This window comes from Mycobacterium sp. MMS18-G62, from assembly GCF_053877835.1.
Map to the genome: position 1 here is coordinate 3,342,402 of NZ_CM132662.1, position 57,671 is coordinate 3,400,072.

The window sequence follows — 57,671 nt, forward strand, 5'->3', positions numbered from 1 at the left end:
CGAACCTGCGCGGCCGGATCAACATGGCGAGCATGGCCGCTGCGGAGATGAGTCACTACGAGGTCCTCCGAGATGCGTTGGAGCGCAGGGGAGTTGACGTCGTGCCCGCGATGACGAAATACGCCTCGGTGCTGGAGAACTACCACCGGCTGACCACACCGAGCACCTGGTTGGAAGCGCTGGTGAAGACATACATCGGCGACGCGCTGGCGGCCGACTTCTACCTCGAGATCGCCGACGCGATGCCCGACCAGGTGGCCGACGTGGTCCGCGCGGTGCTGTCGGAGACCGCACATTCACAGTTCGTCGTCGCCGAGGTGCAGGCGGCCGTGACGGCCAGCGACAAGCAGCGCCACCGGTTGGCGCTGTGGTCGCGGCGGCTCCTGGGCGAGGCCATCACCCAGGCCCAATACGTGCTGGCCGATCACGACGAACTCGTCGACCTTGTGGTGTTCAGCGGTGAGGGCCTCACCCAGATGACCGAGTTCTTCGATCGGCTGCAGCGCACCCACAGCAGCCGCATGCACGAACTCGGCTTGGCCTGATCCGACGGTCGGTTCTGGCCGCTCGCTCCGCTCCTCGGCGCCTGGCGGCGCCTGCGATGCTCACTCGGTCTGGCCTGACCTACCTCGTGCAGGTCGCGATCATCGAGTTGTTGCTCTGTGCGGCGAGCGTCGCACCCGAACCGTCGGTGATGCTGCAGTTGAGCTGACCCCCGACGCTGGTCGCGGTGACCGAGCTGAGCGTGACGCCAGGGTCAAGGACGACGGTCCTGCTCCACGGCAGCGCGACGTTCACGTCGGTCTGAAGCGCCCCCTGCGCATCGGTGTAGATGACCGTGATGAAGTCGACCAGCTGCCGGTTACCGGTCACCTGGTAGGTCACCGTGGTCGGCGCGGGAGCAGCCTGTGTCGGTGCGGCGCTGGGCGGGGCGCTTGCCGAGGGCGTCAGCGTGGTCACGGTTTCGGGCGGCAGCGGCGCGGCGGGTGGGGGCGCAGCCGCGGGTGTCGTCGCGGGCGCCGACGTGGTGGCCGCGGGCTGTGCGGTCGTCGTCGGCGCGACGGTGGTCGAGACGGAGCCGCTGTCGCCGCCGCCGAGGATCACCACGGCGCAGATCACCGCGACGAGCAGAATCGCGCCTGCCACGCCGGCGATCCAGATCCAGCGTCGGTCGATCGGCTCGTCGTCGTACGCGTCGTAATCCTCGTAGTCCTCGAGCGCCGGATACTCGGCGTCCAGCTCCTCGTCCCGAGGGCTCTGGATCCGTTCGGTCGGCGTCAGCGAATACGGCGAATGTGCGGTGTATGGCCTGTTCATCCAGCTATCCCACTCGTTTCATCTAGTGCCGCGCCCGATGCTATCGAGGCATGTGTGACAGATGAGGTTGACGCGCTGGCTATTGGGTCACGGTCCGGACTCAGTTGGGTCGACGTTTCTCAACCGGGTCGTTTCGCTCATCGCGTAGTGGCCGGACAAGCGTCGAGTGCAACCCGTCCACTAGCCTTCATGTCGAGAGATACACGAACGGAAAGGGTTCAGCGTGGAGGTCAAGATCGGTGTCACGGACAGCCCTCGCGAGCTGATGTTCAACAGCGCGCAGACACCGAGCGAGGTGGAGAAGTTGGTCACCGACGCGCTGAGTAAGGACGCGGGTGTGTTGAGCCTGACCGACGAGAAGGGCCGACGTTTTCTGGTGCAGACCAACAGGATTGCCTACGTCGAGATCGGCGCCGCCGACGTGCGTCGCGTCGGATTCGGCGTCGGTGCAGTCGGCTCTGAGGCCGTTAAGAGCGGGTAAGCGGGACGTGCGACAAGCCGCCCCAGATGAATTGGACCGTGCCCTCTACGGCGTCGTCTTTGGAGATCGGCCGGTCGTTGTTCAACCAGTACCGCGCTGAGTCGACGCTGATGCTGACCAGCCCGACCGCGATCATCCGCGCCCGGTGCGGTTCCAGCCCGGAGTCGTGGCTGATCAGATCGAACACGGCGTCGGTGCACGCCTCGGTGGCGACCTTGACCTGCGCGGAGACCTGGGGCTCCGTCACGTAGTCGTTTTCGAAGATGAGCCGGTAGCCCTGGCCGTCGTGCTCGATGAAATCGAAGAACGCGTGCACCGCGGCGCGCACGCGCTGCCGGTTGTCGGTCGTGGTGCGCAACGCCTGGCGCACGCCGGACACCAGATTGTCGACATGGCGGGCGAGCACGGCGAGGTACAGCTCGAGTTTCGACGTGAAGTGTTGGTAGAGAACGGGTTTGCTCACGCCGGCTCGATCGGCGATCTCGTCCATGCCTGCAGCGTGATAGCCGCGGTCGACGAAAACCTCGCTGGCAGCGGCGAGTAACTGCCCGCGGCGCTCATCGCGGGGCAACCTGTTCCCACGTCGACCCGCACCGGAGCCGACGCCGCTTACCGTGCCGCCGTTAGCCGGTTGCGCGCCCCTACGAGCGGCGGTATTGGCGAGATCGCTCATTACGTCCTTTGTCTGCTTCGTTTCGCAACGACACTACTACCGTTGCTGCGGCGCGCGCGTATCCACGCGGTCGCGACGTGGGGTGGCGCGCCGAAATCCCAAGAGCTTCGGACTGTGCCATCCTGTTGCGGTGACCTTTGACTCGGGGCGTCACGGGGGCAGTCGCGTGCCCGTGCTGCGCAACGAGTGGCGAGAGCCGTTGCGCGCTCAGCGCGACCCCCTCGCAGGCGATTCCGGTCGACCCAGGTCCAACCGAGACGAGCATCGCCGGTGGCGCAAGCAGACCTGGCTGGGCCGCTTCCTGTCCACCTACGGCTGGCGTGCCTACGCGATACCCGTCCTCGTCGCGCTGACCGCGGTTGTCGTGTACCAGACCATCACCGGCACCAGCGTTTCGGCGCCCAAGGAGGCGCAGGGGCCGGTCCAGGGGCCGCCGACAATCGGCGTCGCGAGCACACAGATCATCGGCGCACCGCCCAAGGGGCTGACTCAGTTCGACGCCAACTTGCCGACGGGGATCCTGCCCGCAGGCGGACCGTTCACCGAGGCGGCCGCGAAGACGTGGCACATCGTTCCTGGGACGACGCCGAAGATCGGCGAAGGCACCGCCAAGATGTTCACCTACACCGTCGAAATCGAGGACGGCGTCGACACCACGACGTTCGGCGGCGACGACGGCTTCGCCCGGATGGTCAGTGAAACGCTCGCGAATCCCAAGAGCTGGACCCACAATCCGCAGTTCGCGTTCACCCGTATCGACAGCGGGCAGCCCGACTTCCGGGTGTCACTCAGTTCGCCGATGACCGTGCGCGAGGGCTGCGGCTACGACATCCAGCTCGAGGCGTCCTGCTACAACCCCGCCTACATCGACAATCAGCCACGGGTTCTCATCAACGAGGCGCGCTGGGTGCGCGGCGCCGTGCCGTTTCAGGGCGACGTCGGAAGCTACCGGCAGTACTTGGTCAACCACGAGGTCGGCCACGCGATCGGCTATCAGCGCCACGAGCCGTGCGGCGTCAACGGCGAACTGGCCCCGGTGATGATGCAGCAGACCTTCTCGACCAACAACGACGACGCGGCCCGGTTCGACCCGGAGTCCGTCAAACCCGACGGCAAGACCTGCCGGTTCAATCCCTGGCCGTACCCGATCGCTTAGTCGTCGGCGCGGGAAGCAGCGGGGTCTCGTTGCTGTTGACTCCGGTACCTGCTGTGATGGATATGAACGTCAATCAAGGAGCATTCGGTGTCAACCTCGTTGCCGCCGCTGGTAGAGCCGGCGGCAGAACTCACGCGTGAAGAGGTCGCACGCTACAGCCGCCACCTGATCATCCCGGACCTCGGTGTCGACGGCCAGAAACGATTGAAGAATGCGCGCGTGCTGGTGATCGGGGCCGGCGGCCTCGGCTCGCCGACGCTGCTGTACCTGGCCGCCGCCGGGGTGGGCACCATCGGGATCGTCGAGTTCGACGTGGTCGACGAGTCCAACCTGCAGCGCCAGATCATCCACGGCCAATCCGACATCGGGCGGTCCAAGGCCGAGAGCGCGCGCGACTCGATCCGCGAGATCAACCCGCTGGTCGAGGTGCGGCTGCACGAGCTGCGGCTGGAACCCGAGAACGCCGTCGACCTGTTCGAGCAGTACGACCTGATCCTCGACGGCACCGACAACTTCGCGACCCGTTACCTGGTCAACGACGCCGCGGTGCTGGCCGGTAAGCCCTACGTCTGGGGTTCGATCTACCGCTTCGAAGGCCAGGTGTCGGTGTTCTGGGAGGACGCACCCGACGGCCTTGGCCTGAACTACCGCGACCTGTATCCCGAGCCGCCGCCACCGGGCATGGTGCCGTCCTGCGCAGAGGGCGGCGTGCTCGGCATCCTGTGCGCGTCGATCGCATCGGTGATGGGTACCGAGGCCATCAAGCTGATCACGGGCATCGGCGAGCCGCTGCTCGGCCGGTTGATGGTCTACGACGCGCTGGACATGACGTACCGGACGATCAAAATCCGCAAGGATCCGTCGACGCCGAAGATCACCGAACTCATCGACTACGAGGAGTTCTGCGGCGTGGTGTCCGAAGCCGCCGCCGAGGCGGCCGCCGACTCCACGATCACCCCGCGGGAGCTGAAGGAATTGCTGGACTCCGGCAAGCCGCTGGCGCTGATCGACGTGCGCGAGCCCGTCGAGTGGGACATCAACCGCATCGAGGGCGCCGAGCTGATCCCCAAGGGCGCGTTCGAGTCCGGCGAGGCGCTGGCCAAGTTGCAGATCGACCGCACACCGGTGTTCTACTGCAAGACGGGGGTGCGTTCGGCCGAGGTGCTCGCGATCGTCAAGAAGGCCGGCTTCTCCGACGCACTGCACGTGCAGGGCGGAATCGTCGCGTGGGGCAGGCAACTCGAGCCCGACATGGTGATGTACTAACGCCGAGTTAGCCGTAACTCGGCTTAGGCTGAGGTGGTGACTGTCGAACGGCCGCCGGATCATGTGCTGGCGGCGTTCGGTTTGTCTGGTGTGCGGCCGGTTCCGCTCGGATCGAGCTGGGAGGGCGGCTGGCGCTGCGGCGAAGTCGTGCTGTCGATGGTGGCAGACCATGCCCGCGCCGCATGGTCGGCGAAAGTGCGCGAGACGTTGTTCGTCGACGGTGTGCGGCTGGCCAGGCCGGTGCGCTCGACCGACGGACGATATGTGGTCGCGGGCTGGCGGGCCGACACGTATGTCGCGGGAACACCAGAACCGCGCCATGACGAAGTGGTGTCGGCGGCCGTGCGATTGCACGAGGCGACGGCCAAACTCGAGCGGCCGCGCTTTCTGACGCAGCCGCCGGTCGCGCCGTGGTCCGACGTGGACGTGTTCATCGCCGCCGACCGGGCCGCATGGGAGGAGCGTCCGCTGCACTCGCTGCCGCCGGGCGCGCGGGTGTCACCGGGTTCGGCGGATGGGCAGCGTTCGATCGAGCTGATCAATCAGCTCGCTGCGCTGCGACGGCCGACGAAGAGTCCCAGCCAACTGGTGCACGGCGATCTCTACGGCACAGTGCTTTTCGCGGGCACCGCGGCGCCGGGGATCACCGATATCACCCCGTATTGGCGGCCGGCGGCGTGGGCGGCCGCGGTGGTGGTGGTCGACGCGCTGTCATGGGGCGAGGCCGACGACGGTCTGATCGAACGGTGGAGCCCGTTGCCGGAGTGGCCGCAGATGTTGTTGCGCGCGTTGATGTTCAGGCTCGCAGTGCATGCGCTGCATCCGCGCTCGACGGCCGCGGCGTTCCCCGGTTTGGCGCGCACCGCGGCTTTGGTGCGGCTGGTGCTTTAGCAGCGCGAGCAGACGCAAAAGTCCCCGACACGCCGCGAAAAAGGGCCACTTTGTGTCTGTTCGCGCTCAGAACTCGTGGCGCACTTCGCGTAACGGCACTCGGCCGTCGCTCGCGAGCACCCCTTCGGCGCGCAACAGCTCCAGCTGCCGCGTCGTCAGGTGTGGCGCTGGCCGGCCCGATGCCCTGATCACTCGATGCCACGGCAGATCCGACGAGTCTGTGCGCATGATCCAGCCGACGATCCGCGGGCTGGAAAGCCCTGCGGCGTCGGCGATGTCGCCGTACGTCGACACCCGTCCCGCTGGAATCGACGCGACCAGCGCGCGCACCGTCTCCACCTGCTCATCGGTGACCGCCGGCACGCTATGACCCCGAAAGCATCTTGCGGATCACCGCCGCCGTCTCGGCCGGCCGCGCCTGCGGCACCATGTGGTCGCAGTCCCACTCGAGCAGCGTGAAGTCGCCGCGGTCGCCCAGGCCTGCGAGCACCTCATCGGTGACATACGGGGGATCCGTCTTCGTCGCCAGTACCAATGCGACCGGTATCTCTTTGGGCGGCAATGTGATTGGCCGCGCCAACTCGCTCCAGTACGACATCATCGCCGGGATGCTGATCCGCCACCCTGAACGTCCATTGGGCAGGTCGATCAGATGCTCGTCGAGTTCGCGGTCCAGCTCGTCCGGATCCACCTCACCCCAGGAGCCGTTGACCTTTTCGAGGCGGGCTTCCTCGCGATCGGTGTAGTCGGGAGAGGCGGACATGTCGTCGGCGATGTCGGCCATCCAGCCGCCGTCCAAGCCCACCGCCGGATCGAGCAGCACCAGCGCCCCGACCAGATCCGGCCGTTCAGCCGCCAGCTTGAGCGCTACCGCGCCGCCGAACGAATGCCCGACCACCACGACGGGCCCGTCGAGCAGGCCGGCCAGCGCGGCGACGTTCGAGTCCAGGGTCCACGGCGCCGCCCACGACGACCGGCCATGTCCGATGAGGTCGGGTGCGGTGATCGCGATCTCGGGCAGATGCCGCGTCGCCAACGTCTCCCACCGCCGACCGTGCCCGGTCAACCCGTGAATGGCCAGGACCTGCGGTGGGCCTGCAGGTCCATAGCGGTGCACATGCAAGAGGTCGGTCACGCCGTCGATGCTAGGGCCCGATCAGGCAGGATGGCGGCATGGACAGGCTGTTGCGCTGGCTGCCGATGCGGGTGCTCTCATTGCGCACGATCGTCGTCGTCGCCGCGCTGGGGGTGGTGGCCGTCGTCATCACCCTGGGCACCTGGGTCTGGATCGGCGTCACCAACGACCAGTACAGCCAGCTGGACCGCCAACTCGACTCGCTGAGCAGACTCGGTGACATCAACACGCTGCTGAGCAGCGCACAGAACGCCAGTCCCAATCAGCCCATGCCGGAGGGCAGCCTGGTACGCACCGCGCGCATCAGCGGTGCGACGGTTTCAGTTCCCAGCGACATCGTGTTGCCTCATTTCGACAACGGCTATGCCAACACCACCATCAACGGTGTGGAGTACCGGGTGCGCACGTTCTCGGCGGGAAGGGCGTCAATCGCGCTGGGTGCCCCGGTGGCCGAAGCGCAGCGCCGCGTCGACGCGTTGCACATGCGGGTGCTGTTGATCTGCGGCAGTGCCCTTGTGACGACGGTCCTGGTCGGCTGGGTGATGTGGTACATCATGATCAACCCGTTCCGGGTGCTGGCCCAGCAGGCCCGCGCCATCAACGCCCAGTCCAAGCCGGACGAGGTGCATGTGCGCGGGGTGCGTGAGGCCGTCGAGATCGCGGACTCCGTCGAGGGCATGCTCGACCGCATCGGCACCGAACAACAACGCACGAGGGCGGCGCTGGAATCGGCCCGCGATTTCGCCGCCGTCGCATCGCATGAACTGCGCACGCCGCTGACGGCCATGCGCACCAACCTCGAAGTGCTGTCGACCCTTGACCCACCAGCCGAACAACGCAAAGAAGTCATCGAGGACGTCATGCGCACCCAGGGGAGAATTGAGGCGACGCTGACGGCGCTGGAGCGGCTCGCGCAGGGCCAGCTGACCACGGTCGACGACTTCGTACCGGTCGACATCACCGAGCTGCTGGACCGCGCCGCCCACGACGCTATGCGCACCTATCCCAACCTGAAGGTGACGCTCATGCCGTCGCCGACCGTGCTGATGCTGGGCATGCCGGCCGGCCTGCGGCTGGTGATCGACAATGCCGTCGCCAACGCGATCAAACACGGCGGTGCCACCGAAATCATGCTCAGCGCGGTCAGTTCCAGCCACGGTGTGGAGATCGCGGTCGACGACAACGGCAGCGGTGTGCCCGAGGGGGAACGCGCCGAGGTGTTCGAGCGGTTCTCGCGTGGGTCGACGGCGGCACGTTCGGGGTCCGGGCTGGGGCTCGCGCTGGTCGCTCAGCAGGCCGAGTTGCACAGCGGCACAGCGTCTCTGGATGCCAGCCCGTTGGGTGGCGCGCGGCTGCTGCTGCGCCTGCCGCCGCCGCAACCACGCTCCGCCGACTCGTTGTTCTAGACGCCCGCTCCCACCTGGCCGAACGTGACTTGTCGGACTCTCGTGGTGTCATGCCCACATGTCCGCACCGCACACCGATTTCAGCCCGGCCACTCTTACCGACCCGGGCATGCGAGGCGTCGTGCGGGTTCTCGGCGGTGCGGGCACCGGCAAGAGCACACTGCTGATCCAGACCGCCGCCGCGCATATCTCCGCGGGCGCCGATCCGGAATCGGTTCTGCTGCTGACGGGTTCGGCGCGGCTGGGTAGTGAGGCGCGCGCCGCGATCACGTCCGCGTTGCTCGGCTGCGGCACTCGCGCTGTGGTCAGAGAACCGTTGGTTCGTACCGTGCACTCGTATGCGTTCGCGGTGCTGCGGCTCGCGGCGCAGCGCAACGGCGATCCGCCGCCGCGGCTGATCACCGGCGCCGAACAGGACGGCATCATCCGCGAACTGCTCGCCGGCGACCTGGAGGACGGCGACGCTTCCCCGGTGCGCTGGCCGCAACAGCTGCGTCCGGCGCTGAGCACCGTCGGGTTCGCGACCGAGCTGCGCGACCTGCTGGCCCGCTGCACCGAGCGCGGTGTGGATCCCCTTGCGCTGCAACGGATCGGACGGACGACGGGCCGTCAGGAGTGGGTGGCCGCCGGGCGGTTCGCGCAGGCCTATGAACAGATCATGCTGCTGCGCTCCGCGGTCGGCATGGCGGCTCCGCAGGCCACCGTCCCGGCCCTGGGCGCCGCGGAACTCGTCGGGGCCGCGCTGGAAGCGTTCGCCACCGACCCCGACCTGCTGGCCGCTGAACGCGCGCGCATCAAGCTGCTGCTTGTCGACGACGCGCAGCACCTCGACCCGCAGGCGGCCCGGCTGGTGCGGGTGCTGTCGGCCGGTGCGGAGCTCGCCGTGATCGCCGGTGATCCCAACCAGGCCGTGTTCGGCTACCGCGGAGCGGACCCGTCGCTGCTGCGCGGCGACGAGCCTGCACTCGTTCTGGGTCAGTCGCATCGCTGCGCACCGGCCATCGCCGACGCCATCACCGGCATCGCACGCAGGCTGCCCGGTGCCGACCCGGCCCGCGAGCTGGCCTGCGTCGACGACCGGGCGGGCTCGCTGGCCGTGCGGATCGCCGCGTCGTCGCACGCCGAATCGGCGCTGATCGCCGATGCGCTGCGCCGCGCACACCTCGTCGACGGGCTGCCGTGGTCGCAGATGGCGGTCATCGTGCGCTCGGTGCCGCGGCTGGGTTCCTCGTTAGCGCGCACACTGGCCGCGGCGGGCGTGCAGATCGACTCACCCCAACCCGACGCACCGCTGGCCGAGCAGCCCGCAGTGCGGGCGCTGCTGACCGTGCTCGACGCCACCGCGCACGGACTCGACAGCGATCGCGCCGTGTCGCTGCTCACCGGTCCCATCGGCCGCGTCGATCCGGTGTCACTGCGACAGCTGCGGCGCGCATTGCGCCGGGCCGACGGTGCCCAGCCGCCACGTGAGTTCGGCGCCCTGTTGGTCGAGGCGCTCCTGCGGGGCAGCGACGGGTTGCCCGTGAACCTGGCGAGCCCGCTGCGCCGCGTGAGCGCAGTGCTGTCGGCCGCGCGACGCAGCGCGGCCGACGGTCAAGACCCCCGCTACACGCTCTGGCAGGCGTGGCATCGTTCCGGCCTGCAGCGGCGCTGGCTGGCGGCCAGCGAACGCGGCGGCCCTGCGGGCGCGCAGGCCGATCGCGATCTGGACGCGGTGACCGCCCTTTTCGACGTGACGGAGCAGTACGTGTCCCGCACTGCGGGCGCGTCGCTGCCCGGCCTCATCGACCACATCGGCGGGCTCGGGCTACCGCCCGCACCGCGGGAGCAACGCCCGCAGTCCGACGCGGTCGCGGTGCTCAGCGCCCACGCGGCGCTTGGCAGGCAGTGGGAGTTCGTCGTCATCGCGGGTCTGCAGGAAGGGTTGTGGCCCAACACGATTCCGCGTGGCGGCGTGCTGGGCACCCAGCAGCTCGTCGACGTGATCGACGGCGTCGACACCACCGGCGTTTCGAGCAGGGCGCCGTTGTTGGCCGAGGAACGCCGGCTGCTCATCGCTGCGATGGGACGGGCCCGCAGCCGGCTGCTGGTCACCGCGGTCGACAGCGACAACGGCGACGATTCGATGCTGCCGTCGCCGTTCTGCTACGAACTGTCCGCGTTGGCTACCGATCGCGACGCTGAACCGCCAGCGCCGATTCAGGCGCCCCGAGTGCTCGCACCCCCGGCCGTCGTCGGCCGGCTGCGGGCGGTGGTGTGCGCCGCGCCGGACGCCGTCGATGACGCCACCCGTGCTTGTGCGGCAGCGCAATTGGCGCGCCTGGCCGAGGCTGGCGTGCCGGGCGCCGACCCGGCTCACTGGTACGGGATGACGGCGCTGTCCACCAACGAACCGCTGTGGTGCGGCGACGACCACGTCGTCACGCTGTCCCCGTCGACGCTGCAGACATTGGCCGATTGCCCGCTTCGCTGGCTGCTCGAACGTCATGGCGGGCGCGACGGACGCGACGTACGGTCCGTCATCGGCTCGCTGCTGCACGCGCTGGTTTCCGAGCCGGGCAAGACAGAGAGCCAGATGGTGAACGAACTCGAAAAGCTCTGGAGTGAGCTGCCGTTCGACTCGCGCTGGTACTCGGACAACGAGCTGGAACGGCATCGGGCGATGTTGTCGACGTTCGCGCAGTGGCGTGCGCAGACGCGCCAATACCTCACCGAGGTCGGCACCGAGATCGACGTCGACGGCGTGATCGGGGAGGACGACGCGCCGAAGGTTCGCGTGCGCGGCCGCCTCGACCGCCTCGAACGTGACGGCGCAGGGCGACTGGTGGTGGTCGATCTCAAGACCGGGAAGTCGCCGGTGACAAAGGACGACGCGCAACGGCACGCGCAGCTGGCGATGTATCAGCTCGCGATCGCCGAAGGTCTTGTGCCGCATGGTGAAACTCCGGGCGGTGGCCGACTGGTCTACCTCGGAAAGACCGCGTCGGGTGGCGCCGTCGAACGTGAGCAGGACGCGTTGACACCCGATGCCCGCACGGAGTGGCAGCAGGTCGTGCAGCAGGCCGCGGCCGCGACGCAGGGCCCGCAGTTCCTCGCGCGAGTCAACGACGGCTGCACGCATTGCCCCGTGCGGATGATGTGCCCCGCCCAGTCGGTCAGCGGTGGGCGGTCATGATCCCGCGTTACAGTCCCGCCGAATTAGCCTCGGCACTGGGCTTTTTCGCGCCCACCGACGAACAGGCCGCGGTGATCGCGGCACCCCCGGGACCTCTGGTCGTCATCGCAGGCGCGGGCGCGGGCAAGACGGAGACGATGGCGGCGCGTGTGGTCTGGCTGGTCGCCAACGACTATGCCCGGCCGGGCGAGGTGCTCGGGCTGACGTTCACCCGCAAGGCGGCCGGGCAGCTGCTGCGCCGGGTCCGCACCCGGCTGGCCCGCCTCGCCGGTGCGGGCCTGGTTCCGCAGGCCGGCGACGCAGCCGACGACCCGGCGACCGTGAGCACGTACCACGCCTTCGCCGGGAATCTGTTGCGCGAGCACGGCCTGCTGCTTCCCGTCGAGCCCAGCGCCCGGCTGCTGTCCGAAACAGAACTGTGGCAGTTGGCGTTTCGCGTCGTCTGCGAACATCCGGACCACTTGGACACCGACAAGACACCTGCGGCCGTGACCGCCATGGTGCTGCGGCTGGCCGGCCAGCTGGCCGAACATCTCGTCGACACCGGGCAGCTGCGCGACACCCACGTCGAACTGGAACGGCTGGTGCACACGCTGCCGGCAGGACCGTATCAGCGCGACCGCGGGCCGAGCCAGTGGTTGCTGCGGATGCTGGCCACGCAGACCGAACGCACGCAACTCGTCCCGCTGATCGACGCGCTGCATGCACGCATGCGGGCCGAGAAGGTGATGGATTTCGGGATGCAGATGGCCTCCGCGGCACGGCTGGCGGCATCGTTCCCCCAAGTCGGCGAGCAGCTGCGGCAGCGGTACCGGGTGGTGCTGCTCGACGAGTATCAGGACACCGGCCACGCGCAGCGCGTCGCCCTGTCGTCGCTGTTCGGAGGTGGAGTCGACGACGATCTGGCCCTGACCGCCGTGGGCGACCCGATTCAGTCGATCTACGGCTGGCGTGGCGCGTCCGCGACCAACCTGCCCAGGTTCACCACCGACTTTCCCCGCTCGGACGGGTCACCGGCGCCGACACTCGAGCTGCGCACGAGCTGGCGCAATCCGCCGCGTGCGCTGTACCTCGCCAACGCGGTCTCCGCGGAGGCCAGGCGTCGCTCCGTTGCAGTGCGCGCGCTGCGGCCACGGCCCGACGCCGAGCCGGGCACCATCCGATGCGCACTCCTGTCCGACGTCGCGGCCGAACGGGATTGGGTGGCAGACCATTTGGCGCAGCTTTACCACGGCTCGTGTGACGCAGGCGAAGCCCCGCCGACCTCCGCGGTGCTCGTGCGTCGCAACGCCGATGCCGCACCGATGGCCGATGCCCTCACTGCACGCGGCGTGCCGGTGGAAGTGGTGGGCCTCGCAGGTCTGCTCGCGGTGCCTGAGGTCGCCGATGTGGTCGCGACGCTGCGCCTGGTGGCGGACCCCACCGCGGGTGCGGCCGCGATGCGTGTGCTCACCGGCCCGCGGTGGCGGCTCGGGGGCCGCGACATCTCCGCGCTGTGGCGCCGCGCCGTCGACCTCGTCACCATGGTGACGCCGGCCGGCTCGGCGACCGAACGGATCGTCGCGTCGGCCGCGCCCGACGCGGACGCGCCGTGTCTGGCCGACGCGATCTGCGATCCGGGTCCCGCTGCGGCGTACTCTGCGACGGGCTACGAGCGGATCGTGGCGCTCGGCCGCGAGTTGACCGCGCTGCGCGGCCATCTCGGCCACCTGCTGCCGGACCTCGTCGCGGAGGTGCGCCGCGTCCTCGGTGTCGACACCGAAGTCCGTGCGGCGCAGCCGGTGTCGGCTGGCTGGACAGGCGCCGAGCATCTCGACGCGTTCAGCGACGTGGTCGCCGGCTTCGCCGCCCACCCCGGCGCGACAGTCACAGGTCTTCTGGCGTTCCTCGACGCCGCCGAACAGGTGGAGAACGGGTTGGCACCCCCAGACGTCGCGGTCGCGACCGATCGGGTGCAGATCCTCACCGTGCACGCCGCCAAAGGCCTGGAGTGGCAGGTGGTGGCGGTGCCGCACCTGAGCGGACGGATCTTCCCGTCGACGACGTCGACGCGGACATGGCTCACCGATGCAGGCGATCTGCCGCCTCTTCTGCGCGGTGACCGCGCGACCGAATCGGAGCACGGGGTGCCGGTCCTTGATACATCCGATGTCAACGACCGAAAGCGATTGTCGCACAAGATCAATGACCACAAGCGCAGTCTGGAGCAGCGTCGCATCGACGAGGAACGCCGGCTGCTGTATGTGGCGATCACCCGCGCCGAGAACACGCTGCTGCTGTCCGGTCATCACTGGGGCGCCGCCGAATCCAAGCCCCGCGGCCCGTCGGACTTCCTCTGCGAACTCAAAGACATCATCGACCAGTCCGCCGCCGCGGGCGATCCGTGCGGGGTCGTCGACCACTGGGCGCCACCTCCAGCCGACGGTGAGCCGAACCCTTTGCGCGACAAAACGATCGAAGCGGTCTGGCCCGCCGATCCCGCAGGCTCCCAGCGCGGCGATATCGAGCGCGGTGCGCAACTCGTCGGGCAGGCCGCGTCGGGCGAGCTGGCTACCGACACCGTCGACGTCGACGGGTGGGCCGCCGACGTGGACGCTCTGCTGGCCGAACGTGAACGCGGCGCAGACAAACCCGTGCCGCCGCTGCCGGCGCAGGTCTCCGTCAGCACGCTGGTAGAGCTGGGCCGTGACCCAGAGGCTGTCGCGCAGCGGCTGAGCCGTCGACTGCCCACGCGGCCGGACCCACATGCCTTGCTGGGCACGGCGTTTCACGACTGGGTGCAGCGGTTCTTCCACGCCGAGCGGCTGTTCGACCTCGACGACCTGCCTGGCGCGGTCGACCACGACACGGGCAGCGCCGAACAACTCGCCGAATTGCAGGCCGCGTTCGCGCTCTCATCGTGGGCGGCCCGCACGCCCGTCGACGTGGAGGTCCCCTTCGACATGGTGATCGGCGGCCGGGTCGTGCGCGGCCGCATCGACGCCATCTTCGCCGACGACGGCGGCGGCACCACAGTCGTGGACTGGAAAACCGGCGAACCGCCCGACACCCCGGAAGCCCAGCGCCACGCGGCTATTCAGCTGGCGGTGTACCGGCTCGCGTGGGCGGCGCTGCAGGGCTGTCCCGTCGAATCGGTACGCGCCGCATTCCACTACGTGCGCAGCGGCCGCACGGTCACCCCCGACTCGTTACCCGGCGCCGACGAACTCGCGGCATTGCTCGACGCGGCCTAGGAGTTGCGAAAAACCTTGAGCGCCTCGGCGATCATCGGGATCTGCAGGGGAAGGCGCGCCAGCGCGCCGATGCGCATCGGCAACGGCTTATCCCGCCACAGCCGGACCATGTTGACATTGGCGGGAAAGACCGAAATGAACACGGCGATCGCGGCCAGCGCACCAAATCGGCGGGTGCGCGGCGCCAGCAACAGAGCGCCCGTCGCGACCTCCGCCACGCCCGAGGCGTACGTGTAGAACCGGGCGCTGCCCGGCAGCTCGGCGGGCACGATCGCGTCGAACGGCTTCGGCATCAGGAAGTGTGTGGTGCCGACGCCAAGGAGAAGCGCCGCGAGACGGTAGGCCGGGGCTAGGTTGGCAAGCTGCTGCAGTTCAGGCGGGGGCGAGGTCATGCTTTGATTGTGGCGTGCGCCCAGTCCGATCGGTGACCGGTTCTCGTGGCCAAAGGTAGATTGCGTCGCCGCCTCGACGCGGTCGAGGAGAACCTCACCTCGCGGCCCGACGCTGCGCTCGTCGAGATCCTTCGCATCCCCGAACCGTTCATCAGCCCTGGTCAGCGCATCTTCCGGCGCGTCATCTACGCGACGCTGGCGCTGTTCGCGGCGGTCCTTATCGTGTATCTGGACCGCGGCGGCTACCGCGACGTGCAGGACAACCCACTGTCGTTCCTGGACTGCCTGTACTACGCGACGGTGTCCCTATCGACCACCGGATACGGCGACATCACCCCGTTCACCCCTGAGGCGCGGTTGATCAACGTTCTGGTGATCACGCCGCTGCGCATCGCGTTCCTGATCGTGTTGATCGGCACCACGGTGGAAACGCTGACGACGCAGTCGCGCCAGGCATTGAAGATCCAGCGATGGAGGAACAGAGTGCGCAACCACACCGTCGTCATCGGATACGGCACCAAGGGCAGGTCCGCCGTCGCCGCGATGGTCGGCGACGAGGTCGCGCCCGCCGACATCGTCGTCGTCGACGAGAACGCCACGTCGCTGGAGCGGGCGAAAAGCGCCGGACTGGTCACCGTGCACGGCGACGCCACCAAGTCGGAAGTGCTGCGGCTCGCTAGCGCCCAACACGCGAAGTCGATCATCGTCGCCACCGACGACGATGCCAGCGCGGTACTCGTCACGCTGACTGCACGAGAGCTCGCCCCCAACGCCAAGATCATCGCCGCGGCCCGCGAAGCCGAAAACCAGCACCTGCTACGCCAATCCGGTGCCGACTCGACGGTGGTGTCGTCGGAGACCGCGGGCCGGCTGCTGGGCATAGCCACCCAGACTCCGAGCGTTGTCGAGATGATGGAAGACCTTCTGACACCCGACGCCGGCTTCGCGATCGCCGAGCGGGAGGTCACCCCGAAGGAGACCGGCGGCTCGCCGCGGCACCTGACGGACCTCGTGCTCGGCGTCGTACGCGACGGTCACCTGCTGCGGGTCGACGAGCCCGCCGTCGACGCCCTCGAGGAGGGGGACCGGCTGCTGTACATCCGCAGTGCGGACGCCGAGAGATGACGCTCGGCTTTCAGCTTCGCAAGGTCCCGCTGCTGTCCCGTGTCGGTGCCGACCGCGCCGACACGGTGCGTACCGACATCGATGCGGCCGTCGCCGGTTGGCCGGATGCGCTGCTGCTGCGCGTCGACCGCCGCAATCAGGTCCTGATCTCCGGCGGCCAGGTCGTCCTCGGTGCGGCCGCCAAGCTCGCCGACAAACCGCCGGAGAACGCCGTGTTCCTCGGCCGGCTGGCCGACGGCCGTCACGTGTGGGCGATCCGCGCCGCACTCGAAGGCCCTGAAGACGCCCACGCCGAAACCGAGGTGCTCGATCTGCGACGCGCAGGGCACATCTTCGACGACGTCAGCGCGCAGCTCGTAGCGACGGCCACCGCGCTGCTGAATTGGCATGACAGCGCACGGTTTAGCGCGATCGACGGCGCGCCGACCAAGTCGGTCAAAGGCGGCTGGGCGCGCGTCAACGCGGCGAACGGCCATGAAGAGTTTCCGCGTATCGACCCTGCCGTGATCTGCCTGGTTCACGACGGCCACGACCGCGCGGTGCTGGCCCGTCAGACCGTGTGGCCCGAGCGGTTGTTCTCGCTGCTGGCCGGGTTCGTCGAGGCCGGCGAGTCCTTCGAATCGTGTGTGGTCCGCGAGATCGCCGAGGAAATCGGGCTGACGGTGACCGACGTGACATATCTCGGCAGCCAGCCGTGGCCGTTTCCGCGGTCGCTGATGGTCGGCTTCCACGCCATCGGGGACCCGGAGCAGGAATTCTCGTTCAACGACGGCGAAATCGCGGAGGCGGCCTGGTTCACCCGCGCCGAGGTTCGCGACGCCCTGGACCACGGCGACTGGAGCAGCGATTCGCCGTCGCGACTGCTGCTGCCGGGATCGATATCCATCGCCCGGGAAATCATCGAATCCTGGGCCGCGCTGGATTAACTTTTCCTGCGCGAGCAGACGTAAAAGTCCCCGACACGCCGAGGTTTTGGGGCGTTTTGCGTCTGTTCGCCAGAAGCTAGCTTGCGAGCTTCGCCTTGACTTCCTTCGCACTCGGGTTGGTCAGCGTCGACCCGTCGGCGAACTTCAGCGTCGGCACGGTCTGGTTGCCGCGGTTGACCGACGCCACGAATTGCGCCGCGGCGGGATCGGCCTCGATGTCGACCTCGGCGAACTCGATGCCTTCTGCCTTCAGCACCTTCTTCAGGCGAAAGCAGTAGCCACACCACGAGGTGGTGTACATGGTCACAGCGCTCATAAGCCGTTCAACGTATCGGATCCCTCCAACATGCCCGGCGCGCGCCCCGGTTTTGTCGGCCGTCGCTGACATGATGGAGCGCATGTCGGTCGAGGCGCCCTCCAGCGCGCGTGAACTGATCACGGCTGACCTCGACGACGAGCAGCGCGAGGCCGTGCTTGCCGCCCGCGGTCCGGTGTGTGTGCTGGCCGGCGCGGGGACGGGTAAGACCCGAACCATCACGCGCCGCATCGCCAACCTCGTCGCGGCCGGACATGTCGCACCGAGCCAGGTTCTCGCGGTGACGTTCACGCAGCGCGCGGCGGGGGAGATGCGCGTCCGGTTGCGTGCGCTCGACGACGGTGTCGGCACCGGCTCGGTGCAGGCGATGACGTTTCACGCCGCCGCGCGTCGGCAGCTCGCGTACTTCTGGCCGCGGGTCGTCGGCGACACCGGATGGCAGCTGCTCGACACCAAGTTCTCGGTTGTCGCCCAGGCCGCGAACCGCGCCGGCATGTCGACGAGCACCGACGACGTCCGTGACCTCGCCGGCGAAATCGAGTGGGCCAAGGCGTCTTTGATCAGCCCCGAGGCGTATGCCGCGGCGGTCGCGCAGGTTGGCCGTGACATCCCGTTCGACGCGGCAAAGATCGCGACGGTCTACGCCGGGTACGAGACGCTCAAGGCGCGCAACGACGGCATGGCGCTGCTCGACTTCGACGATCTGCTGCTGCACACCGCCGCGGCGATCGAGAACGACGAGGCGGTGGCTCAGGAGTTCCGCGATCGGTATCGCTGCTTTGTCGTCGACGAGTACCAGGACGTCACGCCGCTGCAGCAGCGGGTGCTCGACGCGTGGCTGGGCGGCCGTGACGACCTCACGGTCGTCGGCGACGCCAACCAGACCATCTACTCGTTCACCGGCGCGACGCCGCGCTACCTGCTCGACTTCTCGCGGCGCTTCCCCGACGCGGCGGTCGTACGCCTGGAACGCGACTACCGGTCCACGCCGCAAGTGGTGTCTCTGGCCAACCGCGTCATCGCCGCCGCCCGCGGCCGGATGGCCGGAAGCAAGCTGCACCTGATCGGCCAGCGCGACGCCGGCCCGGCGCCGTCGTTCACCGAACACCCCGACGAGGTTGTCGAGGCCACCGCGGTCGCCAAGAGCATCAAGAACCTCATCGAATCGGGCACGGCGCCTGCGGAGATCGCGGTCCTGTATCGCATCAACGCTCAGTCGGAGGTCTACGAGGAAGCGCTCACCGAGGCCGGCATCCCGTTCCAGGTGCGCGGCGGCGAAGGCTTCTTCAGCCGCCAGGAGATTCGGCAGTCGCTGCTGGCGCTGCAACGCGCGGCCGAACGTGACGTCGAAGGGGAACTCCCGGAGGTCGTGCGCGCGGTGCTCGAGCCGCTGGGTCTGACGGCCGAACCACCCGCCGGCACCAGGGCGCGGGAACGCTGGGAGGCGTTGACGGCGCTGGCCGAACTGGTCGACGAGGAAGTGTCGCTCCGCCCGTCGCTGGACCTACGCGCGTTGATCGCCGAACTGCGCCAGCGCGCCGACGCGCGACACCCACCGACAGTGCAGGGCGTCACGCTGGCGTCGCTGCACGCCGCGAAGGGTCTGGAATGGGACGCGGTCTTCCTCGTCGGGCTGGCCGACGGCACGCTGCCGATCTCACACGCGCTGGCGCACGGACCGGACAGTGAACCGGTCGAAGAGGAACGTCGGCTGCTCTACGTCGGAATCACAAGGGCGCGAACACATTTGGCGCTCAGTTGGGCGCTGGCTCGAACGCCTGGCGGACGGCAGGGTCGACGGCCTTCGCGGTTCCTCAACGGCATCGCGCCGCAGTCGCCGAGCGACGCCACCCCGAACCGGCCCCGACGCCAGCGCGGTGCCACACCGCGGTGCCGCGTCTGCAACGGCACGCTGACCACGCCGCCGGCGATCATGCTGCGGCGCTGTGAGTCCTGTCCGTCGGACATCGACGAGGAACTACTTGGCGAGCTCAAGGAATGGCGGCTGCGGACGTCCAAGGAGATGAACGTGCCGGCGTATGTGGTGTTCACCGACAACACCTTGATCGCGATCGCGGAGACGCTGCCGACCGACGAGACGGCGCTGGTCGCGATCCCAGGTATCGGCGCGCGCAAGCTCGAGCAATACGGGCCCGACGTGCTCGCGATGGTCAAAAGCCGAGCAACGTAACCACCGAATTTGTTTGCGTCCACAAATAGCGTCTGACCTGGACAGATTCTGCGAAAACACTCCCCTGTTCCTGGATTCCAGCGCACACTTCTCCCATCACTGAGGAGAGCGCGGGAATCGGTTGCCTGCGGGGGAGGCATTGAAGGCGGCCGCGTCGCGAATATCAGGGGGAAGTGCCATGGCAAGGACCATTCACGTTCGACGTGCATTGTTGAGCACCGGTACCGCACTTGCGGCTACTGCTGTCGCGTTCGGAGGTGCGGCGACGGCGCCCGTCGCAGTCGCTGAGCCGAACAACGGCGGCGGAACATGGGACATCGAGAGGTATGAAGACTGCTTGAAGAAATACAACCCGGGCCAGGGCGGCAGTCTCGAAGACATCGACTCTCGGCTCAAGTGGTGTTGTGAGGACTCCGGCGGTGTATGGAAAGGCGACGGCGGTTGTGTGGCGCCGTCCGGGAATTCAGTGGGCACCCGGCAGATCCCGTCCGGTATCGAAACAGCTCCAGTCGTGACACAGGCTCCGCCGCTCCCGATCAAGCCGCAGATACCCGGCGACATGCCAGCGGTGACCCTCGCGCCGGCCTGTCCGCCGGACAGCAGCGACCCAAGCTGCCAAACCTCGTAAAGATCGCGCCAAAGGCGCTGGTCAGAAAATCGCTTGTCGGCGCTGCCTGTTAGGCTCTAGCCTCAAGATCACGTAATTGCGTGACTAGTCAACGAAAGGAGGGGGCCGAGATCATGGCGAACATCAACGCGTTCACCGGCGTAGGCGTTGCCGGCATGTCGCGGACCCTCCACGTCGCCGAGGCCGCCGCCGCCGCGGCGCATCCCGCGTTTATGGCGCACGCCGGCTGGGCCGCTGCCATTCCGACGCAGCGCAAGCGCCGCACCGCCGCCGCGACTGGCAAGTCCGTGGATTGGGGCAACACTTAGGTAGAGCCTCGATCTAGCCGAAAGGCCACGGACCCGCAGTCAAGGATCCGTGGCCTTTATTTTTTCGGACACCGAAAACCTGGTCGCAGATCCATCCAAGACAGATGGCCGACAAAAACAACGACCAGGAAGCAGAGGACTGACATGTCGACCCGGACATGCCGTGAGAGAACGATGCTGTCGGTGCCGTGTCATGTCGGCGACCCCGACTTGTGGTTCGCCGAAAACCCGCGCGACCTCGAACGCGCCAAGGCGTTGTGCATGGATTGCCCGATCCGGCGCGAGTGCCTTGCCGCGGCTCTGGAACGCCAGGAGCCGTGGGGTGTTTGGGGCGGCGAGATCATCGAGCGCGGAATGATCATCGCGCGCAAGCGTCCGCGTGGACGGCCACGCAAGAACGAGGAAAGCCCGGCGGCCGCGTAGCTGCCGGGTTTTCCCTACGCCGCTTCTTCGGCGAAGCCCGGAATCAGTTCTGTGGCAAGCCTTCTGGCGGGTATGTGAGCGTCGAGCTGGCAGGCGATCGCGACGTTTGAGGCGATCACTCGCAGCGGAATAGCCAGCTTGGCGGGAATGTCCATCTGCCGAGCCGCCCTGATCTGGCCTGCGGCACGGTCGGGCTTCATGTTCACGGCGGTGATCCGTTGCAGCCACTTCCGTGTGTAGTGGAACACCTCGACCTCGAGCGGCTCGACGTACTGCTTCATCATCTCGTCCATCTCGCGCTTTGACACCTGCTCGCCCTTCTGGACGAACCCGATCTTCTGCATGGTCGCCAGCAGGTTGTCGTAGTCGTCGTTGAGTGCATAGCGCGTCGACAGGCCGATTTCGATGGGAATCCCGCCGGGCAGAGGCGCCACCGCCCCGAAATCGATGACGCCCATCTTGTCGCCGGGCAGCAGCATGAAGTTCCCGGGATGCGCGTCACCGTGCATCATCTCGAGCCGCCGTGGCGCGTCGTAGGTCAGCTCGAAAAGCCTGGCGCCCATCAGGTCTCGCTGTTCCTGAGTGCCCTCGCGGATGATCACCGACATCGGGATGCCTTCGATCCATTCCTGGATCACGACTTTCGGCGCGCTGGCCACGATGTGCGGGACGACGAAATGCGGATGTCCCTCATAGGCTTTGGCGAACGCGCGTTGATTATCGGCCTCCAGCCGATAGTCGAGTTCCATCTCGGTGCGTTCGATCAGCTCATCGACAACGCCCTGTACATCGGCGCCGGGGGAGAGCTGCTTGAGCACGCTGACCATCCGTTGCATGGTCTTCAGGTCCGCGCGCAGCGCCTCGTCGGCGCCGGGGTACTGGATCTTGACGGCGACCTCGCGGCCGTCGTGCCACACGGCCTTGTGCACCTGCCCGATGCTGGCCGACGCCACCGGCGTGTCGTCGAAGGACTCGAACCGCTCCCGCCACTTGGTGCCCAGCTGCGCGTCCAGCACTCGGTGCACCTTCGCCGCGGACAGCGGCGGCGCCTCACGTTGCAGCTTGGTCAGCGCCTCGCGGTACGGCTTGCCGTACTGCTCGGGAATCGCCGCCTCCATGACCGACAGCGCCTGGCCGACCTTCATCGCGCCGCCCTTGAGCTCGCCGAGCACGGTGAACAACTGCTGGGCCGCCTTGTCCATCAACTCGGCGTTGACTTCGTCCTTCGACTTGCCGGTCAGCCGTTTACCGAAGCCCAGCGCGGCCCGGCCGGCCATGCCGACGGGCAAGCTCGCCAGCTTGGCGTTGCGAGCGGCCCGGCCCCGCTTGATGTCAGTCACCAGACCATCATCCATGACGAATCTGAGCCGACCCCCACGACTTGGCAACAAACGTTTTCACAGTGAGCACTGGAAGCAGTGGGGGTGGCGTGACCATCGGCGCGACACGATCGCGCCCGCGTTGACGTCGAATTCCAGCGTGGTGTCTAACGTCGGGGGCGGTTCTGCCGACTCGTCGACGCCAAGGCCGTCGCGCACGGCATGGATGACCCGGTCGACCTGGGTGAGCGCAAGCGCCGCGGTCGCGAGCACGGTGGCGCGATCGGCGCTGCCGACGGTCCCGCGCAGCTGCGCCGCGACCGCTGGCCATGCCGCGTCGCGGTCGCTGCGATGCAGATCCGCGCAATCCAGGCAACTCGTCACGCCGGGGATCACCATCGGCCCAACCAGACCGGCGCCGTCTCGCACCCGCACCGGCAGGTGCGGTACGCGGGCGGCGTGCAGCTCGCGGACCACACGCGGATCGGCGACCAGAAAATCAGACAGCACAACCAAATCCGTCGTTTCGGGCGGCGCCGCTTTCGCCAGACTGCTGTGAGTCAATCGTGCGCCCGAACAGCGCAGCGCACTGGTGAGCAGATCAGACAGCGGGCCACGTCCATGGATACGGATCGACGCGGATCGGGTGCGCCGGCGGTCAACCGATGTCACGACTCCGGCATCGACGAGTGAGGCGACGAGCTCGCTGGTGTCGATGCCGAAGCGCGAGTTCAGCTGCGCCAGGGTCGCGCCCGATTGCATGGTCCTCAGCAGCTCCGCGAGCGCCGCGGCGGTCAAACTGCACGGCGGGCGCACCAGCACCGCGCGCCGCGGATCCCAGCCCACCTGCACGGCGCCGTCGGGGCGCGACAACACCGGCATGGCCGGATTGAGCGCATAGCGCCTCATGGACCGACTCTCCCACGGACAGCGGGGATCCCCGCTCAGTTATCCACAGGGCTCACTCGTCGGGGTCGTCGTCGCCCTTTTTCGAGCCCTTTTCCAGGTCGGCCAGCGCCTCGTCGATGCCGCTGGTGTCGCCGCCGATCATCCGGTCGATGAAACTTGCGGGTTCGTCGAGATCCTCGGCACTGGGCAGCAGATCGGGGTGCTGCCAGACCGCGTCGCGTGCGTCGGCGCCGACGGCCTCCGTGACCCGCTCCCACAGCGCCGCGGCCTCACGCAGTTTGCGCGGCCGCAGCTCTAGTCCGACCAGCGTCGCGAAGGTCTGCTCGGCGGGCCCGCCGGTCGCGCGCCGCCGGCGAAGTGTTTCCGAAAGCGCCGACGTGCCGGGAATCCGGTCGCCGAGCGCGTCCGAGACGACCGTCTGCACCCAGCCCTCGATCAACGCGAGCAGCGTCTCGAGTCGTTCCAGCGCGGCCGTCTGCTCGGGCGTGGCCTTCGGCTCGAAGATGCCCTGATTGAGCAGCTGCTCCATCTGCGACGGGTCGGTCAGCGATGCGGGATTGAATCCCTGGGCGATCTCCTCGATTCCGCTCATGTCGATCTTCATGCCCTTGGCGAAGGCCTCGACGGTATTGAGCAGCTGGCTGGCCAGCCACGGCACATGGCTGAACAGACGATGATGCGCGGCCTCGCGCGCGGCAAGGAACGTCAGGATCTCGCTGCGCGGCAGCTCAAGTCCTTCTGAGAGCGACTCGACCGCCTCGGGCATCAGCGCGGCGACGCCCTTCGGGCCCAGCGGCAGCCCAATGTCGGTGGAGGTCAACACTTCTCGTGACAGCTTGCCCAGCGCCTGACCGAGCTGAGAGCCGAAAGCCATACCGCCCATCTGCGACATCATCGCCAGCAGCGGGCCTGCCATGCTCTTGGCCTCCTCGGGCAGCGCCGACGCCCACACCGTCGAAATCTGCTCGGCCACCGGGTCGCACAACCGCTTCCACGTGTCGAGCGTGTTGTCGATCCAGTCGGTGGGTGTCCACGCCACGGCTTTGGTGGTGCCGGCCGGCAAGGCCGTGACGCCGTCCAGCCACGTCTCGGCCAGGTGCACGGCGTCGGCGATCGCGGCGCTGGTCTTCTCGGGAATCGGCGCGACGAAGCCGATCTGGTTCGACGCGAGCTGCCGGGCCAGGTCGTAGTTGACGGGGCCGGACTGCTTGCCACCGGTCATCACGTTGCCGGCGCCGCTGAACATCTCGCCGAGCTTGGTAAAGATCTGCCCGAGATCGGACATGTCGAATTCGGACCCGCCGCCGAGACCGAACGGGTCTGAACCCGAACCCGAATCGGGATCCTTCTTGCGCTTGTCACGCTCGGGGTCGTCCCCGGCGTTGAAGCCGAAAGGCAGGTCAGCCATGCCCTCAACCGTACTCACCAGCGGCCCAGCGTGCGGGACCGCGGGTCACGCTTTAAGTGAACCTGGCTCGCCTGGAGCCAATGACATACAGCGTGAACCTTTACTGTGGTCGCCGTGAACAGGCGGATTATGACGCTGCTCGTCGCGCTGGTGCCGATCATGGCCTTTGGCGCGCTGATGGTGGTGGTGACGGTGCCCTACGTGTCGCTCGGACCGGGCCCGACTTTCGACACCCTGGGCGAGATCGACGGCAAGAAGGTCGTCGACATCGACAGCCCGGACGTCCACCCCACATCGGGGCATCTGAACATGACGACGGTGTCGCAGCGCGACGACCTGAAGCTGGCCCAGGCGCTGATGTTGTGGATGTCGGGCCGTGAGCAGCTGGTTCCGCGTGATCTGGTCTATCCGCCGGACAAGTCGAAGGACGAGATCGACCAGGCCAACAACACCGACTTCAAACGCTCGGAGGACAGCGCCGAATACGCCGCGCTCGGATACCTCAAGTACCCATCGGCCGTCACCGTCGACAAGGTCAACGATCCTGGCCCGTCCGCGGGCAAGCTGCAGGCCGGCGACGCCATCGACGGGGTGAACGGCAAGCCGGTCGCCAACCTGGACCAGTTCCAGGAGCTGATGAAGAACACCAAGCCCGGCGACACCGTGGTGCTCGACTATCGCCGCAAGAACGCCCCGGCCGGAGTTGCGACGATCACGCTGGGCCGCAATCCCGAGCGCGAGAGCGGATACCTCGGCATCGCGGTGCTCGACGCTCCGTGGGCGCCGTTCACGATCGACTTCAACCTGGCCAACATCGGCGGACCGTCCGCCGGGCTGATGTTCTCCCTCGCGGTCGTCGACAAGCTGACCACCGGCGACCTGAACGACGGCAAGTTCGTCGCCGGCACCGGAACCATCGACAGCGACGGCAAGGTCGGCTCGATCGGCGGCATCACGCACAAGATGCTCGCCGCCAAGGAAGCCGGTGCCACGGTGTTCCTGGTTCCCGCCGACAACTGCGACGAGGCCAAATCGGCGCACGAGGACGGCCTGGAGCTGGTCAAGGTGGATACCCTGAGTCAGGCGGTCGACGGGTTACATGCGCTTTCCGCTGGTGGCGAACCTCCCCGTTGCTGAGGAATTGCCGCGAAAGCGGTGCGTAGAGTTGTGGCACGTCATCCGACGACATTCCACAGCCAAGACTGGAGTTGACGAGTGGGTATGCGGCCCGCGGCGAGAATGCCGAAGCTGACGCGGCGTAGCCGGATCCTGATCGTGGTCGCCCTGGCCGTCGTGGTGCTGCTGCTGGCGGGCCCGCGGTTCATCGACGCCTACGTGGACTGGCTGTGGTTCGGCGAGCTCGGCTACCGCAATGTGTTCACGACCGTGCTGGTGACACGGATCATCCTGTTCCTGGTGGTGTGGGCGCTGATCGGCTCGATTGTCTTCGCCGCGCTGGCGTTGGCCTATCGCACCCGCCCGGTGTTCGTGCCGACAAACGGTCCCAACGATCCGGTGGCCCGTTATCGCACCGCGGTCATGGCCCGGCTGCGGCTGGTGGGCATCGGTGTCCCCGCGATCGTCGGCTTCTTGGCCGGCGCCGTAGCGCAGAGCTATTGGGTGCGCGTGCAGCTGTTCCTTCACGGCGGCAGCTTCGGAATCGCCGACCCGCAGTTCGGCAAGGACCTCGGCTTCTACGCGTTCGACCTGCCGTTCTACAAGCTGGTCTTGAGCTACCTGTTCGTCGCGACGTTCCTGGCGTTTATCGCAAACCTGCTGGGCCACTACCTGTTCGGCGGAATCCGCCTGTCTGGGCGCACTGGGGCGCTGAGCCGCTCGGCTCGCATTCAACTGATCACGCTGGTCGGCATCTTGATGCTGCTGAAGGCGCTGGCGTATTGGTTGGACCGCTACGAGCTGCTGAGCCACACTCGCGGCGGCAAGCCGTTCACCGGCGCAGGCTACACCGACATCAACGCCGTGCTGCCCGCCAAGCTGATCCTGATGACGATCGCGGTGATCTGCGCGGCCGCGGTGTTCTCCGCGATTGTGTTGCGCGACTTGCGGATCCCGGCTATCGGCGTGGCGCTGCTGCTGTTGTCGTCGCTGATCGTCGGGTGGGGCTGGCCGACGGTTGTCGAGCAGATCAGCGTCAAACCCAATGCGGCGCAAAAGGAAAGCGAATACATCAGTCGCAGCATCACCGCCACTAGGCAGGCCTACGGGTTGACTGAGCAGACGGTGACGTACCGCGATTACAGCGGAAACACCCAAGCCAGCCCACAGCAGGTGGCCGCCGATCGGGCGACGACGTCGAACATCCGGTTGCTCGACCCGACGATCGTCAGCCCAGCCTTCACGCAGTTCCAGCAGGGCAAGAACTTCTACTACTTCCCCGACCAGCTGTCGATCGACCGCTACAACGGGCCCGACGGCAACCTGCGCGACTATGTGGTCGCGGCCCGCGAGCTCAACCCAGACCGGCTGATCGACAACCAGCGCGACTGGATCAACCGGCACACCGTCTACACCCACGGCAACGGTTTCATCGCCTCGCCCGCCAACACGGTGCGCGGTATTGCGAACGACCCCAACCAGAATGGCGGATATCCGGAATTCCTGGCCAGTGTGGTCGGCGCGAATGGCAGTGTGATCTCGCCTGGGCCGGCGCCGCTGGATCAGCCGAGGATCTACTACGGTCCGGTCATCGCGAACACCGCGGCGGATTACGCGATCGTCGGCAAGACCGGCGCCGACCGCGAATACGACTACGAAACCAACACGGAGACCAAGAACTACACCTACAGCGGCACCGGGGGAGTGCCGGTTGGGAACTGGTTGGCCCGTACCGTGTTCGCCGCGAAGTTCGCCGAGCGAAACTTCTTGTTCTCCAATGTGATTGGTTCCAACAGCAAGATCTTGTTCAACCGCGATCCCGCGCAGCGTGTGCAGGCCGTGGCGCCGTGGCTGACCACCGACACCAGCATGTACCCGGCGATCGTCAACAAGCGGATGGTGTGGATCGTCGACGGCTACACCACGCTGGACAACTACCCGTATTCGGAGCTGACGTCGTTGTCGACCGCGACGGCCGACTCGAACGAGGTGGCGTTCAACCGGCTGGCGCCGGACAAGCAGGTGTCCTACATCCGTAACTCGGTGAAGGCGACCGTCGATGCATACGACGGCACCGTGACGCTGTATGCGCAGGACGAGAAGGATCCGGTGCTGCAGGCGTGGATGAAGGTGTTCCCCGGCACCGTGAAGCCGAAGAGCGACATCTCGCCGGAGTTGCAGGAACACTTGCGGTATCCCGAGGACTTGTTCAAGGTGCAGCGGCAGCTGCTGGCCAAGTACCACGTGAACGATCCGGTGACGTTCTTCTCGACGTCGGACTTCTGGGATGTCCCGCTGGACCCGAACCCGACGGCGAGCAGCTATCAGCCTCCGTATTACATCGTCGCGAAAGACCTTGCGGCCAATGACAGTTCGTCGTCGTTCCAGCTGACGAGCGCGATGAACCGGTTCAAGCGTGACTTCCTGGCCGCGTACATCAGCGCGAGTTCGGATCCGGCGACGTACGGCAAGATCACGGTGTTGACGATCCCGGGTCAGGTCAACGGTCCGAAGTTGGCGAACAACGCGATCACGACGGATACCGCGGTGTCGCAGGACCTCGGTGTCATCGGCCGTGACAACCAGAACCGGATCCGGTGGGGCAACCTGCTGACGCTGCCCGTGGCGCAGGGCGGACTGTTGTATGTGGAACCGGTGTATGCGTCGCCGGGCGCGAGTGACGCGGCGTCGTCGTATCCACGGTTGATCCGCGTGGCGATGATGTACAACGACCGAGTCGGCTACGGGCCGACGGTGAGCGACGCGCTGGACAAGCTGTTCGGCAAGGGTGCAGGCGCGACGGCGACGGGTCCGGCACCGACGGACGTGCCCGCCGGGCAACCGCCGGCCGCGCCACCGCCGACGGATGGTGGACCGCCCGCCGCTGTACCGCCGCCAACGCCGGGTCAAGCTCCGGAGGTTCCGACGCCGATAGCGGCCGTCCCGCCGGGTGGTGGTGGCTTGCAGTTGTCGGCGGCCAAAGCCGCTGCGCTGCAAGACGTCAACGCTGCGCTGGACGCGGTCAAGCAGGCTCAGCAGAGCGGTAACTTCGCGGAGTACGGCCAGGCGCTGCAGCGGCTCGACGATGCGATGAGCAAGTACCAATCCGCCAAGTAACTGTTTTGCGCGGCGGGCAGCAGGCGATTTGGATGTGGACCTATCCCTTCGGTAACCTGGGGTTTACCCGACGCGGGGTGGAGCAGCTCGGTAGCTCGCTGGGCTCATAACCCAGAGGTCGCAGGTTCGAATCCTGTCCCCGCTACTAAATGGAACGGCCCTCAGAGAATCTCTCTGAGGGCCGTTTTCGTGCCCGTTGGGAACACGTTTGGGAACATTCGCAACGCTAACGATTTCTTCGAGCTTTGTGAAGGACACACGCGCACACCTACGTGTCCGTGCTATCGGCGACGAAGCGCCCCGCGGCGGCGAGAATTGCCGTGTCACGTAGGGGCGAATCGCTCGGGTCCTTCGTGCCACGCCACACATCGGTTCCGTCGGCGAATAGGACGAACTCGTCCGGATCGCGAGCCTCGACGCGATAATTCACGAACGTCCCGTCCTGACCGTCCATCGAAACAGCGATCCTCCGTTCTATGGATCCACCATCATGAGTCACCTGAACTGGCCCGCCGCTATAACTCCTTCTGAGATGACGTTCTTGCGCAAAACTGCTCACAACCCCGTGCACCAAGCTGAGGATTCGCTCCAAGCCTTCGCGCCGGCGCGCAATCGCCACACGCTCCTCAGCGCAAGATGCCGAACGCTGCATCCCGACACATTGAAAAGTGCCGCGGCGGAGAGGCTTACGGCAGCGATAATTTTTGCTATCGAAATTACAGTGAACATACTGACTCCCATACCTGCGGTGCGACGACTGCATACATAGGCAAAGGGTATGCCCTCACCAGCACGTACACAGCGCCTTGCAAACGTTCGTTTCCACGCGATCAGGCGGGCGTCCGCCGCGTCGCCGTCATTTGTGACCGCGCTCGGTCTCGCCCGCACAACCAGGGGTTTCATCGACGCCCAGGCCCCAGCGGTGGCGACGGTTGCGCGGCCCCTCGCAGCCCTGAGCCCCTAATCGGCCCGTTCTGGCCAAAAAGACCCCGCACGGCTGCCGCGGGCCTACAATCGCCGTGTTCAGCAGCATTGTTGGCAAATCAGAGTTGGTTTGCGATGGTTAGACGGACTAGGGTGCATCGGTCATATGCGCCCAGACACACCGCCCGAGCGGCGCCGAGCATTGCCACAAGCGGCCGGGAGACCGGCAGCGAGGTCGAAGCCGCGCTCGGCCCGGGTTGGGCATCGCCGGTAACTACGCCGCTGGCGCCGCCGTCGGCGCCATCACTGAGGCAGCTCGCGGGGTGGTGTCGCGCCTGGCTACGCGACCATCCAGTCACCGCATTGGCCACTGTCCTCGTTGGTGGCGCGTTCAGCTACGCCTGGAATGTGTGGCTGATCGCCGCGCTGTATCGGGGCCCTCACCGCGTTCCCGTTGGGTCCGCGGCCACCGGTTCACGCAACTTCATCTACGGCGGGTTGTTCTGGGCGTTGTGCGGCATGCTGATCTTCGGCCTAGCCAGCTACTGGCATGCCGTGGGCACACGGCGGTTTTTCACTGAACTGCAAGGGCTCCCGCTCGCGCTGGGCGGCTTGATTCACCGCGATCACGCGGCACGGGTGCACCTGTTGTGGGGCGCCGCGCTCGCCATGCTCCTAGCGGTAGCCTTATCACCGGCTGTCGGGCTGGTTGTCGCCATCGGACTGCTGACCATCGCCCCGGGCTTCATCGGCAGCATCGTGTCGGCTTTCCTGGCCCGGGCGTGGTCGCGCCTAACGGCACGATTCTCCCCGACCCGGCGAGCCAAGATAGCCGGAGCGACCGGAGTAACCGTAGGAACGATCGGTTCGGCGGGCGCATTGGTGGCGGCTTTCCTAATCCCCAGCACCGCCATCAAATTGATCGTGGTCGCCGTCCTCGCGGTCCTCGCGCTGACTCTTAGCCGCATCGGGCCGCCATCGACGGGCGCATTGCTGGTGGCGCTCGGACCCCTGCTTTTCCTGGCCTGGGTGAGCACCGCATCACAAGCGTTTGCAGATACCGGCGCATCACCGGACTGCCCGTGCACCGCCGGGCTGAGCTGCATGGCCGACCCGGCCACGCTGATCAACTCCCTAGTGGGCGCGGTTTCCGGAGGCCTCGGTGCACTCGCCGGCGCCTTGGCGGGCGCTGCGGCCGCCGCGGCGGACGCCTCGGGCGGCGTCGGCGTGAGTGCGCCGGCAGCGACCGCCGCACAGAGCCCCTCGGGAGGTGGCGTCTCCGACCCGCCCCCGGGACCCACACCCGCAGGCCCTGCGACGGGCGCACCGCCAACAGGCCCTGGCACCGGAGCACCGCCGGGTGACGCCCCGTCAGCGACCCAATCAGCCGACGATGCGGACAAGGCCGCCCGGCGAGCGGACTTAGAGCGCCAACACAAGCTGGACGAGGCGGCGGCCCAATCGCTCAACCAGGCATCGACCGGCTGGGGCTACCTCTACAACGCCGCCTGGTTTGTGTCCAAGGGCGCCGATACCGCTGTCAATGTCCTAAGCAACTTCACTGGCCCGGCCGGGCGGGCCGTCAACTATGCGTACGGCGCGGTCAAGGACACTGCGGGTGGCATCGCGGAGGGTCAGTCGGCTTCCCAGATCGGGTGGCACGTTGTTGCCGACACCTCGCTTACCTTCATGTACAACCAAATCCCTTGCAATGTCCCCACCTACGGCGTCGGTCCAAAGGCCCCAGTGTCGAGCCTGATCTCGGCGGCCCAACAGGCAGAGCACCCACTCGCCGAGCAGGCCGCCAAGGCTGGCCTTCAATATTCAGCGCCCCGGGTGGGGGTAGCCGTGGGTGTCGCGAAAGGAATGGGAAACGAGCTCACAGGCGAAGCCGAGAGCCATGTAATCGATCAGGGATACGAGTAATCAACGGCGGCGAGGGATAAGGCCATGAACCAACCCGGATTAGCGGCAGAGCCCGTCCTCATCGACCTCGACGAGGAGTCGTTCAGGGCGCTGGGCGCCCGGCTGGACGGCTGGCATGGTCCGCTCTCCCCATGGAACGACGTAGAGGTCACCGTCACTGGAACGCAGCGCGCCGAACTGCGCGAGCTGGGCGTCACCGACGACAACCGGATGCCCGCGAACCTACGGTCGGCACTGGCCGCGATCGCGAGCGCAACCGGGAAGACAGCGGTCACTGTCGTCGTGGGCGGAATGCTTGTGCAGACAATCGTTTTCGTGTCGAACGGCCACGGAGTCGCCCTCTCGGCGGCATCCATGGACAAGATGCTCCGACTCGAGGACCCAGCCCGCAGCGACGAGTTGGTCGACTTCGTCGCCGGGGTTGTCGGGCGCAGCCGGTTACGCGGACTGGAAGTGAGCCTCGACCTGTCTATCCAGGACGCCTTCGTGCTCGCAGCGTTGATCGACCTGCACCGGCGCCACACGTTCGGCCAGCTGGCGATGGGCGAGACCCCATCCGTCCCGTCGCTGAGTCTCCAAGCCGTTAGGAACGTGCTGGCCAACCCACCCACGGGTGGGTTCTGGTTCGTGGATGCCATCGCGCGCGCCTGTGATACCGAGCCAACCACCGCGGCTGCCCGTCTCGATGGCTCGATCGAGCAGCTAGCGCGCCGCAACCTGATCGCCGTCACGGGAGCCGCCGCCCAACCTGTCGGAATGACTGAGTCCCTGGCCGAGCACTTCCTGCGCATCAACACGGTGGTCGAGCTCCAAAATGTCAGCCTCGATGACCATAGCCGCCCCCAACACCTCGGTTTCACCTGCCTGCAAGCAGGAGTCAGCGACCTCATGACCATCGAATGGACCCAAAGTGGCATTCATGCGGAGACCGTCAGCGCCGACGCACTGATCGGCTACATCGACCGTCTCGTGCGCCAACCCGACTACATCAGGCGCCCCGCCACAGCGCCTGAGCCGCACGGCGAGTCAACGCCCCCGTCGGCTCAGCGTCTCGGCGAGCGCGACAACACGACACCACTGGTGGCACCGCTGCTCGCGACTCTGCGAGAGCACCAATGATCGGCGAATTTGACACCACCCTCGGCACGGGCAACCGGGTGCTGCGAGCCGTCACAACCCCGGTGGCACTCGTCTTGTTAGCGGCTCTCGTCGTGGGTTCTGGATCTCTGGCCTGGCAGCGCTACCACCGGCCGTGCGTGCCCGCCTCCGCGGCATCGTCGTGTGTCGGCATCTCGCCCGAGTCGGCGAGCGGTCCCTTGATCAACCCGCAGCCCAACGCACAACCGCCGGCGGTCGTGGAAGCGCCGCCTCAGGACCAGCCGCGTCAACCGCTGGCCCCGAATGGCCAACCGCCGATACCGCCGGGCCTCAGCGGCGATAACGGCGGCGTCCCGGCTCAGCTGCTGCCCGGGCCGGCAGATCAGCCCGCCGAACAGAACCCGGCCGGCGCCAACCCCATCCCGCCACCCGTGGCGCCTCCGCCGGTGAACCCGGCCCCACCGGAAGGCGTGCTGCCGGTGATCGTCGCGCCCCCGCTGCCGGTCCCGCAAGGCCAAGCGCCTGTGCCGCAAGGCCAAGGGCCTGTCCCGCAAGGCCAAGGGCCCGTCGCGCAAGGCCAAGCGCCCGTCGCGCAGGGCCCACCGCCAGCCCAGCCAGGTCAACCCGTTTCGGTTTGGGGCGGCCCGGGGTGTCTATTCAAAGCGCGCGACGACCCAACCTGTTGGACCATGCAGAAATATGGGCCTGACGGCCGCCTCACGCCGGTAAACACCCCGGTTGTAATCCCGCCGGAATACAGGAACCCGGCGCCAGCACAGGGCGCGCCGGTCCTGCAGGGGCAACCGCCGGCAGAGGGCATCAACTGTCCGCCGAACGCTCCTTGTGGTTCCAGCGGCGGCTCCCCGCAAGTCAGCGAGCCGCTTCCAGGCGCGCCGCCGGTTAGCGGGCCGTCGCCGGTCGGTTCGTCGCAGGTGGGTTCGCCGGCGCAGGTGAGTTCGTCGCAGGAGAGTTCGCCGGTGCAGGTGAGTTCGTCGCAGGTGAGTTCGCCGGCGCAGGTGAGTTCGTCGCAGGTCAGTTCGCCGGCGCAGGTGAGTTCCTCGCAAGTCAGCGGGGTCGCCCCGCTTGCACCTGTGGAAAGCGGCGGCTCAACCACGACCGAGCCCGGGCTGACGTGTTATGGCCCCGGTGCGGTCAACTGCCACTAGCGAACGCACAGCATGGAAGAGATTGACCTTCCGCTCCGCCATTACAGGGATTTCTCGACGAGATACACAGCGCCGAGCCTGGCGTGGGTATTGCCCACGTGTTCCGTTGCCCACTAACCCCGTGAGGCGCATACTTGACGTGTATTCGAAGTTCGATGGGGAAGAGGCAGCACATGACCGCTGATCCGGCGTTCGAGCCGGTGACCGAGGTCACGGCGGATGATCGGGGGCGCATCGCATTCGGGCGTATCGGTGTGCACCGCAACGATCGCTTCCTGGTGTCGCGCCGGGCTTCTGGTGAGTTGTTGTTGACCCCGATGGCGTCCATCCCTCAGCGCGAATTGCTGGTGTGGGAGAACGAGTCTGTCCGACACTCACTGCTGCGTGGGCTCGCTGATGCCGCGGCGGGAAGGGTGTCGCGCCGTGACGACTACTTGGACGGCGACGACGACGGAGAATGAGCGCTCCGCCGTTCACTTTGCTCTACACCGATGAAGCGCAAGCCGTCATGAACGATCTTCAAACTCGCCCCCGTGATGTGAAGACGAAGAAGGTCAAGAAAGCGCTGCGCCTGCTGAGGGATATCGGTCCATCGCATCCTGGCCTTGAATCGCACAAGTACCACTCGCTGACGGGTCCCAACGGTGAGGATGTGTGGGAGTCCTATGTAGAGAACCGCACGCCCTCTGCCTGGCGCATTTGGTGGGTGTACGGGCCCGACGCTGACACGCTGACCATCACCACGATCGGCCCTCATCCGTAGCTGAGATTGCCTCGCAATTCCCCTTCAAAATGTGTCCAACCGCCTGGGGCCGAAACCACCGTTGTGCCACGAGTGTGCCAAGACATACACATACAGCCCGACAGTCACCGGACCCTACGGACACGAGTGACCGCCTGACCTGTGTCTTCGATCGCGCGCTGACACCGCGTGAAACGAGATATACAGCCGGGCAGGGATTTACACACCAGCGGTCGGCGGTTCGATACAGTCCGCGCGCCCCAGAGGTCGCAAGTTCGAATCCTGTCCCCGCTACTAAATGGAACGGCCCTCGGAGAACACTCCGAGGGCCGTTTTCATGCCTCCGCCGTTGGATGCAGTGAACCCCGGACCGTCGGATGTGGGGACCGCGCCCTGCCAGGCCAGCCGGGGCGGTTTCAGTCGTTCGCATCGGGGTATTCAAGGTAGTTACCTGCCTAACGGTCCAACGCTGGGCGGTGAGCCATGAACAACAAGTCAAACGCGCTGCGCGACCGCACCGGAAAGTGCAGACCGCGGGACAAGGAGTTCACGATGAGCACGATGAGATTGAAGAAACTCGCGGCCGGTGCCGCACTGGTCGCGCTGGGCTTCGGCACTCTGGGCGGCGCGGGCTTTGCCCAAGCCAAACCACATGATCCAGGTCCATGCATACCCGGAGTTGACTGTTGGGTTCCGGGAGTTGATCCGCCTGGACATAATCCGTTCGGCCCGCCTGGACAGGTCATGCAAGGAAACGTCCCTGGTGCGGATCTTGCGGCTCCCGAACTAGTCGGCGTCCCGCCGGGGCACTGGGGAGAACCGTGGCTCTATGGGCTGCCTGCGACTTGGCGTCCGTGGGATCGTGACGACATTCCCTTCCAGCCAGTTGTATGGAACCCCGATCTTGTGACCTGGGGCATCTGGTGGGCTGATCAATTCATCCCGTTCACGTCATAGTCAGCAAAACGAGACGGCCGCGCGCATCCTGGTGTGACCACCGGCAGTTCAAACGATCTGTAAACCCTCGGGAATTCTGTTCGGGTCACGCCAGAAGGCGTCGCCGACGAAACGCTGAAACAGGTCGGGCGGCAACAACGTCGCGCGGGGCTCGGCGTTGACCGAGCCGCCCACGGTGTGCAGCCCCGGCGTACCGGCTCGGTGGTCGAATTCGCTGACGTCGTAGTCGATGTGGTCGAAGTCGTGCTCGAATACCGGCTCGCCGAGAAACGCGTAAATGGTGTGCATTGTCTTGGCCGGGTCGGTGGTCAGGGTTTCGTACTGCACCAACAGCAGTCGATCCCGTTGCGCGCCATAACACGCCTGCTTGAGCGCATCGTAGGGAGCGCCGACCAGGCCATCCTGGCTCGCGATGCCGTTGGCGCGGGTGTAGACGTTGCCACCGGCGCTGTAGTTGAAGATCGAGGATGGGCTGAAGACGTTGCGCTGGATCAGCCGTTCGATGCTGTCGATCACCCACGGCAATTCGCGCACGCACGCAATCACTTTCGCATCGGGGAACAGCTGCGCAATCGCGGGCATCCACGCACACCACCCTCGGTTCGTGTCGAAGATGACCTCGGCACCGCACTCGGCATAGAAGTTGTCGAACAACCCACGCAAAATGCGCCGGCGCTTGGCGTCGTCGATGAACACCGAATACTCGTTGCGCGCGCTCATCTGATCCAGCAAGGCGCCAAACAGGCCAGCCAGCGGACCCGACATCCCGGCCTCAAAGCGCGGGTTTTGCCGCAGCAACGCCGCTAACAGCGTCGAGCCCGAGCGCGGCAGACCCGAGATGAAATGGATGGATGGCATGTGCGCCCCTTCGGCCTAAAGTCCGCGCTGCCTGCGGATATCGCGCTGTGATGTTCGCACATTGTGCTGTGGAACCAACGCAAGATGACGATCGCCACGAGGGAGAGGAGGTCGGACGGCACGGCGGGCTTGACGAGCGTGGTGACCGACATACCCCAGCTCCGCTGAGCTCATCACAGGCCGTTCGCGCCGTCGTCGCCGCGGCTACCTTGCGTCCCGGGGGGTGTGCCTGTGCCGCCGGGGGCTCCGGGGGCGCCGGAGCCGGCCTGTCCGGGGGTACCGGTGAAGCCAGTCGCGCCGGTGCCGCCGTCGGTTTGACCGAAGATATTGGTGGTTTGCATTCCCCGTCCGCCAGCTCCGCCGGCGCCGCGGTTGCCGCCGTTGCCGCCGTTTCCGCCGTCGCCGCCGTTGCCGCCGATTGCGCCGTCGCCGCCGGTGCCACCTGGGCCACCGAAGGTGCCGCCGTTGCCGCCACCGCCGCCGTCACCGCCGCGGCCGCCCCAGGCAGCTGAGCCGTAAGTGAGACCGAAGGCGGCGCCGCCCGCACCACCTTGGCCACCGACCCCACCAGTTCCGGCGACACCGCCCACACCACCGTTCCCGCCGCGCCCAGAAATGGAGTCGCCGCCGGCGCCGCCCGCGCCGCCGAAGCCGCCCGCCGCGCCCTTACCGCCCTTCCCGCCGTAGCCGGTGCCGCCACCGCTGCTGTACTGAGTGCCGCCGTTGCCCCCGGTCCCGCCAGCACCTCCGCCGGCGCCGGCACCGCCGGCACCGCCGGCACCGCCATCGCCTGATTGCGCCGCGCCGCCTGCCCCGCCGGCACCGCCGCGCCCGCCGGTCCCGCCGTCACCCGCCTGGAAGCTGCCGGAGCTGTCGAAGTCGCTGAAGCCGCCGAACCCACTGCCTCCACCGGCCCCGCCGACCCCAGCGGTCCCGCCGGCTCCGCCGGCTCCGCCGTTCCCCGATCCCTTTGCTACGCCGCCTGCGCCGCCGGTGGCCCCATCCCCGCCTTCGCCGCCCCGGGAGCCGTACCCGCCTCGACCGGCACTGGAGCTGTAATTATTGATGTCCTGGCCGCCTCTGCCGCCGGTTCCCCCGACACCGCCGGCCCCGGAGGCTCCGGCGGCCCCGCCGGCCCCGCCGTTGCCTGATCCGTAGGCCGCGCCGCCTGCTCCGCCGCCGCCGCCTGCTCCGCCGTCGCCGCCATAGCCACCGCGGCCGCCGTCCCCGCCATGCGTATAGATGTAGCCATTGGCCAGGCTGAAGTTGAAGCTGTTCTGACCGCCGATTCCGCCGGTCCCGCCGGCGCCACCGATTCCGCCGACCCCGCCGGCACCCCCTGCGCCGCCGTTGCCTGAACCCATGGCTGCGCCACCTGCTCCGCCTGCGCCGCCTACGCCGGCGGAAGCGCCCCCGCCGCCATGGCCGCCGTCTTGGCCGCTAAGGAACAAGTCGCTAGGCGTCTTGCCGTTGCCGCCTCTGCCGCCGTCGCCGCCGTCGCCGCCGTTGCCGCCGACCCCGCCCTGGCCGCCGTTACCCGAGATCGAGCCGCCCTTGCCGCCGGCCCCGCCGGCGCCGCCGTTCGTGCCGCTCACGCCGTTCGCGCCATTACCGCCAGCGCCGTCGGTCCCTTGCCCGCCGGCGGTACCGTCGTGGCCGTTGCCGCCCGCCCCGCCGTTGCCGCCGTTGCCGACTGATCCGCCGTTGCCGCCGGCCCCGCCGTTGGTGCCGGCAACACCCGCTAAGGAGGAGTTAGCGCCACGGCCGCCATTGCCGCCGTTGCCGCCGCTGGTGACCGCGGTTCCATCGGCGCCGTGTCCGCCGGTGTGGCCGCTGTCGGGGTTTCCGCCGGTGCCGGCCGCTCCGCCGGTGCCGCCGGTCCCGGCTGCGCCCGGGTTTCCGCCATTGCCGCCGGCACCGCCCACGTAGAACGCGTTGGGGGCGTTGATGCCGTTGCCGCCGTTGCCTGGAATACCACCTCTGCCGCCGGAGCCTCCAGCGCCGCCGTCGCCGTTATCGCCGGCGTGCCCGGTCCCGCCGGCCGTTCCGCCGCCGTTGCCGCCGGCTCCACCGTTGCCGCCAGCCCCACCGTTACCGCCGTCGCCGCCGGCGCCGCCCTTACCTGTGCCGAGGACGACCCCCACGTTGGGAACGAAGATCGCAGCGAAGGTGCCTTCGGCCCCGTCGGCGCCCGCGGCGCCGTTCCCACCGGTGCCGCCTTTACCGCCGACGCCGCCGGCGCCGCCGTTGCCGGAGATCGAGCCGCCCAAGCCGCCGGCGCCGCCCTTACCGCCGTTGCCGCCCGCGGTGCCGTTTCCGGCAATGAAGACCAGCTGTCCGTTCTGATCCAGCATTGGGAAGGGGCTTCCGTTGGAACCGGCCGCGCCGTTGCCGCCCTTGCCGCCGGCACCGCCGTTGCCGGTTGAACCGCCATTGCCACCGTCCCCTCCGTCACCGCCCGTGGCGCCGGCTGTGGTGGGGCTGAACCCGTCACCGCCCTTGCCACCGTTGCCGCCGCTGGGGATCGTGCCGTCGACGCCTGCGGTGCCTGCACTGCCGCCGGTGCCGCCAGTGCCGGCCGCTCCGCGGGTACCGCCGGTGCCGATCGTGCCGGCATTTCCGCCGTTGCCGCCCTTGCCGCCGTTGCGATCGGTGGCGTCACCGGCCGCGCCGGCACCGCCGTCGCCGGGGGTGCCGGCATTACCGCCGGCTCCGCCATTGCCGCCGTCGCCGTTGCGGCCGACGTGGCCGGTCCCGCCGGCCGTGCCACCGGCATTGCCTCCGGCGCCGCCGCTGCCGCCGGCCGCGCCGTTGCCGCTGTTGGTGCCGTCGGCGCCATCGCCGGTGCCTGGGTTGGCGAGCGTGCCGAAGGTGCCGTTGGCGCCGTCGACGCCGTTGCCGCCGGACCCGCCGCGGCCCCCGGTCCCGCCGGTCCCGCCGGCGCCGCCGTCGCCGGAGATCGAGCCGCCTAGGCCGCCCGCGCCACCCTTGCCGCCGTTACCGCCGGCCGTGCCGTTGCCGGCGGGCTCGAAGATGGTGCCAAAGGGAAAAATGAGTACAGAGCTGTCGTTGCCGTTGGTGCCGTCCACGCCGTTGCCGCCGGCGCCGCCGTCACCCCCCTTGCCAACCGATCCGCCGGCCCCGCCGGCGCCACCGTCACCGCCGCTGGCCCCGGCGGCGGTGGGGGTGAACCCGGCACCGCCCTTACCGCCGTCGCCGCCGCTGAGAACCGCGGCGCCGTTAGCGCCTGCGGTGCCTGCGCTGCCACCGATACCGCCGGTGCCGGCCGCCCCACGGGCCCCGCCGACCCCGGCCACGCCGGCGTTGCCGCCGTTGCCGCCCTTGCCGCCGTCGGGGTGGGTGGCGTCACCGGCCACGCCGTCGGTTCCGTCGCCGGGGGTGCCGGCGTTGCCGCCGGCTCCGCCGTTACCGCCGACGCCGTTGACGCCGGCGTGGCCGGTCAACAGCGAGCCGGCCCCGCCGGACCCGCCGTGTCCGCCGGCGCCGCCGGCACCGCCGTTGCCGCCGCTTCCGCCCGCACTGCCATCAGCCCCGGCCAGGGTGACGATCTGGCCGGCCACGCCGTTACCGCCTGCGGCTCCTTTGCCGCCGGCACCACCGGCGCCACCGGCACCGCCGCTGTTGAACAGCGACAACCCGGCGGCGTGCCCGCCCGCACCGCCAGCCCCACCAGCGCCACCGGCGCCACCGTTGGTGCCCGACTCGCCCGGATTGACACCATTGGAACTGGGCGTGCCGTCCGTGCCGTCCGTGCCGTCCGCGCCGGCCCCACCGGTCCCGCCGGCCCCGCCATCACCGAATTCCGACTCCAGGCCGGCGTTGCCCCCTGCTCCGCCAGCGCCGCCAGCACCGTTGTTGACCCCGGCCACTCCGGCCGCGCCGGCCCCGCCGGCTCCGCCGTTGCCGAGGAAGAATCCGCCATTACCGCCATGACCGCCGGCGCCGTTGTTGATACCGATGACGCCGGTCGCGCCGGCTCCGCCATTACCGTCCAACCCGGCGTTACCGCCGGCGCCGCCGTTGAATCCGTTGCCGCCGTTGCCGATCAAACCCGCTCGTCCACCGTTGCACGCCGTTGCGCCGGTGCAGGTGGTCGCGTCGTAGCTGAATCCGTTGCCGATCAACAGCCCGGCATCGGGATGACTCGCGGTGCCATTGGAGATGAAGATCCGGATGAAGTCGCCGATCGGATCCGGGGCCACCGCGGGGCTCGCGGCCGGTAGCGGCGCCGACACCGCCGGCGTCAAAGCCCGGGCCGACGTCACGGTCAGGCTCGTGGAGGCCGGATCGGCGCCCGACGTCGCCTGGCTGACCTTAGGTTTGGCCGCCGTAACACCGACCTCGCGGCGCGCAAACGCCAACGCCGCCCACATCACCGGCGCCCCGACCGGATCACCCGCATCCCCGGCGGACGACTGCGGCGCAGGCCCCAGCCCCAACCACGACAACAACCCGGTGATGACACCGGTCAATGGCGGCGCCGCGGGCGCCGGCGGCAAGACCGCGACCGTCGGCTCCGACACCTTGGCGGTAGTCGACACCGACCGCTGCGCGATTAACGGCCCCACATCCGAAGCGGCGCTTGAGGGGACCGCCGCCAGCACCGACGCATGCGCCGTATCGGGTGTCGAGCTGCCTGCCGACGGCCCGCTGCTGCCGCGGACGTCGGCGTCAGCCACGCCGGCCGGGCCGGAGGCGGCCCCGACATTGGAGGCAGCACCGTCATGGTGTTTGGCCCGCGTGCCCGACGTCACGGCCGGATCCGCGCCGCCAGACGCTGCTGACGGTGAGCTGGTGGTCTGCGAGCCGCCGGCTACGCCGGTCGACCCCGACACCGAGGTATTGGCACCACCGGATGCCGACACGCTCGACTCCGGTGAACCCCCCGACGCTGTCGTACCGCCCGACGCCGCCGAACCACCCGACGGTGCCGAACCGCCCGACGGGGTCGAACCCCCCGACGTCGGCGCCGCCGAATCGGCGGTGTTCGGGGTGCTCGAATCAGCCCCACCCGCGGTGCCGTCGGCACTGCTGGTCGACTCCGGACTGGCCCACGCCATCGACGGAGTGTTCGTCACCGCCATCCCGATACCCAGCGCCACCGCCAACGCCCCGACGCGGCCGATATACAAGGCATGGTTGGTCATGTCGCGCTCCCTCATACTTGACAAAGGCATCGATCTCCGCCGATCAAGCTGCAGGTTATTGGGCAAATTGACGCGCGGATTGTGCGAAATATCGAATCGAGCGAATCGTCTTCAAAGTCAGGAAGGCACGGAGTCGAACCCAAGTAGTCGGGTGCCGCCAGTTCACGGAATCCAGGTAGTCGGCTACCCGGTGCGGTAGCCGGCGCGTGTGTAACCGTCGACACCCCAAGGCAATCGATGCAGAGGGGGGATCGCGATGGCCGCACCTGACAGTCCGAAGGTCTGGCGTTCGTCGTAGCCATATGAGTGCAGAATGCGAGTACGAGGCGGCGCTGCGCAGCCTGCCGGAATCCCATTCATTGGCTCTGCGCCTGGCCGATGCGGGCGTCGCCGACGAGGTGATCTGCACGTACCTCGACATCGAACCGGAATGCCTGTCGACTTTTCTCGATTTGGCCAGGAGAAAACTGGACACAGCGTTGGAAAAGCGTAGCCCGGCGAATTAACTGTCTGGATAGAATTTGCTGCGTGCTGGAGCGGTGGCCGCTGACAGGCCGTGCGGAGGAGCTTCGCGTCATCCGTGAAGCGCTCGCGGGCGACGAGCGTAGGGGAATCGTCCTCGCTGGGCTGTCGGGCGTCGGTAAGACCCGGCTGGCGCGCGCGGCGGCCGATGTTGTCGCGCAGGCGGGATGGGTGGTGCGCCGCGTCGCCGGAACGGCCACCGGACGCCACGTCCCGCTAGGCGCGTTCGCCCGGTGGGCCGATGACAGCGACACGTCGCCGTTGGCACTGGCCCGCAAGGTGCTGGTCGAATTGGCAGCGGGCAGTGGAGGCGCTCCGTTGTTGGTTGTCGTCGACGATGCGCATCTTCTTGACGACTTGTCCGCTCTGGTCGTGCACCAACTGGTGCTGCAGGACATGGCCAGCGTGATTGTGACGATCCGCACCGGTGAGCCCGCGGCCGATGCGGTGACGTCGCTCTGGAAGGACGGCCTGCTGCGGCGCATGGAGTTGCAACCGTTGTCGCGCAACGAATCTGACCACCTGTTGACGACCGTCCTCGACGGGCCGCTGGCCGTCGGCTGCGCGCAGCGCATGTGGAGATTGAGCCGCGGCAATGTGCTTTTCCTGCAGCACCTCGTCCACCATGAACGGGAGACGGGCAGATTGGCCAGGGTGGACGGCGAATGGCGTTGGAAGGGGACGTATTCGGCGTCACCGTCGCTGGTCGAACTCGTCGAGCAGGAGATCGGTGCGGTGCCCGACGAAGTGCGCGACGTCGTCGACCTCGTCGCCATCGCCGAGCCCATCGGCCGCGAGCTCTTGATGACGCTGGCCGATCCACAGGCGATCGAGGCGGCCGAACAACGTGAACTCGTCAACGTGGCTTCCACCGGCGACGCGGTCTGTGTCGGCCATCCCTTATATAGCGAGATCCGTTTGAGCCGTTGCGGTCCGATGCGGCTGCGTCGGCTGCGCGGACAGGTCGCGACCGCGATGGCGAAAGCTGACGTCGGCGACCCGCTTCGGCTCGGACTGCTGTGGCTGGAGTCGGATCTGCCGCCCGATGCGACAGTGCTGTCGCGGGCCGCGAGAGTGGCCGCGGCGCGGCTCGATCTTCGCCTCGCCGAGCGCCTGTGCCGGGAGGCTATCGCCGCGCAGCCAACCCCAGAGGCGAAACTTCTTCTGACGCACATCCTCTTCCTTCAAGAAAAGGCAGAGGCAGCCCAGGAAATCCTCGACACCCTCGACTCGGACGAGTTGGCGGTGCCCGGCTTCCTCAATGGCGTGATCCTGCGCGCGGCAGTGCTGATGTGGCCACTTCAGAAAGCCGACGAAGCGGTGACTTTCATCGAAGCGGCGATGACACCCGGCGATGAGGACCGCAACCACTCGCTGCGAACGTTCCGCGCCATCGGACACGTGATGGCAGCCGAACCGGCCGCGGCGATCCATGCGATGGCCGCGGTCGACTACGACCGATTGGACGATGTCGGTCGGGTGGTAGGCCACACCGTCGAGACCATCGCACTCGGCGACTTAGGTCTTGCCCAGGAGGCCACGCGTAGTGCTTCGGCCGGGTACAGGGTGCAGGCCGAATCGCCGCACGATGCGATTCACGGCACCGGCTTGGCAGAATTCCACGCATACGGTCTGCTGGCAGCGGGTTATGTGGACGAAGCGGTCACGGTCGCAAAACGTGAGTTTCAGCGGTGCGCAGATTTCCCCGGCATGTCGCAGTGGATGGCCTTGGCGGCGCTGGGGATAACCTCGATCGGTAGTGGCGATCTTACCGCCACATTGCGGTACTTGCGTTCGGCGAGTGAGGGTTTCGGCGATTCGGGTGACAGCGGTGGTGTGTTCTACCGGATCAGGATTCCGCAGATTGAGGCCCTTGCCCGGTCCGGGGACGTCGGCGCGGCCGTTGCTGCATCGACCGCGATCAGCCGACACCCGACATGGACATATCTCGAACCCACCTACCTGGTGGCCACTGCCTGGGTGAGCGCGGTACAGGGCCGTGTGTCCGAAGCACGCGATATGTGTTCTCGTGCAGCCGAATTCGCGCGTACCCACGGCCAGCTGGCACGAGAGGTGTTGTGCCTGCAGACGGCGGTTCAGTTCGGCGACACTGATGGCGCCGGCCGACTTGCTGAATTGGCCACGCAAGTGGAGGGACCTCGGGCGCCGATGTCGGCGCGCTATGCGTGCGCCCTGGCCGCCGCCGACGCCGCCGGTCTGGATGCAGTGTCGCGTGAGTTCGAGGCAATGGGTGACGTATTGGTCGCCGCCGATGCCGCTGCCCAGGCGGCCACCCTGCACCGTCGCGACGGGAATCGGGGAAGTGCGCTTACCTCAAGTGGCCGGGCGCAGTTGCTCGCCAAGCAATGCGGGGGAGCGGTCAGCCCTGCACTCTCCGCGGCCAAACTGCCGCTGCCGTTTACGCGACGCGAGCACGAGATCACCCGCCTGCTGTCGCGCGGGCTATCCAACAAAGAGATCGCCGAGGCATTGTCGCTGTCGGTGCGCACGGTCGAAGGTCACGTCTACCAGGCCAGCACGAAGGTCGGAATCTCGTCGCGCTCTGAATTGTCCGCGCTGGTAAGGCAATTCGACGAAGTCGATGCTCCGACATAGATACTGGTCGGACTGTTGGGATCCCTGCTCCGCGATGTTGCCTACTCGCCTTGCGCGCGCCGAACAACGCCCTTCCAGAAATTGGGGTAGGGGTAGCGAGTGTCAAGTTGGTCCCCGGACAAGACCAACGCCCATGCGAGCAACACTGCCGCTGCGGCCGGGGCGGCAGGAATAGCAACCGGACCCAGTGGAATGGGCACACTCCACAAATGTCCCACTCCGGGCGACAGAACCTTAATCGGCGTCAACCATCGTTTGTTTGACTTCTCCAGCTTGCTGAGCCGATCGCCACGTTTCCTGCGCTCTTGAACCTTCAGCGGCTTTCCCGGAGGGTCAAACGCCGCTTCGCCGCGCTGTATGACATCACCAGTGTCGTATACCCACACTAATGCGTCGGCAAGGAGGTCCGTTCCGGTAGTAGCTGCACCCTTGGCCAGTAGCCGATCGAGCGCCTCGAAACGCTGCTTGCCGAGGACCTTTTTCAGCAACTGAGTCGCCTTTCCAAGAGCCCACCGTGACCACTTGGAGATACCCCGCGGCAATTGTTTCGTCACTTCCTCAACCGCCCAGGAGGCTGGCTCGTCCAACAGATCCCGTACGAGCTTCCCGGCTTCAGTGCCCGTTGGGAGCGGGATCCAGTCCATGAGGGGCACCGCAGCCAATCCAACAAGCACACTGTTAATCGATTCGGCCGCCTGACGTCGAATGACGCGGATCGCATGCCCGACGGCGTCACCATACAGTTGCCCAGCGGGTTCCGGGGCTGGGTCGTCATCGGTGCCGACCCGAATCAAGCTCATCAGGCTGGTGGCTTCAGTTCCCGGGGACCCGAACGCGGCCTCCTCGAGCACCGCACGACCCTCCGTCGGCCAAGCAGGAATGTTGGCGAGTTTGAGGTTCTCGTCCTGTGCATCAAGTGCCTGGACGAGGGCCATCTCAGTTGAAAAGCTCAGTTGCAGCTGTGAAAGCGCAGTTCGCGCCAGCTGGATCTCCGATGCCTCCTCCGGCCGTTCACGCAATGTGGCATCGAGCGCCGCTTCGAAAGCCGCACTTACCTTGGCCCAGTTTTGATTCGCCGCCTCAATATTTCGGCGCGCTTCACCGACAGTCAACCCGCTATCTGGCTCATCAGTGCGTCTGTCGTAACGCGCGTCCCTTACCGCGTTGATCACACCTCGAAGCGCGTCGCCGACGTCGACAACATGGGGTTCTAACTCTTGCGGAAGCGGCACTGGACAAGCTAATCAGGACCCGATCATCGCGGAGGGGAAAATACGCGGGCTGGACATCACAATTTGTGGCCGTGCCCGCAACCTATGAGTCTTGCCTGCGTTTAATCCCTCGCACGTCGTACATGGGTTTCACCTGGATCGGGCGCAACTTGTTCGACCAGAACCGTTCCAGGACTACGAAATGAAACGACCGTCGGAGACAATGCTCCGACGGTCGTTTCGCATGACGGGGGTCCCAATTGACGACGCCGCTGATGCGCTTGGCCGACAGGACGGCCACACGCCTGTTGCGGCTACCCCCGCCGACTACCGACTACACCGTGCGCCACGACATCCGGGTGCCGATGCGCGACGGTGTCCAGCTTCTCGCCGACCACTACGCCCCGACGACATCGAAACCCGCCGGAACGATCCTCATCCGCGGGCCCTACGGCCGCCGCGGGATGTCCGCCCTCCTCACCGGCCGCATCTATGCCGCACGCGGCTACCACGTCCTAATGCAAAGCGCCCGTGGCACTTTCGGCTCCGGCGGTGAGTTCAATCCCGGTCGCCATGAGATCGACGACGGCGCCGACACCGTCGCCTGGCTACGCGAACAACCGTGGTTCGCCAGTCGATTCGCCACACTGGGCGCCTCCTACCTCGGCTTCACCCAATGGGCGCTCCTTCACGATCCACCACCGGAGCTGAAAGCCGCCGTCATCATGGTCGGCCCTCATGACCTCAGCGAAGCCGTATGGGGGACAGGTTCCTTCGCGCTCAACGACTTCCTCGGCTGGAGTGACACCGTCGCCCATCAGGAGGATGGCGGCTGGCGGACGCTTGTGAGCATGGCCACCGCACGGTGGCGCGTCGGCCCGGCCATGCACGATCTGCCTCTCGGCGACGCCGGGCGCGCCCTTCTCGGCGAGCAAGCCCAGTGGTACCAGGATTGGGTCGCCAATCCCGATCAGTCCGCCGAGTACTGGCTGCCCGTTCGACTCCACCGCGCACTCGAAAACGCGACCGTGCCCATCCTTCTCATCACCGGTTGGCAAGACGTGTTCCTCAACCAAACACTCGACCAGTACCGCCAGCTGCAACAGCGCGGTGTCGACGTCGCCCTCACCGTCGGCCCCTGGACGCACGGCCAAGTCGGGCTCAACGCCGCCGGCCAGACCACACGCGAATCCCTTGATTGGCTTGACCACCAACTCGCCGGCCAGCCGTCCACCAGATCAACGCCTGTTCGCATCTTTGTCACCGGGGCAGGGAAGTGGTGCGAATTCGACGCTTGGCCACCGCCAGCAGAAGAGAAAACCCTTTACCTGCAACCGAATTCGAAGCTCGGCGACCGGCCTCCGCCCACAGCCCAACCGTCCCAGTTCGTCTACGACCCCGCCGACCCGACGCCGACCATCGGCGGCCGCCTGCTATCGCTCTCAGCCGGATATCGCAACGACACAAAACTCGCCCAACGCCATGACGTCCTTGCCTTCACCGGAGCACCGCTCGCCCACGACCTCGACGTGATCGGCTATCCGCGCGTCGAACTCGCCCACACCACCGACATTCCCCACGCCGACGTCTTCGTCAGGCTCAGCGAGGTCGACGGCAAAGGCCGTTCCCGCAATGTCAGCGACGGCTACGTTCGGCTCGGCCAAGACCGCACAGAGCGGCTGCACATCGAGCTCGACGGAATCGCCCACCGCTTCCGTGCTGGCCACCGAATTCGCCTGCTCGTCGCGGGCGGCTCGCATCCGCGGTTCTCTAGAAATCTCGGAACCGACGATCCGCCGCATACCGGTCATCAGATGGTCCGGTCGACGCACACCATCGCCCACGGCAGCGGGGGTGTTTCGAGCGTTCTACTGCCTATTCACGAATAAATTAACCCGCCATCAAGACGCCGACTCCGCCGACGCCACCGGCGCCCCAGAAGGTAGTGGTCACAAGACGGGAACCTCTGAACCGGTCGGCGAACAGAACATCACGCGCCCTTCCATCCGCGCCGTCCCAGCGGCGGACACGCCTGCCGTGGACAAATCGGGCGCAACGGACCATGACAGCCCGACCGCCTCTGATACGACTGCGGCGCACGCCGACGACAACGCATCCGCCAATCAGTGACAAGATGACGCGCGTGGGCGAGCGCGTCAGGTTTCCGAGTTCCAGCGGACCTGCCTTGGCGGGCATCATCGATCTCCCCGAAGGGGAAACGCGCGGCTGGGGCGTCTTCGCCCACGGCTTCACCCTCGGCAAGGACAGCCCCGCCGCGAGCCGGATCTGCAAACAGCTCGCCAGCGAGGGCATCGGCATACTGCGCTTCGACAACCTCGGCCTTGGCGACTCCGAAGGCGACTGGGGCGACGGCTCGTTCTCCCACAAGGTCGCCGACACCGTCCGCGCCGTCGAATACATGAACAACGAAGGCCGCGAAGTACACCTACTCGTCGGCCACTCCTTCGGCGGCTCGGCCGTCATCGCCGCCGCCCACGAATGCCCGACGGTCGCCGCGGTCGCCAGCATCGGCGCGCCCTACGAACCCGCCCACGTCGAGCACACCTACGACGCGCTGTGCGAACGCATCGAGCAAGAGGGCGAGGCGCCGTTCCGCATCGGCGGCAAGGCGCTGACGCTCAAGCGTCACTTCATCGAAGACGTCCGCAACGCCGACCTTCATGAACGAATCCGTACACTCAAACGCGCGCTGCTCGTCATGCATTCGCCTACCGACAACACCGTCGGTATCGCCAACGCCAGCGAAATCTTCCGCGCCGCAAGGCATCCCCGCAGCTTCGTCTCGCTGGAGGGCGCCGACCATCTGCTCACCGAGAAGAACCAAGCCGCCCGCGCGGCCCGCATCATCAGCGCATCGCCCCACTCACGGTGACTACCGCAGCTTGACGACGACCTTGCCCTTGGCCGTCCGGTCCTCCAGCGACGCGATCGCGTCCCCAGCCCGGTCGAGCGGATAGACCACAGGCACCGGCGCAGAGACGCGACCCGACGCCAGCAGCGGCTCGAGCTCTGCCCACTGCTCGAGCAGATACCCCGGATGCGACAACGCCCACGCGCCCCAGCCGACGCCCACCGCGTCGACGTTGTTCAGCAGCAGCCGGTTCACCTTGATCGTCGGGATCTCCCCGCCGGTGAACCCGATCACCAGCAGCCGCCCACCCGGCGCCAGCGACCGCAGCGAGTCCGTGAACCGGTCTCCGCCCACCGGATCGACGACGATGTCCACGCCCCGGCCTTCAGTCAGCTCCTTGACCGCGTCCTTGAAGCCCTCGGCCAGCACGACGTCCGTGGCACCGGCGGCCTTGGCCACCTCACCCTTCTCAGGCGTGCTCACCACCGCAATAACCCGCGACGCACCCCACGCCGGCGCCAGCCGCAGCGTCGACGTGCCGATCCCACCCGCCGCGCCGTGCACGAGCACGGTCTCGCCGGGCGCCAGTCGGCCCCGCGTCCGCAACGCGTGATGCATCGTGAGGTCATTGAACAGCAGCCCGGCGCCGGCCTCGAACGACACCGAGTCCGGCAGCTTGAACACCCGATCCGGTTGCAGCGCAACGACTTCGGCCATCGCCCCGCACAGCATCGTCAGCCCGCAGACGCGATCACCCGCGGCAACGTGCGCCCCAACCGGAGCGCTGCGCACCACACCCGCCAGCTCGCCGCCCGGGCTGTACGGCATCTCCGGCTTGTGCTGGTAGAGGCCACGCGACTGCAGCGCATCAGGAAACGCCACGCCCGCCGCGTATACGTCGATCAAAACCGCGCCGTCGGCAGACGGTTCGTCAATCTCAACAAGCTCCGCGGCGTGCGGACCGTCCAGCCGAGCTATCTGTATCGCGCGCATCGCACCATTTAACCCGCCGCCGTTTGTGCAACGGCAGGCGGTTAACCGCCGATAAACTGGGGTATTAGCGGCATAGTTGCCGCAGCCGATAGGAGCGCGCATGGCACGTGGTCAGGGGACCGGTCCAAGGTCCAGACGCTTCGCCGCGGCCGAGGTGATGCCACAGGGTCGGGTCGTTTCCGTTCGCTCCAGAGACGGCATCCGCCTGCACACCGAGGTCTTCGGGCCCGAAGACGGCTACCCGATCGTTCTTGCACACGGCATCACCTGCGCGCTCCGGGTGTGGGCACACCAGATCGCAGACCTCGCGAAGGATTACCGGGTCATCGCGTTCGATCATCGCGGCCACGGCCGCAGCGCCGTGCCTGTGCGGCGCCATGCCTACAGCCTCGACCACCTCGCAGCAGACCTCGACTCCGTCCTGGAAGCGACGCTCAAGCCCGGCGAAAGAGCGGTCATCGCCGGCCACTCGATGGGCGGCATCGCGATCACGTCGTGGGCCGAGCGCCATCCCGAGCGCGTGCCCGAGCGCGCCGACGCCGTCGCGCTGATCAACACCACCACCGGCGACCTGCTGCGCCATGTGCAGTTACTGCCCATGCCGGGGCCGCTGGCCGACGTCCGCGTCCTGGCTGCGGGCACCTTCTTGAAGACGTTCGGCGCGGCGCCGCTGCTGCGCGCCGTGGACCGGCCGAGCCGACGCTTCGTGTCCTTGATCGCCGTCGGCCACGACGCTGACCCGTCGGTGGTGGACTTCATTCACGAGTTGTTCACGTCGACACCGCCCGCAGGCCGCGGTGGCTGGGCGCGCACCCTCGTCGACGCGCTCGGGCCCGAGCACATCGGCCTGGACAATCTCACCGTGCCGACCCTGGTGATCGGCAGCGAGAAGGATCGGCTGCTGCCGATGGTGTCCTCGCGGCGTATCGCGAAGATGGCGCCCAACCTCGCGCAATTCGTCGAGCTGTCCGGCGGTCACTGCGCGATCGTCGAGCGCCCCGACGAGGTCAACAAGCACCTGCGCCTACTCATCGAGACCGTCAACCAGGCGCAGTCGGCCTAAGACAGCGCCCGATGCACCTCGTCGGCGGCACGCTTGCCCGACCGCACCGCGCCGTCGAGGAAACCGGTCCACTCGTCGGCGGTTTCGGTGCCCGCCCAGAAGATACGGTCGACGGGCTTGCGAAGCCACGGGCCGTACGTCGTCCACGACCCAGGCGGCACTGCGGCCGTCGGGCCACCCGGCGCGAATTCCTCTGTGCCCCAACAATGGTCGATGTAGTCGATCGGATGCGAGGCGGCCTCGCCGAACAGTGTCGCGAACCCCGCTAGTGCGCGCTCGCGGCGCTGCTCGGGCGGCAACGGATCGAATGATCGCGCGTCGGTGAAACCCAACAGAATGCCCGGCCCGTCGTCGCTCGGACTGACGTCGAACGTGATGAACACCGGGCCCTCGTCGGACAGCGCCTCGCCCGAGCAGCCGCCCGCCCGCCAGAACGGCTTCTCGTACGCGGCATAGGCCTTGCTCAAGCTGCCCTGCGGCCAATGTTGCGCGAGCTTGCCGTATTCGGGCGGCAGATCGGGAACGAACGCGATGCCGCTTCTGTGCTCAGGAGGAATTGCCACGACGACCGCCTTGGCGGCCACCGTGCCTTTGTCGGAGCCGACGGTGAGGGTGCCGTCGGAATGCCGTTCGATGCTGTGCACGACCGTGCTGAGCACGACCCGCGGACCGAGTTCCTCGGCCATCCGCAGCGCGATCTGCTGGGTGCCGCCGGGGAAGCGGTCCTGCTGCGCGCCGCCCTCGACGTCGAGCATGCGGCCGATCCCCCCGGCGGCCTTCACGTAGCGCACCGCGTGCAGCATCGAGACCTCGTCGGGCTCACAGCCCCAGGTCACGCGGGCCATGATCGCCATCAGGTCGCGGGTCGACGCGCTCGCGTGCACGTACCGCAGCCAGTCTTCGAGGGTCTTGGAGTCCAGGATGTCGGCGATCGGCGACGTCCACGGCTCGTCGATCGGAACCCGCCGGCAGACGCGTTCGAATCGCCACTGGATGCGGGAGACGTCGAGCAGTTCGATGATCGACAGACGGGGGATCGTGCTGCGGTACGAGCGGACCCGGCCACGCCAGCGGATCAGGTTCTTGCCGCGGTTATGGGTGGGGATGGTCTGGCAGCCCAGTTCTTTCGCGAGCGCGATGACGGCGTCCTGGGTGGGGCCGACGAAGGTGCCGCCGAGGTCGATCGGTGTGCCGGCGATCGTCGTCGTCGACGACCTGCCCCCGACGCGATCGCGGCCTTCGAGAACAACGACGTCGTGCCCGAGCCGCACCAGGTCGCGAGCTGCCGACAACCCCGCGAATCCAGCACCCACGACAACGACGTCGGCATTGGCTGGGATGGTCATGCAACCAGGCTCTCACGTTGCATTGGCACAGATCGTCGACGCACGTAATCGCTGCGCCCTATCGTGGTACCCAGGCGGACCAAGGGAGGTTCTTTGTGAGTGTTGAGCAGGCCGAATACTCCGATGTGCTGATCATCGGCGCGGGAATCTCCGGGATCGGCGCCGCCTACCGCATTCATGAGAAGAACCCCAACCTGACGTACACGGTGTTGGAGCGGCGTGCCCGCATCGGCGGCACGTGGGATCTGTTCCGGTATCCGGGCATCCGGTCCGACAGCGACATCTTCACGCTGAGCTTTCCGTTCGAGCCGTGGAGGCGGCAGGAGAATGTGGCCGACGGCGGCGACATCCGCGATTACCTGACCGAGACCGCCCGTAAGCATGGAATCGACAAGCACATCCGGTTCAACACCCAGGTGCGCTCGGCGGATTGGGATTCGACGACCGACACGTGGACGGTCGAAACGGAACAGGACGGCGCGTCCAAGACCTACCGGGGCCGGTTCGTGTTCTTCGGCACCGGCTACTACAACTACGACGAGCCCTATCGGCCGGAGTTTCCGGGCATCGAGCAGTTCTCCGGTGAGGTGGTGCACCCGCAGTTCTGGCCCGAGTCGCTGGACTACAGCGGCAAGCGTGTGGTGGTGATCGGCAGCGGCGCGACCGCGGTCAGCATGATCCCGTCCCTCACTGAGAAGGCCGGGCACGTCACGATGCTGCAGCGCTCGCCGACGTACATGCTGTCGATGCCGCGGATCCACCCGGTGGTGCAGGCGATCCGAAAAGTGCTGCCGCTCAAGGCCGCCAACCATGCTGTCCGGCTGTACAACACGTTCTTCACCGTGATGACCTACGTGGTCGCACGCAAGGCCCCGAAGTTCAGCAGATGGCTGATTCGGTCGATGGCGAAAAAGAGTCTCCCGGAAGACTATCCGGTCGACGTGCACTTCAAGCCGCGGTATGACCCGTGGGATCAGCGGTTGTGCCTGATCCTCGACAACGACCTCTACACCGCCGTCGGCGAAGGCCGCGCCGACGTCGTCACCGACCACATCGACCACTTCGACGCCACCGGGATCGCGCTGCGTTCGGGCCAGCACGTCGACGCCGACATCATCATCACCGCCACCGGCCTACAGCTTCAGGCCCTCGGCGGTGTCGAGATCAGCATTGACGGCGCAGAGATCAAGCCGCAGGACAGGTTCGTCTACAAAGAGCACATGCTCGAGGACGTGCCGAACATGGCGTGGTGCGTCGGCTACATCAACGCGTCGTGGACATTGCGGGCAGACCTCACCGCCCGCGCGGTCGCAAAACTCCTGGCCTACATGGACTCTCACGGTTACACGCACGCCTACCCGCACCTCGGGGACAAGCCGATGCCGGAGAAGCCGGCGTGGAACATCAACGCCGGCTATGTCCAGCGCGCCGCCCACGTGCTGCCGAAGTCGGGCACGCACCGGCCGTGGAACGTGCGGCACAACTATGTGTTGGACGCGATCGACCACCGATTCGACCGCATCGAGGAGTCGATGGTGTTCGGCCGTGCGAAGGCGGGAGCGGCGAAGTCCGCGTAGGAGGTTGACGATGTCCGAGTTCAGCGACGTGCTGATCATCGGCGCCGGAATATCGGGCATCGGCGCTGCGTACCGCATTCGCGAGAAGAACCCGCATCTTTCGTACACGATCCTGGAGCGACGTGCTCAACTGGGCGGGACGTGGGATCTGTTCCGCTATCCCGGGATCCGTTCGGACAGCGATATTTTCACGCTGTGCTTCCCGTGGGAACCGTGGACGCGCCCGGAGATGATCGCCGACGGCGAACACATCTGGCAGTATCTGGCCGACACGGCCCACAAGTACGGTATCGACGAACACATTCGGTTCAACACCTACGTCCGCTCAGCGGATTGGGATTCGGGCACCGACACGTGGACCGTGCAGACCGAGCAGGACGGTGTGCCCAAGACCTACCGGGGCAGGTTCCTGTTCTTCGGCACCGGGTACTACAGCTACGACGAGCCTTATGACCCAATGTTTCCCGGCATCGAGGATTTCACGGGCGACGTGGTGCATCCGCAGCACTGGCCCGAAGACTTCGACTACACCGGCAAGAGACTTGTCGTGATCGGCAGCGGCGCGACCGCGGTCAGCATGATCCCGTCGCTGACCGATAAGGCTGCACACGTGACCATGCTGCAGCGCACACCGTCGTACATGCTTTCGGCGGCCAAGGTGGAGCCGACGGCCAACCTGACGCGAAAGCTGTTGCCCCTGCCCGTGGCGCACTGGATTGTGCGGTGGCGTAACGCGTTCGTCGGATCGCTGATATGGGCGGTCGCCCGCAAGGCGCCAGAGTTCAGCAAGCGGCTGCTGCGCCGGATGGCCGAACGCAACCTGCCCGCGGGATACGACATCGAAACGCATTTCACGCCGCCGTATAACCCGTGGGATCAGCGACTGTGCATCATCGTCGGGGCCGATCTGTACAAGGCGATCAGCGACGGCGAAGTCGAGGTGGTCACCGACCACATCGACCACATGGACGCCACCGGCATCATGCTGAAGTCCGGCAGGCACCTCGACGCGGACGTGATCATCACCGCGACGGGCCTACAACTGCAGGGGCTGGGCGGTGTCGAGATCAGCATCGACGGCGAAAAGATCTCTCCGCACGACCGGTTCATCTACCGACGGCATCTGCTCGAGGACGTTCCCAACGCCGCGTGGTGCATCGGCTATACGAATGCATCGTGGACGCTGGGAGCGGATTTGACTGCTCGCTCGGTGGCAAAGCTGTTGGCGTACATGGACTCCCACGGCTATACGCATGCGTATCCGCATCTCGGCAAGCGCCGCATGGGTGAGCAGCCGGCTTTTAATCTCTCAGCGGGTTATGTCCTGCGCTCGCCGAACGCGCTGCCGAAGTCGGGCACCCGAAGGCCATGGGCGCTGACCCACAATTTCATGCGCGACGTGATCGGCCGGCCGTTTGAGGCCATCGACGATTCGATGGTGTTCGGCCGTGCGCCCGCCACGTCCGCAACGCCGTTGCGAGCAGTCGCGACGCCAATAGCCCGGACGTCGTCTTGAACCCGTCGGCGGGGCCGCTTCGGATCACGACTTCAAAGGCGGCAAAAACCTGTTACCAAAGCGGTAGCGTCATTGGTTGCTGGCAGGGATGGGAGGCGAGACAACCATGAAGCGTTGCATCGTCGGAGGATTGGCCGTCCTGCTGATGGCCGCAGGGCTGATGGCCTCAGAGCTGATGGCCGCAGCGCCGCAGGCCAGCGCCGGCTGCCTCTACGGAGGTCCCTATATCAGCAAGTGCGATGGCCCGGTCCAGCCCGACGGCACCTGGCAACGGTGCGTGGCAGTTCCCCAAGTGGTACCTCGCGGCGCCAGTTCCTACCTCATACCGGTCAAGAACTGCGATTTGATGGGTCCTGATCAATTCCCCGCGGACTTCGCCCTCGCCGACCCGCCGACGCACATCGACTGAGCCGCGCCAGTCTCGTCAGGGAGCGACAGTCAGCCAGTCCGTGAACCCCGATGGGTCGTGGCGGCCGAGTGCGCCGTGCTCGAACAGCCCCCACCCCTCCGCGGACTTGCCGCCGTCGTGGCAGACCGCGCGGCCGACGTGGTCAATGACGCCGAAGCCTGCCCGGCCGATGATCTCAGGAGAGGTCATGTCATACGTGAGGCGTTCGGTGAAGTTGTCGCCCTTCCACATTCCATGCAACCAGTCCGAGTCACCGCCGTACCCGCCGCCGACGTGAATCGGCACCGGCAGCTTGGATTCCACGTCAAAGCGCACAGGGCTGCCGTCGAATGCGGTCGCGTCGATCGTCGCGCCGGTCGGGATCCGCGTACCGGACCGGTAGTGAATCTTCACCCGTGGCCAGCCGAGCTGCTCGACGCGCCCGTCCTTCCAGATCCGTGTGCAGTCGTTCAGTGACCGGAAACCGCGGGGATCTTCCTGGATGATCAGCACGATCCCGAAGTCGTCGAACGCCATCGGCACGTAGAGCCACCACATTCCTTCGAACGGCGGATCGTCGGGACGGCCGGCGGGTTCAGCCTCGCCGACCGGCCGGATGCCCCACGAGCGGTCGCGGCTGCCGATCCAGCGACCCGGATCGACGGCAATCTCCTCGCCGTCGATCGACAACCACCCGCTCCATGCGCCCAGCTGGGCAAAACGCTGGGCATCCAACGTGATCCGGTTGCCGCGCCGCATGATGTGCGGCTGCTCCTGGACGACGTCGAACAGCCCGTCCCACGTGAGATCGGCTGCGATTCCCTCGGTTTCGTCGAGCACGATGCGCAGTTTGTGCAACGGCTCGACGACCTCGACGCGGTAATTGCCGACATGCTGGTTGAGGCGGTCCTGGTCGATCGCCCCGCTGAGATGCACCGCCGTCTGCACGTCGCCACGCCTGGCCAACAGATACGCGTCTTTCACACCGAGGTTCGGGTAGTACCCGATGCCCGAGATCACGAAGATGTCGCCGGTGCGGTCGTGCGCGTTGAAGTAGGAGCGGTCGTAGAAATTGCGATCGCTCGAACCCGGCCACGCGATCGGCTGCGGAACCTGGTGTACCGGATACTCATCCATGGGGCCGAGCATCACGCTTCTCCTTCGCCGATGAGCCGCTTGAGCAATGAGCCGTGATAGAACAGCGACTCGACGTCATCTGGCTTCTCGATCTCACCGAAGCGGATCCGCCGCGCACTGGTCCGCATGAACACGCACGCCCAAATCACGGCCGAATACACGTAGAACCAGTGCAGTTCGCCCAGCTCGACTCCGGTCAACTTGGCGTACGTCGCGCGGACATCGGATTCCCGCATGAAGTCCGGCAACCCCGGCAATCCGGCAAGGCCAGCCAGCTCCTGAAAAACCATGTGCGCGAAGATCATCCATGCGACGTCCATCTCGCGCGGGCCGAGCGTCGCCATCTCCCAGTCCAACACCGCGACCGGCTTGAAGCCGGAGTACAGCACATTTCCGACGCGGGAATCACCCCACACCAGCACCGGATCGGTGGCGGCGACGTCGGTGGGCCAGTTCGATTCAAGCCAATCCAGCGCGCGTTCCAGCAGCTCCGACGGGCCGATATCGGGGACGGCGAACCGGTACCAGGACTGCAGCCAGTCCAGGTTGCGGCGCAACGCATTTGTCGCCGGAGCCTCGGCCAGGAAACCGAAAGTCGTCAAGGGCTCAGGTATCGAATGCAGTTTGGCGATGACCTCGACGGTGGCATCCTGCAACTCGCGCTGACGCTCGGCGGGGGA

Annotated in this window: 47 protein-coding genes and 1 tRNA gene (2 of these 48 cut by a window edge); 31 read left to right on the forward strand and 17 right to left on the reverse strand. The window is 67.0% G+C overall.

Features of this window, described 5'->3' with window-relative positions; all coding sequences use genetic code 11:
- Window positions 1–545 carry the 3' portion of a ferritin-like fold-containing protein gene (locus ACWW36_RS16690; RefSeq protein WP_456137109.1) on the forward strand. Its footprint begins 148 nt before the window's first position, so the window shows 545 of its 693 coding nt (coding positions 149–693); its start codon lies off the left edge, out of view; the stop codon is at window positions 543–545.
- A 79-nt stretch (window positions 546–624) separates the two neighbouring features.
- Here the strand turns inward: ACWW36_RS16690 and ACWW36_RS16695 are convergent, their stop codons facing one another.
- Window positions 625–1,317, reverse strand: coding sequence for an MmpS family transport accessory protein (locus ACWW36_RS16695; RefSeq protein ID WP_456137110.1), 693 nt, complete (start codon window positions 1,315–1,317; stop codon window positions 625–627).
- Window positions 1,318–1,540: 223 nt separating this feature from the next.
- Between ACWW36_RS16695 and ACWW36_RS16700 the strand changes: the two genes are divergently transcribed.
- Window positions 1,541–1,798, forward strand: a complete 258-nt coding sequence (locus tag ACWW36_RS16700) for a DUF3107 domain-containing protein (protein ID WP_456137111.1) — start codon at window positions 1,541–1,543, stop codon at window positions 1,796–1,798.
- Here ACWW36_RS16700 and ACWW36_RS16705 read toward each other — a convergent pair.
- On the reverse strand, window positions 1,785–2,471 hold the full coding sequence (locus ACWW36_RS16705) for a TetR/AcrR family transcriptional regulator (protein ID WP_456137112.1): 687 nt from the start codon (window positions 2,469–2,471) through the stop codon (window positions 1,785–1,787). The genes ACWW36_RS16700 and ACWW36_RS16705 overlap by 14 nt on opposite strands.
- 130 nt (window positions 2,472–2,601) lie before the next feature.
- On the opposite strand from ACWW36_RS16705, the gene ACWW36_RS16710 reads away from it, so the two are divergent.
- From ACWW36_RS16710 to ACWW36_RS16720, 3 genes are all read left to right on the forward strand, one after another.
- Window positions 2,602–3,627 (forward strand): DUF3152 domain-containing protein, encoded by a 1,026-nt coding sequence (locus ACWW36_RS16710; RefSeq protein ID WP_456137113.1) that lies wholly within the window; start codon window positions 2,602–2,604, stop codon window positions 3,625–3,627.
- An 87-nt stretch (window positions 3,628–3,714) separates the two neighbouring features.
- Window positions 3,715–4,893: an adenylyltransferase/sulfurtransferase MoeZ gene (gene moeZ, locus ACWW36_RS16715; protein ID WP_456137114.1), complete on the forward strand. Its 1,179-nt coding sequence runs from the start codon at window positions 3,715–3,717 to the stop codon at window positions 4,891–4,893.
- Window positions 4,894–4,929: 36 nt separating this feature from the next.
- On the forward strand, window positions 4,930–5,784 hold the full coding sequence (locus ACWW36_RS16720) for a TIGR02569 family protein (RefSeq protein WP_325338168.1): 855 nt from the start codon (window positions 4,930–4,932) through the stop codon (window positions 5,782–5,784).
- Between the two features lie 66 nt (window positions 5,785–5,850).
- Here the strand turns inward: ACWW36_RS16720 and ACWW36_RS16725 are convergent, their stop codons facing one another.
- Window positions 5,851–6,147, reverse strand: a complete 297-nt coding sequence (locus ACWW36_RS16725; RefSeq protein ID WP_456137115.1) for an MGMT family protein — start codon at window positions 6,145–6,147, stop codon at window positions 5,851–5,853.
- A 1-nt stretch (window position 6,148) separates the two neighbouring features.
- Window positions 6,149–6,919: an alpha/beta fold hydrolase gene (locus tag ACWW36_RS16730; RefSeq protein ID WP_456137116.1), complete on the reverse strand. Its 771-nt coding sequence runs from the start codon at window positions 6,917–6,919 to the stop codon at window positions 6,149–6,151.
- A gap of 38 nt (window positions 6,920–6,957) precedes the next feature.
- Between ACWW36_RS16730 and ACWW36_RS16735 the strand changes: the two genes are divergently transcribed.
- The 3 genes from ACWW36_RS16735 to ACWW36_RS16745 are packed head-to-tail and all read left to right on the forward strand — an operon-like array spanning window position 6,958 to window position 14,733.
- Complete coding sequence (locus tag ACWW36_RS16735; protein ID WP_456137117.1) at window positions 6,958–8,325, forward strand: sensor histidine kinase; 1,368 nt, start codon at window positions 6,958–6,960, stop codon at window positions 8,323–8,325.
- A gap of 58 nt (window positions 8,326–8,383) precedes the next feature.
- Window positions 8,384–11,500: an ATP-dependent helicase gene (locus ACWW36_RS16740; protein ID WP_456137118.1), complete on the forward strand. Its 3,117-nt coding sequence runs from the start codon at window positions 8,384–8,386 to the stop codon at window positions 11,498–11,500.
- The gene (locus ACWW36_RS16745; protein ID WP_456137119.1) at window positions 11,497–14,733 is read left to right on the forward strand and encodes an ATP-dependent helicase; all 3,237 of its coding nucleotides are present in this window, start codon (window positions 11,497–11,499) and stop codon (window positions 14,731–14,733) included. The genes ACWW36_RS16740 and ACWW36_RS16745 overlap by 4 nt, the downstream gene beginning before the upstream one ends.
- On the opposite strand, the gene ACWW36_RS16750 is transcribed toward ACWW36_RS16745, so the two are convergent.
- Window positions 14,730–15,125, reverse strand: a complete 396-nt coding sequence (locus ACWW36_RS16750) for a DoxX family protein (RefSeq protein WP_456137120.1) — start codon at window positions 15,123–15,125, stop codon at window positions 14,730–14,732. The genes ACWW36_RS16745 and ACWW36_RS16750 overlap by 4 nt on opposite strands.
- A gap of 45 nt (window positions 15,126–15,170) precedes the next feature.
- On the opposite strand from ACWW36_RS16750, the gene ACWW36_RS16755 reads away from it, so the two are divergent.
- Window positions 15,171–16,250 (forward strand): potassium channel family protein, encoded by a 1,080-nt coding sequence (locus tag ACWW36_RS16755; protein WP_456137121.1) that lies wholly within the window; start codon window positions 15,171–15,173, stop codon window positions 16,248–16,250.
- Window positions 16,247–17,176, forward strand: a complete 930-nt coding sequence (gene nudC / locus ACWW36_RS16760) for an NAD(+) diphosphatase (RefSeq protein WP_456137122.1) — start codon at window positions 16,247–16,249, stop codon at window positions 17,174–17,176. The genes ACWW36_RS16755 and nudC overlap by 4 nt, the downstream gene beginning before the upstream one ends.
- A gap of 76 nt (window positions 17,177–17,252) precedes the next feature.
- Here the strand turns inward: nudC and mrx1 are convergent, their stop codons facing one another.
- Window positions 17,253–17,492, reverse strand: a complete 240-nt coding sequence (gene mrx1 / locus ACWW36_RS16765) for a mycoredoxin Mrx1 (RefSeq protein ID WP_456137123.1) — start codon at window positions 17,490–17,492, stop codon at window positions 17,253–17,255.
- An 82-nt stretch (window positions 17,493–17,574) separates the two neighbouring features.
- Between mrx1 and ACWW36_RS16770 the strand changes: the two genes are divergently transcribed.
- The 4 genes from ACWW36_RS16770 to ACWW36_RS16785 all read left to right on the forward strand — a co-directional run bounded on the left by ACWW36_RS16770 (window position 17,575) and on the right by ACWW36_RS16785 (window position 21,042).
- Window positions 17,575–19,683: an ATP-dependent DNA helicase UvrD2 gene (locus tag ACWW36_RS16770; RefSeq protein ID WP_456137124.1), complete on the forward strand. Its 2,109-nt coding sequence runs from the start codon at window positions 17,575–17,577 to the stop codon at window positions 19,681–19,683.
- A gap of 178 nt (window positions 19,684–19,861) precedes the next feature.
- Complete coding sequence (locus tag ACWW36_RS16775) at window positions 19,862–20,311, forward strand: hypothetical protein (RefSeq protein WP_456137125.1); 450 nt, start codon at window positions 19,862–19,864, stop codon at window positions 20,309–20,311.
- Between the two features lie 80 nt (window positions 20,312–20,391).
- Complete coding sequence (locus tag ACWW36_RS16780) at window positions 20,392–20,619, forward strand: hypothetical protein (protein ID WP_456137126.1); 228 nt, start codon at window positions 20,392–20,394, stop codon at window positions 20,617–20,619.
- A 144-nt stretch (window positions 20,620–20,763) separates the two neighbouring features.
- A complete protein-coding gene (locus tag ACWW36_RS16785) occupies window positions 20,764–21,042 on the forward strand; it encodes a WhiB family transcriptional regulator (RefSeq protein ID WP_456137127.1) in 279 nt (92 codons plus the stop codon).
- Window positions 21,043–21,056: 14 nt separating this feature from the next.
- Here the strand turns inward: ACWW36_RS16785 and ACWW36_RS16790 are convergent, their stop codons facing one another.
- From ACWW36_RS16790 to ACWW36_RS16800, 3 genes are read right to left on the reverse strand one after another with little or no spacing between them, the layout of a single operon-like run.
- Window positions 21,057–22,397 (reverse strand): macrolide-binding ATPase MABP-1, encoded by a 1,341-nt coding sequence (locus ACWW36_RS16790; protein WP_456137128.1) that lies wholly within the window; start codon window positions 22,395–22,397, stop codon window positions 21,057–21,059.
- 42 nt (window positions 22,398–22,439) lie between these two features.
- The gene (locus tag ACWW36_RS16795) at window positions 22,440–23,270 is read right to left on the reverse strand and encodes a TOMM precursor leader peptide-binding protein (protein WP_456137129.1); all 831 of its coding nucleotides are present in this window, start codon (window positions 23,268–23,270) and stop codon (window positions 22,440–22,442) included.
- 52 nt (window positions 23,271–23,322) lie between these two features.
- On the reverse strand, window positions 23,323–24,696 hold the full coding sequence (locus tag ACWW36_RS16800; RefSeq protein WP_456137130.1) for a zinc-dependent metalloprotease: 1,374 nt from the start codon (window positions 24,694–24,696) through the stop codon (window positions 23,323–23,325).
- A gap of 96 nt (window positions 24,697–24,792) precedes the next feature.
- Between ACWW36_RS16800 and ACWW36_RS16805 the strand changes: the two genes are divergently transcribed.
- The 3 genes from ACWW36_RS16805 (at window position 24,793) to ACWW36_RS16815 (ending at window position 29,056) form a co-directional block, all read left to right on the forward strand.
- Window positions 24,793–25,815: a YlbL family protein gene (locus ACWW36_RS16805; protein WP_456137131.1), complete on the forward strand. Its 1,023-nt coding sequence runs from the start codon at window positions 24,793–24,795 to the stop codon at window positions 25,813–25,815.
- A gap of 78 nt (window positions 25,816–25,893) precedes the next feature.
- Window positions 25,894–28,911, forward strand: coding sequence for a UPF0182 family protein (locus ACWW36_RS16810; RefSeq protein ID WP_456137132.1), 3,018 nt, complete (start codon window positions 25,894–25,896; stop codon window positions 28,909–28,911).
- A gap of 71 nt (window positions 28,912–28,982) precedes the next feature.
- A tRNA-Met gene (locus tag ACWW36_RS16815) sits at window positions 28,983–29,056 on the forward strand.
- Window positions 29,057–29,179: 123 nt separating this feature from the next.
- On the opposite strand, the gene ACWW36_RS16820 is transcribed toward ACWW36_RS16815, so the two are convergent.
- Entirely contained in the window at window positions 29,180–29,365 is a 186-nt protein-coding gene (locus tag ACWW36_RS16820) for a hypothetical protein (protein ID WP_456137133.1), read from the reverse strand.
- 623 nt (window positions 29,366–29,988) lie between these two features.
- On the opposite strand from ACWW36_RS16820, the gene ACWW36_RS16825 reads away from it, so the two are divergent.
- From ACWW36_RS16825 to ACWW36_RS16850, 6 genes are all read left to right on the forward strand, one after another.
- Entirely contained in the window at window positions 29,989–31,761 is a 1,773-nt protein-coding gene (locus ACWW36_RS16825) for a hypothetical protein (protein ID WP_456137134.1), read from the forward strand.
- Window positions 31,762–31,785: 24 nt separating this feature from the next.
- Entirely contained in the window at window positions 31,786–32,880 is a 1,095-nt protein-coding gene (locus tag ACWW36_RS16830) for a hypothetical protein (protein ID WP_456137135.1), read from the forward strand.
- Window positions 32,877–34,025, forward strand: a complete 1,149-nt coding sequence (locus tag ACWW36_RS16835) for a hypothetical protein (protein ID WP_456137136.1) — start codon at window positions 32,877–32,879, stop codon at window positions 34,023–34,025. Before ACWW36_RS16830 ends, ACWW36_RS16835 begins: the two co-directional genes overlap by 4 nt.
- 173 nt (window positions 34,026–34,198) lie before the next feature.
- On the forward strand, window positions 34,199–34,486 hold the full coding sequence (locus tag ACWW36_RS16840) for a hypothetical protein (protein WP_456137137.1): 288 nt from the start codon (window positions 34,199–34,201) through the stop codon (window positions 34,484–34,486).
- A complete protein-coding gene (locus tag ACWW36_RS16845; protein WP_456137138.1) occupies window positions 34,483–34,788 on the forward strand; it encodes a hypothetical protein in 306 nt (101 codons plus the stop codon). Before ACWW36_RS16840 ends, ACWW36_RS16845 begins: the two co-directional genes overlap by 4 nt.
- 531 nt (window positions 34,789–35,319) lie before the next feature.
- Window positions 35,320–35,724, forward strand: a complete 405-nt coding sequence (locus tag ACWW36_RS16850) for a hypothetical protein (RefSeq protein ID WP_456137139.1) — start codon at window positions 35,320–35,322, stop codon at window positions 35,722–35,724.
- Window positions 35,725–35,772: 48 nt separating this feature from the next.
- On the opposite strand, the gene ACWW36_RS16855 is transcribed toward ACWW36_RS16850, so the two are convergent.
- Together ACWW36_RS16855 and ACWW36_RS16860 are read right to left on the reverse strand one after the other, a co-directional pair.
- Entirely contained in the window at window positions 35,773–36,582 is an 810-nt protein-coding gene (locus ACWW36_RS16855) for a sulfotransferase family protein (RefSeq protein WP_456137140.1), read from the reverse strand.
- A 173-nt stretch (window positions 36,583–36,755) separates the two neighbouring features.
- Entirely contained in the window at window positions 36,756–41,750 is a 4,995-nt protein-coding gene (locus tag ACWW36_RS16860; protein WP_456137141.1) for a PE family protein, read from the reverse strand.
- A gap of 302 nt (window positions 41,751–42,052) precedes the next feature.
- Here ACWW36_RS16860 and ACWW36_RS16865 point away from each other — a divergent pair, with 302 nt between their 5' ends.
- On the forward strand, window positions 42,053–42,256 hold the full coding sequence (locus tag ACWW36_RS16865; protein WP_456137142.1) for a hypothetical protein: 204 nt from the start codon (window positions 42,053–42,055) through the stop codon (window positions 42,254–42,256).
- Window positions 42,257–42,278: 22 nt separating this feature from the next.
- Entirely contained in the window at window positions 42,279–44,888 is a 2,610-nt protein-coding gene (locus ACWW36_RS16870) for a LuxR C-terminal-related transcriptional regulator (RefSeq protein ID WP_456137143.1), read from the forward strand.
- Between the two features lie 41 nt (window positions 44,889–44,929).
- Here ACWW36_RS16870 and ACWW36_RS16875 read toward each other — a convergent pair whose 3' ends face one another.
- Window positions 44,930–46,060, reverse strand: a complete 1,131-nt coding sequence (locus ACWW36_RS16875) for a hypothetical protein (protein ID WP_456137144.1) — start codon at window positions 46,058–46,060, stop codon at window positions 44,930–44,932.
- Between the two features lie 314 nt (window positions 46,061–46,374).
- Between ACWW36_RS16875 and ACWW36_RS16880 the strand changes: the two genes are divergently transcribed.
- Both ACWW36_RS16880 and ACWW36_RS16885 read left to right on the forward strand, forming a co-directional pair.
- On the forward strand, window positions 46,375–47,988 hold the full coding sequence (locus ACWW36_RS16880) for a CocE/NonD family hydrolase (RefSeq protein WP_456142520.1): 1,614 nt from the start codon (window positions 46,375–46,377) through the stop codon (window positions 47,986–47,988).
- Between the two features lie 254 nt (window positions 47,989–48,242).
- On the forward strand, window positions 48,243–48,992 hold the full coding sequence (locus tag ACWW36_RS16885) for an alpha/beta hydrolase family protein (RefSeq protein WP_456137145.1): 750 nt from the start codon (window positions 48,243–48,245) through the stop codon (window positions 48,990–48,992).
- Here ACWW36_RS16885 and ACWW36_RS16890 read toward each other — a convergent pair whose 3' ends face one another.
- On the reverse strand, window positions 48,993–49,964 hold the full coding sequence (locus tag ACWW36_RS16890) for an NADPH:quinone oxidoreductase family protein (protein ID WP_456137146.1): 972 nt from the start codon (window positions 49,962–49,964) through the stop codon (window positions 48,993–48,995).
- Window positions 49,965–50,064: 100 nt separating this feature from the next.
- On the opposite strand from ACWW36_RS16890, the gene ACWW36_RS16895 reads away from it, so the two are divergent.
- Window positions 50,065–51,027, forward strand: coding sequence for an alpha/beta fold hydrolase (locus ACWW36_RS16895; RefSeq protein WP_456137147.1), 963 nt, complete (start codon window positions 50,065–50,067; stop codon window positions 51,025–51,027).
- On the opposite strand, the gene ACWW36_RS16900 is transcribed toward ACWW36_RS16895, so the two are convergent.
- Window positions 51,024–52,373, reverse strand: coding sequence for a flavin monoamine oxidase family protein (locus ACWW36_RS16900; RefSeq protein WP_456137148.1), 1,350 nt, complete (start codon window positions 52,371–52,373; stop codon window positions 51,024–51,026). The two genes, ACWW36_RS16895 and ACWW36_RS16900, sit on opposite strands and share 4 nt — an antisense overlap.
- Before the next feature lie 95 nt (window positions 52,374–52,468).
- Between ACWW36_RS16900 and ACWW36_RS16905 the strand changes: the two genes are divergently transcribed.
- The 3 genes from ACWW36_RS16905 to ACWW36_RS16915 all read left to right on the forward strand — a co-directional run bounded on the left by ACWW36_RS16905 (window position 52,469) and on the right by ACWW36_RS16915 (window position 55,875).
- A complete protein-coding gene (locus ACWW36_RS16905; protein WP_456137149.1) occupies window positions 52,469–53,950 on the forward strand; it encodes a flavin-containing monooxygenase in 1,482 nt (493 codons plus the stop codon).
- A gap of 10 nt (window positions 53,951–53,960) precedes the next feature.
- Complete coding sequence (locus tag ACWW36_RS16910) at window positions 53,961–55,466, forward strand: flavin-containing monooxygenase (RefSeq protein ID WP_456137150.1); 1,506 nt, start codon at window positions 53,961–53,963, stop codon at window positions 55,464–55,466.
- A 106-nt stretch (window positions 55,467–55,572) separates the two neighbouring features.
- Window positions 55,573–55,875, forward strand: a complete 303-nt coding sequence (locus tag ACWW36_RS16915) for a CDGP domain-containing protein (protein WP_456137151.1) — start codon at window positions 55,573–55,575, stop codon at window positions 55,873–55,875.
- A gap of 15 nt (window positions 55,876–55,890) precedes the next feature.
- Here the strand turns inward: ACWW36_RS16915 and ACWW36_RS16920 are convergent, their stop codons facing one another.
- Window positions 55,891–57,003 (reverse strand): hypothetical protein, encoded by a 1,113-nt coding sequence (locus tag ACWW36_RS16920; protein ID WP_456137152.1) that lies wholly within the window; start codon window positions 57,001–57,003, stop codon window positions 55,891–55,893.
- Window positions 57,003–57,671: the 3' portion of a phosphotransferase family protein gene (locus ACWW36_RS16925; RefSeq protein WP_456137153.1), read on the reverse strand. It continues 468 nt past the right edge of the window; only the last 669 of its 1,137 coding nucleotides appear in the window; the start codon falls outside the window, past its right edge — the gene reads right to left on this strand; it ends in the stop codon at window positions 57,003–57,005. Before ACWW36_RS16925 ends, ACWW36_RS16920 begins: the two co-directional genes overlap by 1 nt.

Excerpts from the sequence above, each read along its gene's own strand:
- ACWW36_RS16835 (WP_456137136.1), top strand. The coding sequence starts at position 32,877 with ATGATCGGCGAATTTGACACCACCCTCGGCACGGGCAACCGGGTGCTG.
- ACWW36_RS16770 (WP_456137124.1), top strand. The coding sequence starts at position 17,575 with ATGTCGGTCGAGGCGCCCTCCAGCGCGCGTGAACTGATCACGGCTGAC.
- ACWW36_RS16855 (WP_456137140.1), bottom strand. The coding sequence starts at position 36,582 with ATGCCATCCATCCATTTCATCTCGGGTCTGCCGCGCTCGGGCTCGACG.
- ACWW36_RS16705 (WP_456137112.1), bottom strand. The coding sequence starts at position 2,471 with ATGAGCGATCTCGCCAATACCGCCGCTCGTAGGGGCGCGCAACCGGCT.
- ACWW36_RS16865 (WP_456137142.1), top strand. The coding sequence starts at position 42,053 with ATGAGTGCAGAATGCGAGTACGAGGCGGCGCTGCGCAGCCTGCCGGAA.
- ACWW36_RS16750 (WP_456137120.1), bottom strand. The coding sequence starts at position 15,125 with ATGACCTCGCCCCCGCCTGAACTGCAGCAGCTTGCCAACCTAGCCCCG.
- ACWW36_RS16735 (WP_456137117.1), top strand. The coding sequence starts at position 6,958 with ATGGACAGGCTGTTGCGCTGGCTGCCGATGCGGGTGCTCTCATTGCGC.
- ACWW36_RS16845 (WP_456137138.1), top strand. The coding sequence starts at position 34,483 with ATGAGCGCTCCGCCGTTCACTTTGCTCTACACCGATGAAGCGCAAGCC.
- ACWW36_RS16895 (WP_456137147.1), top strand. The coding sequence starts at position 50,065 with ATGGCACGTGGTCAGGGGACCGGTCCAAGGTCCAGACGCTTCGCCGCG.
- ACWW36_RS16920 (WP_456137152.1), bottom strand. The coding sequence starts at position 57,003 with ATGCTCGGCCCCATGGATGAGTATCCGGTACACCAGGTTCCGCAGCCG.
- ACWW36_RS16850 (WP_456137139.1), top strand. The coding sequence starts at position 35,320 with ATGAGCACGATGAGATTGAAGAAACTCGCGGCCGGTGCCGCACTGGTC.
- ACWW36_RS16915 (WP_456137151.1), top strand. The coding sequence starts at position 55,573 with ATGAAGCGTTGCATCGTCGGAGGATTGGCCGTCCTGCTGATGGCCGCA.
- ACWW36_RS16880 (WP_456142520.1), top strand. The coding sequence starts at position 46,375 with ATGCGCTTGGCCGACAGGACGGCCACACGCCTGTTGCGGCTACCCCCG.
- ACWW36_RS16860 (WP_456137141.1), bottom strand. The coding sequence starts at position 41,750 with ATGACCAACCATGCCTTGTATATCGGCCGCGTCGGGGCGTTGGCGGTG.
- ACWW36_RS16790 (WP_456137128.1), bottom strand. The coding sequence starts at position 22,397 with ATGGATGATGGTCTGGTGACTGACATCAAGCGGGGCCGGGCCGCTCGC.
- ACWW36_RS16740 (WP_456137118.1), top strand. The coding sequence starts at position 8,384 with ATGTCCGCACCGCACACCGATTTCAGCCCGGCCACTCTTACCGACCCG.
- mrx1 (WP_456137123.1), bottom strand. The coding sequence starts at position 17,492 with ATGAGCGCTGTGACCATGTACACCACCTCGTGGTGTGGCTACTGCTTT.
- ACWW36_RS16695 (WP_456137110.1), bottom strand. The coding sequence starts at position 1,317 with ATGAACAGGCCATACACCGCACATTCGCCGTATTCGCTGACGCCGACC.
- ACWW36_RS16795 (WP_456137129.1), bottom strand. The coding sequence starts at position 23,270 with ATGAGGCGCTATGCGCTCAATCCGGCCATGCCGGTGTTGTCGCGCCCC.
- nudC (WP_456137122.1), top strand. The coding sequence starts at position 16,247 with ATGACGCTCGGCTTTCAGCTTCGCAAGGTCCCGCTGCTGTCCCGTGTC.
- ACWW36_RS16785 (WP_456137127.1), top strand. The coding sequence starts at position 20,764 with ATGTCGACCCGGACATGCCGTGAGAGAACGATGCTGTCGGTGCCGTGT.
- ACWW36_RS16900 (WP_456137148.1), bottom strand. The coding sequence starts at position 52,373 with ATGACCATCCCAGCCAATGCCGACGTCGTTGTCGTGGGTGCTGGATTC.
- ACWW36_RS16820 (WP_456137133.1), bottom strand. The coding sequence starts at position 29,365 with ATGGACGGTCAGGACGGGACGTTCGTGAATTATCGCGTCGAGGCTCGC.
- ACWW36_RS16830 (WP_456137135.1), top strand. The coding sequence starts at position 31,786 with ATGAACCAACCCGGATTAGCGGCAGAGCCCGTCCTCATCGACCTCGAC.
- ACWW36_RS16910 (WP_456137150.1), top strand. The coding sequence starts at position 53,961 with ATGTCCGAGTTCAGCGACGTGCTGATCATCGGCGCCGGAATATCGGGC.
- ACWW36_RS16775 (WP_456137125.1), top strand. The coding sequence starts at position 19,862 with ATGGCAAGGACCATTCACGTTCGACGTGCATTGTTGAGCACCGGTACC.
- ACWW36_RS16890 (WP_456137146.1), bottom strand. The coding sequence starts at position 49,964 with ATGCGCGCGATACAGATAGCTCGGCTGGACGGTCCGCACGCCGCGGAG.
- ACWW36_RS16745 (WP_456137119.1), top strand. The coding sequence starts at position 11,497 with ATGATCCCGCGTTACAGTCCCGCCGAATTAGCCTCGGCACTGGGCTTT.
- ACWW36_RS16840 (WP_456137137.1), top strand. The coding sequence starts at position 34,199 with ATGACCGCTGATCCGGCGTTCGAGCCGGTGACCGAGGTCACGGCGGAT.